This is a genomic window from Variovorax sp. FW301-JW7, assembly GCF_058788795.1.
Window position 1 is genome coordinate 1 of sequence record NZ_JBYTBC010000013.1, and the last position, 54,370, is coordinate 54,370.

Below are 54,370 nucleotides of genomic sequence, written 5' to 3' on the forward strand. Positions count from 1 at the left end.
CTTTCTTCACCACTCACAACCAACACCCCTGAGAGCACCGGTCGCTTCGAAAACCAGAGGTATTCAGCAGCGAAGCCTGCCAGTGTATGTCATTTTGGGCGCCATAGCCAACACAGGATGAAAAGAATCTGCGCTGAGCGCCGCACTCTCGTCTTGCAGGGCATCAGCCAACACTTGACCTTGCTTCCGCTTCTCCCTGGAGCCGGCCCCCTCTCTATATAGATAGAGACACGCTCCCTAGAAAGAACGCCATCGCGCACCTCGGTCGCGCGCCATCGACCACGAGGGGTGATCGTGATGGTGCACCACGTCGTGCCCCAATGAAAAATGCCCGTCAGACATGCGTCTGACGGGCATTTGAATCCACTCAACTGCGGCCGAGCGCTTCAGCGCCCGGCTCAGTCTTGCTTAGTAGTAGCGCGAGCTGTTCATGCGGCGCATCGCTTCGTACAGCGTGGGCATGCGCACTTCTTGCGAACGGCGGTTCATGCGGGCCAGGGCGTCGACCTTGGCGACGGCTTCCACCGACGCGACGTCGTCCGACTGCTGGCGCCAGACTGCGGCTTGCAGCTCTTGCATGATGCGCGGGTCGCTCTGGGCGGTCGCCAGGAAGCGGGCGTCTGCACGGGCTTGCGCACGGCGCTCTGCAGCTTCGCGCCACAGGGTGGCCAGGCTGCTCTTGCGCACCGAGCCGACGAAGAGCGCGAACAAGGCGATGGCCGCGACACAGAACACGGTCCATGCGGCGAGCAGCGCGCCTTCGTCCCAGTTGGAGACGATCTTGTCGGCGACCACGAGCACGGCGGCCGCAAGGGCCAGCACGAACAGTGCGATCAGCGGACGGGCGCCATGGGCACCGGCACGGGCGGCCTGGATCTGGCCAAAGAGAACTTCGGCGCGACGGACGCCGGGATGTTCGGTGGGTTGGTCAACGTGGACAAAGCTGGTCATGATGCATCCCTCCTGGGGATAAGTGGTAATCAGTGGTGGCGAACAAGGCCGATGACCCGATATTAGGGATTACCCCAGTGTTCCGCCACTTTATCTTTCTGATGTTTATCATTCATATCGCTGATGGACGTCAATTTCCGCACATTCGACCTCAACCTGCTGCGCGTCTTCGACGAGGTGATGGCAGAGCGCAACCTCACGCGCGCCGCCCGCAACCTTGCGATCACCCAGCCGGCCGTGAGCAATTCGCTGCGCCGCCTGCGCGAGTTGCTGGGCGACGAGCTGGTGCGGCGTTCCGGTGCGGGCGTGGAGCCCACGCCGCGTGCACAAGCCCTCTGGCCAACCGTGCGCGACGCTTTGCGCCAGCTGCAGCACACGCTGGCACCTGGTGAATTCGACGCCGGCACTGCCGACACGACCTTCCTGCTGGCCATGGCCGACGCCACGGCCGCCGAACTCATGCCGGGGCTGGTGAAGATTGCGGAAGAAGAAGCGCCCGCCATCTCGCTGCGCGTGCTGCCGCTGACCACGCGCGACCCGCGCCGCATGCTGGAGCATGAAGAGGTCGACATGGCGGTCGGCTACTTTCCGGCGGTGATCGCGAGCCTGGCGGCGCGCGGGCAGTCGGGGGTGGGGGTGCCGTTCGAGACCCAGCGGCTCTACCTGGGCCAGTACGTGTGCGTGATGCGGCGCGGCCATCCGCTGGCGGGTGCGCCGTTGACGCTCGACAGCTACTGCACGGCGCGGCACCTGCTGGTGAGTTTTTCGGGGCGGCCGTACGGCTTCATCGACCAGACGCTGGGCGCCATGGGTCGCGAGCGGCGGATCGCGGTGACGGTGAACCAGTTCTTCACCGCCGGACGCGTGGTCGCGAATTCGGACCTGCTGGCGGTGCTGCCGCGTCACTTCGTGAGCGTGACGGGCATCGAGAATCAGCTGATGGTGCGGGACCTGCCCTTCGACCAGCCACCGGTGCACGTGGACGCCATCTGGCACCGGCGCGCCCAGCATGGGCATTCGCACGAATGGTTGCGAACGGCGCTGTTGCGCTCGGCGGCCGCGGCGTTCGCGGGCTCGGTCCACGGGCAGGCGGGACCCACCCCTTGATTCAAGGTGCGCCGCCCGAGGCGGCGGCGCGCGTCAGTTACCTGACGACGCTGAGCCAGGCGGAAGCCGCCGCACGCAGCTCTTGCGCGTGGTGCGCACCGCGACCGGCACGGCTGTCGGCGCTTTCCATCAGCGCGGCAGCGTGGCTGGCGGGGGTCTGGCTCGGCGACGAACGGAAGAAACGGGCCACTTGGGCAAGAAGACTGAACATGACGGTGCGCGGCTTGTGGCTGCGACGGGGTTGATTAACGATGGATGTAGATTAAGGGTAATCCCTAGTAAAGCAAGCCCCAAGTTATGCATCTCACGCATAGTGCGATTCACCTAGACTGATCCCACGATGAAGCTGCAACTGCTCTCCGACCTGCACCTGGAATCCCATCCGCGCTTTCATGCCGACCCCATCGCGGGCGCCGACCTGCTGGTGCTGGGAGGCGATATCGGCTCTTACCAAGAAGGCTCCCGCCTGACGGACACCGACTTCGGCCTGGGCCGCTACTCGCCGCGCAAGGGCTGGCCGACGCCGGTGGTCTACGTGCCGGGCAACCATGAGTACGACAACCTCGATTTCGACGCCACGCACGCGCGCCTGCGTGCGCTGTGCGAGGAGCTCGGCATCCTCTGGCTCGAGCGCGAGACCCTGGTCATCGGGGGCATCCGCTTCATCGGCACCACGCTGTGGGCCGATTTCGACGCGCTGGTCGAGCCCCGCGACGGCCTCGCCGAGGCGCTCAAGAAACGCGGCAAGGCGATGCGCGCGGCCGACTTCTACCTCGAGAAGATGGCCGGCACCCGCGACGGCAAGCCCTTCATGGCGGCCGAGATGAGAGAGCAAGCACTCACCTGTCAGGCCTGGCTGCGCGACGCATTGGCCCAGCCCTACGACGGCACGACAGTGGCCATCACCCATTTCGCGCCCAGCCTGGCGAGCGCCGATCCTCGCTACGGGCTCACGCCCGGCACCGCGGGCTTCTGCAATTCGCTCGACGAGCTGCTGCCGCACGCGAAGCTGTGGCTGCACGGCCATCTGCATTGCCCGTTCGACTATGTGAAGGACGGCTGCCGCGTGGTCGCCAATCCGCTGGGCTATCGCAGCAACGGCGAGCAGGAGGGCTACCAGCCCCAGCTGCTGATCGAAATCAACTGAGCGATCGATTGACCGATCTTCAGCGCGCCGCCAGCCCCTCGAAGCAGGTTCCGAGCACCAGTTCGACGATCTCGGCGTCGCTCTGCAGGCCACCCGCCTTCAGGAACCCCAGCACCGGATCGCAGGCGCGAGCGAACAGCGTGTAGAGCACGGCGATCGCCGGCAGCTTTGGGTTGAGCGCGCCGCTGGCCTGCGCCGACTGGATCCAGCCGCCGAGCACTTCGCTGATCGCGACCAGCCGGTCGAGATAGCCGCGGTGCTTCATCAGCGCGGCGCGCAGCACCGAGTTCTGGTGCGGCAGCGAGGGCATTTCGCCGGCCAGCTGCATTTCCATGGCCCAGCGCACCACCGCGCGCAGCTTGTCGACGGGCGGCTGGTCGGCCGGCACGGACGCCAGGAAATCCTGCGTGCGCTGCATGATGCGCACCATCGCGGCGGCGGCCAGGTCTTCCTTGCTGGGAAAGTGCTTGTAGAGGCTGGCCTTGGCGATGCCGACCGAGGCGGCCACCTCGTCCACGGTCATCGACTCGAAGCCCTTCTCGGCCAGCAGGCGGCTCGCGGTCTGCACGATGGCGTCCTCGCGGGCCAGCAGCATCTGCTCCTTGAAAGAGGGCTTGGCGGGAACGGCGGCGGCATTCATGCGGAAATTCTAGTCATGACCGTCGCCGGCCAGACGCTGCGGATGCCGAAATACCAGCCAGTCTGTTGCAGACCGGGCAGTTTTGCCGCTCAGGCGGTGCGACCCTTGGCCACGAGGCGAATGCCCGGCATGAGTTCGGCGGCGAGTTCGGGCCGCTCCAGCGCGTAGTCCAGGTTCATGCGCGCGATCTCGACGTGCTCCTCGCCGAGCGCCTGCGCCCGCGAGCCCTGGCCGCGCTCGATCGCCTGCACCATCGCGTGGTGCGTGCGGTGCGCCTGGCGCATCCACTGCTGGCCCTCCTCCATCGACGACTGCATGGGCAGCATCGCGCTGGGCGCGGCGAAGGGCTGGCCGCCGAGCATGTCCATCACGCGCTTGAGCGCAAGGTTGCCGCAGCCTTCGAGGATCAGCCGATGGAAGCGGTCGTTCATCTCGACGTAGGCGGCGTAGTCGTCGATCTCCATGCTGGGCTTGTTGACGGCGCGGTCGCCGTCTTCCAGGCAGTCCTTCAGGTCGCGCAGCAGCTGGCGCGACACGCCGTCTTCCGCCAGCAAACGGGCGGCAAAGCCTTCGATCACGCCGCGCACGCGGATGGCGTCGGCCACTTCCTGCGAGGTGAAGCGGCGCATCTGGTAGCCGCCGCTGGGCGACTGCTCGATGAGGCCTTCGTGCTCGAGGCTGGCCAGCGCCAGGCGCACCGGCGTGCGCGAGGCCCCGAGCTTCTCGGCCAGCGGGATCTCGGCCAGCCGCTCTCCGGGCACGAATTCGCCCTTGAGGATCAGGTCGCGCAGTTGCACGAGCACGCGGGATTGTTGGGAGTCCATCGGGAGGCGCCAGGGCAACAAGGAGAGGGATGAATGGGCGGATTCTAGGAGACCCGCCCGCCACTGCACGCAGCATAGCCAAACGGGCGCGGTTGTTGCATGCACTTCAAACAGAAGTGTGTCGAAAACACACAATCACCTCAGAGTTAACCCTATATATGACCGCTTCAAGCCCCAAAACAGGGCGAATCTGTCGATGAAAGTTTGACCTTTGTCAAAAATCACCAAGACAATGCATACAACTGCATGCAATGCCTGCAGGCCTTCTGACAAAGACCTCTCGATGGAGCCCGCACGATGATCAGCGCCGAGCAAAACGATTTCATCACCCGCGTCGGACCCGGCGCGCCCGCCGGCAAGCTGCTGCGCCGCTACTGGCAGCCGGTGGCCCTGGCCGACGAACTGGCGGGCCCGCGCCCGGTCAAGCCCGTGAAGCTCATGGGCCAGGACTTCGTGCTGTTCCGCGACGAGAGCGGCCAGCTCGGCATGCTCGACCGCGACTGCCCGCACCGCGGCGCCGACCTCGCCTTCGGCCGGCTGGAAAACGGCGGCATCCGCTGCGCCTTCCACGGCTGGCTGTTCGACGCCAAGGGCAACTGCCTGGAGACCCCGGCCGAGCCCGCCACCAGCAAGCTGTGCAGCCGCATCAAGCAGTCGGCCTACCCGGTGGTCGAGAAGGCCGGCATCGTCTTCGCGTACATCGGCGAGGGCGAGCCCCCGGCCTTCCCCGACTTCGACTGCTTCGTCGCCCCCGACAGCCACACCTTCGCGTTCAAGGGCCTCTTCGAATGCAACTGGCTGCAGGCGCTCGAAGTGGGCATCGACCCCGCGCACGCCTCGTACCTGCACCGCTTCTTCGAGGACGAAGACACCTCCGAGAGCTACGGCAAGCAGTTCCGCGGCGCCTCGGCCGACTCCGACATGCCCATCACCAAGGTGCTGCGCGAGTACGACCGCCCCGACATCAGCGTGGAACCCACCGACTACGGCTTCCGCCTGAAGGCGCTGCGCAAGCTCTCCGAAGACACCACCCACGTGCGCGTGACCAACGTGGTGTTCCCGCAGGCCTTCGTGATCCCGATGAGCGCCGAGATGACCATCTCGCAGTGGCACGTGCCCGTGGACGACACGCACTGCTACTGGTATGCCGTGTTCACCAGCTTCACCGGCCCGGTCGACAAACAGCAGATGCGCGACCAGCGCCTGAAGCTGTACGAGCTGCCCGACTACACCTCGCGCAAGAACAAGCGCAACAACTACGGCTACAGCATCGAGGAGCAGCTGACCGAAACCTACACCGGCATGGGCGACGACATCAACGTGCACGACCAGTGGGCGGTGGAGTCGCAGGGCGCCATCCAGGACCGCACGCGCGAGCACCTGGGCAGCACCGACAAGGGCATCATTGCCTACCGCCGCGTGCTGGTGAAGGCCATCGAGGCCACGCTTGCCGGCGAAAGCGCGCCGATGCTCATCGACGCCGCGCAGGCCAGCGCCATGACCGGCCCGCCGTCGATCGACGGCATCGGCAAGGTGGTCGATGAAGCCGCCACCGAGGCCTACTGGCAGGACGCCGACCGCGCGCGCCGCCTGAAGTCCGACTGGGCGTCCGCACGCCTGGCCGCCACGGCCTGAGCACGCCGCCATGAGCAGCACCAACACCTTCGTCGACCGCTTCGGTCTCTGGTCGGCCGACCAGCATGCGCAGGCGCGCGAACTCGTGCGCCGCATCGACAGCGGCGAGGTGGACACCGTCCGCTTCGCCTGGCCCGACCAGCACGGCCTGCTGCGCGGCAAGACCCTGGTCGCGGGCGAGGCGCGCTCGGCCCTGTGGGAGGGCGTGAACCTCACCTCCACCCTGCTGGCCAAGGACACCTCGCACAAGACCGTGTTCCCCGTGTTCACGCAGGGTGGCGGCTTCGCCATCGAGGGCCTGCAGGGCGGCGCCGACTTCACCATCGTGGCCGACCCCGCCACCTTCAAGGTGCTGCCCTGGGCGCCGCGCACCGGCTGGATCCTGTGCGACGCCTACATGGCCGACGGCCGGCCCTGCCCCTTCGCGACGCGGCAGATCCTGCAGCGCGCGGTGACGCAGCTCGACGAACTCGGGCTGGACTTCATCGCCGGCCTCGAGGTCGAGTTCCACGTCTTCAAGCTCGAAGACGCGCGCATGGGCCTGGCCGACTCGGGCCAGCCCGGCGAGCCGCCGCGCGTGTCGCTGCTCTCGCACGGCCACCAGTACCTGACCGAGCTGCGCTACGACCGCGTCGACGGCCTCATGGAGCTGCTGCGCTCGCAGCTGATCGCGCTCGGCCTGCCGCTGCGCTCGCTGGAGATCGAGTTCGGCCCGAGCCAGTTCGAGCTCACCTTCGGCCCCACGGCCGGCGTGACGCCCGCCGACACCATGGTGCTGCTGCGCAGCGCGATCAAGCAGATCTGCCAGCGCGCCGGCCTGCACGCCACCTTCATGTGCCGCCCGAAGATCCCGAACGTGATGTCCAGCGGCTGGCACCTGCACCAGTCGCTGCGCCGCAAGAGCGACGGCGTGAACGCCTTCATGCCCGAGCCCGGCGGACGCGACCTCAGCGAGATCGGCATGCACTACCTCGGCGGCCTGAAGGCGCACGCCTGCGGCGCGGCCGCATTGGCCAGCCCGACGATCAACGGCTACCGCCGCTACCGCCCCTTCTCGCTCGCGCCCGACCGCGCGATCTGGGCACGCGACAACCGCGGCGCGATGCTGCGCGTGCTCGGCGGCCCGGGCCAGAACGCCTCGCGCATCGAGAACCGCGTGGGCGAGCCGACGGCCAACCCATACCTGTACCTCGCATCGCAGCTGTTCTCGGGGCTGGACGGCATCCGCCACCAGACCGACCCCGGCCCCTCGGCCGATGCGCCGTACGAAACACCGGCGGAGCAACTGCCGCGATCGCTCGGCGACGCCCTCGCCTGCCTGCGCCGCGACGAGATGCTCAACGCGCAGATGGGCAAGACCTTCGTCGACTACCTGTGCCACATCAAGGAAGCGGAAATCGCCCGCTTCAACCTCGAAGTCAGCGAGTGGGAACACCGCGAGTACTTCGACATGTTCTGAACCCTTCAATGCCCACGATCCACTACATCCTCAAGGACGGCACCACGCGCGAGGTCGACGCCAAGGTCGGCGCCAGCGTGATGGAGACCGCCATCCGCGGCAACGTGCGCGGCATCGACGCCGAGTGCGGCGGCTGCTGCTCGTGCGCGACCTGCCACGTCTACGTCGACGACGCGTTCCTCGAACTGCTGCCGCCGCCCGACGACATGGAAAGCGCGCTGCTCGATGCCGTCGCGTCCGAGCGTCGGCCCGGTTCGCGCCTGAGTTGCCAGCTCAGCGTGAGCGCCGCCCTCGATGGCCTCACGGTGCGTGTGCCCGATACACAGGTCTGACCAACGCGTCGGGCATCATCGCCCGCTGCCAAACATCCGGTTACAAGCCAGCGGCGCCCGTGCGGCGCATTCCACTCCCACTGAAAGGCGTTTTTTCATGACGACGACGATGACCAAGCGAACCCTCCTCTCGACCCTGCTGCTCGCCGGCCTCGGCATGGCGGGTGCGGCCCAGGCACAGACCACCGAGCCGCTGCGCATCGGCCTCATCGCGACCTACTCCGGCCCCTACGCCGACTACGGCCGCCAGTTCGACGCCGGCATCGCGCTCTATCTGAAGGAGCACGGCGGCAAGGTGGGCGGGCGCACCGTCGAGATCATCAAGAAGGACACCGCCGGCCCCGCACCCGACGCCGCCAAGCGCATCGCGCAGGAGCTCATCGTGCGCGACAAGGTGAACGTGCTCACCGGCCTGGACTTCAGCCCCAACGCCTATGCCGTGGGCGCCATCGCCACGCAGGCCAAGATCCCCACGCTGGTGATGAACGCCGCCTCCTCGGCCATCACCACCAGCTCGCCCTACGTGGCGCGCCTGTCGTTCACCGTGCAGCAGGTCACCGACCCGATGGCGCGCTACATGCTCAAGCAGGGCGTGAAGGACGCCTACACCGTGGTCGCCGACTACGCCTCGGGCGTCGACGCCGAGACCGCGTTCAAGAAGGCCTTCACCGCCGGTGGCGGCAAGGTCTCGGGCGAGGTGCGCACGCCGATGAACAACCCCGACTTCTCGGCCTACGTGCAGCGCATCAAGGACGCCAAGCCCCAGGCCGTGTTCTTCTTCTTCCCCTCGGGCGTGATGCCGCCGGCCTTCCTCAAGGTGTGGAAGGAGCGCGGCATGGAACAGGCCGGCATCAAGCTCTTCGCCACCGGCGAAGCCACCGACGACAGCTACCTGGACGCCACCGGCGACGTGGCGCTGGGCCTCGTGACCAGCCACCACTACTCGTTCGCGCACAACTCGCCCAAGAACCAGAAGTTCGTGAAGGACTTCGCCGCCGACAACGGTGCCAAGCTGCGCCCCAGCTACTTCGCCGTGACCGCCTACGACACCATGGCCGCCATCGACCTGGCGCTGGCCAAGACCAAGGGCGACACCGGCGGCGACAAGTTCATGGACGCGCTCAAGGGCCTGAGCTTCGAGAGCCCGCGCGGCCCGATCGAGATCGATGCGGCCACGCGCGACATCGTGCAGACCGTCTACATCCGCAAGACCGAGCGTGCCAACGGCCAGCTGGTGAACGTGGAGTTCGACAAGTTCGAGCGCGTCAAGGACCCGGCCAAGGAAGCCGCTCCCAAGTAAACCAACGCCAGCCAGCACGCAGCAGCAGCAAGCAGGAAATTCATGGGCATCGTGATCTTCGATGGAGTGGCCTACGGCATGCTCCTGTTTCTCATCGGCGTGGGCCTGTCCATCACGATGGGACTCATGAATTTCGTCAACCTCGCGCACGGCAGTTTCGCGATGGTGGGCGGCTACGCGGCCAGCGTGCTCATGAACCAGTGGGGCCTGGGCTTCGGGCTCTCGCTGGCGGCGGCCTTCGTGGCGGCGGCGGTGGTGGGCGCGGTGCTGGAGTTCGTGTTCTACCGGCGGCTGTACCGCGCGCACCCGCTGGACCAGGTGCTGCTGTCGATCGGCGTGGTGTTCGTCTCGATCGCCGCGTTCACCTACTTCTTCGGCCCGACGATGCAGCCCTTCACGCTGCCGAAGGCGCTCGAGGGCCAGGTGTCGTTGCTGGGCCTCGAAGTGGGCCGCTACCGCCTGTTCCTGATCGGCTGCGGCGTGGCCGTGCTGGTCGCGCTGCTGCTGGGTTTGGGCAAGACGCGCTACGGCGCGATGGTGCGCGCCGCCGTCGACAACCAGCGCGTGGCGGGCGGCACGGGCATCCACGTGCAGCGCCTGTTCTTCCTGACCTTCTCGCTGGGCTGCGGCCTGGCGGGCCTGGGCGGCGCGCTGAGCCTGGGCATGCTGGGGCTGGAGCCGTCGTTCCCGCTCAAGTACCTCGTCTACTTCCTGATGGTGGTGTGCGTGGGCGGCGCGGGCACCGTCACCGGCCCGTTCATCGCGGCGCTGCTGGTCGGCATCGTCGACGTGGCGGGCAAGTACTACCTGCCTGAAACGGGCGCCTTTCTCATCTACGTGTTCATGATCGTCATGCTGCTGGTGCGCCCGAACGGCATCGTCGCCAAGAAGGGGCTCGCATGAAGCCGCTGAGCCTCTCCCCCGCGCAATTGCGCGTGGCCGAAATTGCCTTCTGGCTCGCGCTCGCATCGAGCTTCTTCCTGCTGCCCGACAAGCTCACGCTGATGAGCCAGATCATGATCTTCGGGCTCTTCGCCGTGTCGCTGGACATGGCGCTGGGCTACGCGGGCATCCTCACCGTGGGCCACGCGGCCTTCTTCGGCGCGGGCGCCTACGCGGCCGGCCTGCTCGCCAAGTACGGCTGGAGCGAGCCCTTCACCGGCCTGGCGTTCGCGCTCGCCGTGTGCGCCCTGCTGGGCTACGTGCTGAGCTACCTCGTGGTGCGCGGCGCCGACCTCACGCGGCTGATGATCACCATCGGCGTGTGCGTGCTGCTGTTCGAGCTGGCCAACCGGCTCTCGGGCATCACGGGCGGCACCGACGGCCTGCAGGGCGTGGTGATCGCGCCCGTGCTCGGCCTGTTCGACTTCGACCTCTACGGCAAGACCGCGTTCGGCTATGCCTTCGGCGTGGTGCTTGCGATGTTCCTGCTGGTGCGGCTGGTGCTGCGCTCGCCCTTCGGCCTGGCGCTGCGCGGCATCCACGACAGCCGCAAGCGCATGACGGCCATCGGCTCGCCGGTCGAAGCGCGCCTGCGCATGGCCTACGCGATGTCGGCCGCGGTGGCCGGCGTGGCGGGCGCGCTGCTGGCGCAGACCACGCAGTTCGTGGGCATCGAATCGATCAGCTTCAACCGCTCGGCCGAAGTGCTGATCATCCTCGTGCTCGGCGGCACCGGGCGGCTGTACGGCGGCCTCATCGGCGCCATCGTCTACATGCTGGTGCACGACTGGTTCGCCGACATGAATCCGCAGTACTGGATGTTCTGGCTCGGCATCTTCCTGATCGCGGCCGTCATGCTGGGACGCGGCGGGATCATGGGCGCGCTGTCGCGCGTCGTTCGCATGGGGAGGGCGCGATGAGCACCTCCACCACCACGCACGCCCTGCGCACGCAGAACCTGGGCATCCGCTTCGGCGCCTTCCAGGCCGTGAGCGACGTCAACCTGTCGCTCGAGCCCGGTGCGCGGCAGGCGCTGATCGGCCCCAACGGCGCGGGCAAGACCACGCTCATCAACCTGCTCACGGGCGTGTTCAAGCCCACCAGCGGCCAGATCCACCTGGGCCCGCGCGACATCACGCGCCTGCCCGGCGACAAGCGCGCCCGCATGGGGCTGGCGCGCACCTTCCAGATCAACACGCTGTTCCCCAGCCTCACGCCGCTGCTGTCGGTGGTGCTGGCCATCAGCGAGCGCGAAGGGCTGGGCGCCACCTGGTGGCGGCCGCTCAAGGGCTGCACCGCCGTGTTCGACGAGGCGCATGCGCTGCTCGCCACGCTGAGGCTCGACGCCCTGGCCGACGTGCCCGTGGCAGAGCTGGCCTACGGCAAGCAGCGGCTGCTCGAGATCGCGCTGGCGCTCGCCGCCAAGCCCCGCATCCTGCTGCTCGACGAGCCTGCGGCCGGCGTGCCGGAGGACGAGAGCGGCGAACTCTTCGAAGCCATCGCGGCGCTGCCGGCCGACATCAGCGTGCTCTTCATCGAGCACGACATGAAGCTCGTGTTCCGCTTCGCGCGCCGCATCTCGGTGCTGGTGGGCGGACGCATCCTCACCGAAGGCACGCCCGCCGAGATCGGCGCCGACCCGCGCGTGCGCGAGGTCTACCTGGGAAGCTCGCACCACCATGGCTGACACCGCAACCGCCGCCCTCGCCTTCGACCGCGTCACCGCCGGCTACGGCAACGCCGTGGTCCTCGACCGCCTCGACTTCTCGCTGCGGCCCGGCGAAAGCCTGGCCATCCTCGGGCGCAACGGCGTGGGCAAGACCACGCTGCTCGAAACGCTGATGGGCAACACCCGCGTGATGCAGGGCGCGATCCGCTGGCAGGGCGCCGACATCACGCGCTGGCCCGCACACCAGCGCGTGCGCGCGGGGCTGGGCTGGGTGCCGCAGGAGCGCGAGGTGTTCCCCTCGCTCACGGTGGAAGAAAACCTCACGGTGATCGCCCGCCCCGGCAGCTGGACCTTGCAGCGCGTGTACGAATTCTTTCCGCGCCTGCGCGAGCGGCGCGGCAACTACGGCAACCAGCTCTCGGGCGGCGAGCAGCAGATGCTGGCCATCGGCCGCGCGCTCATGACCAACCCGAAGCTGCTGCTGCTCGACGAGCCCATGGAAGGCCTCGCGCCGATCATCGTGGAAGAGCTGGCGGCAGCGATCCGGCGCCTGTGCGAATCGGAAGGCCTGGCCTCGATCGTGGTGGAGCAGCACCCGGTGCTGGCCCTGGACATGACGCACCAGGCGATCGTGCTGGAGCGCGGCACCGTCGTGCACGCCGGCCCGAGCGCGGCGCTCGCGGCCGATAAGGAGCTGCTCGAAGGTTTGCTGGGCGTCGGCATCGCCGAAGTGCCGGCCGGCTGAGCCGTCAGACCAGGCCGATCCGCCGGGCCCGCACGAAGAAACGCCAGGACGCCAGTCCGCCGGCGATGAGGCTCACGCCCCACGACAGCCACACGCAGGTGTAGAGGATGAAGGCCAGGCCGACGTCCACCACGGGCGCCAGGAAGGTCGTGTCCTTGCCGAACAGCACGTGGGTGCCCAGGCCCCACCACACGAAGTACGGCAGCGCGGCCAGGCACAGGCCGTAGACGAGGCTGGCCGCCAGCGGGCCGAGGTGCTCGCGCAGCACGGCCCAGCGCACGAGGAAGAACAGGGCCAGGTCCAGCAGCACCAGGGCCAGCAGGCCGAGGCCCAGGATGAGTTCGAGGGTCATGGCCGCACTGTAAGCACGCCGACCCGCGAGAGGGCCGTGCGTGTGCCGGCGTACCGGCAGGCGCTACCGTGCGCCGCAGCGCGCGGTACGCCTCGACCGCATCAGCTCAGCATCTGCCCGCGGCTGCCGATCACGGCCACGTCCACGAACTGGCCGCCTTCGCGGTTGGAACGGCCGTAGTTGATCTTCACGCCGCCCAGGTCGAAGTTCTCGATGCTCGCCATGCCGCCGAGCACGGCGGCGCGCGTCGGCGCGGGGCCGGCGCGGCGCAGGCCCTCGGCCAGCACGGCGGCGTTCATGTAGCCCTCCAGGCTGGTGAGCGAGAAGTCCTTGGTGCCGTTGGCCACCATGTCGGCCTGGTAGCGGCGCACGATCTCGAACTTGGTCGAGTACGGCGACGGCACCACGATCACGAAGCCCAGGCCGCGCGCCAGGTCGCCCATGGCCGACAGCGCGCTGGCCGTGATCGACAGGCCGTAGGCCGAGCTGCTGTTGCCCGCGCCGCGCAGCGCCTTCAGGAACACCGGCGCCGTGCCGGCCAGGCCGACCACCACCACCTGCGGCTTGGCCTTGGCGATGGCCTCGGCGGCCGGGCCCACTTCCATGCTCGTGGTGTTGGGCGTGGTGGCGATCACCGCCGGCTCCAGCTTGGCCTTGGCCAGCGCGTTCTTGAACGCCGCCAGCACCGACTGGCCCAGCGGGTCGTTGGAATGCACGAGGCCGATGCGGGTCTGGCCCAGCACGGCGGCCGTGCTCACCAGCTTGTCGACCTCCTGGTCGTAGTTGGCGCGCACCCAGAAGGTGTTGGGCGAGGTCTTCTTGCGCAGCGCGATGGTGCCGGTGATCGGGCCGACCACGGCCATGCCGGGCACCGCGTCCATCACCTCGGCGGTCTGGCGCGTGCCCAGCGGGTGCACCAGCGCGAGCACCGAGCTGTCCTTTTCGAAAGCCAGCGCGTTGGCCTTGGCCACCTCGGGCTTGAAGGTGTCGTCGGCCATCACGAGCTCGACCTTGCTGCCGTGGATGCCGCCGGCCTTGTTCAGCGCGTTGAAGAACGCGCTGGAGCCCTGGTACAGCCCCTGGCCGTTGGCCTTTTCCACGCTGCTGTTGTCGAAGGTCGTCCCGATGCGGATCGCACGGTTCTGCGCGAACGCCGGAAATCCCAGCCCGACGCCGGCCGCGGCGGCCGTCGTGGCGGCCAGCCCGGAAAGGGCACGGCGGCGGCTGGTGGAAAGCGGCGCGGTCGACTCGCGCGGCACGGGGACGGTCATGATCAAAGCCTCCAATAGTCGGTGACAAAAGTTCACATTTCAAACAGAAATGTAACGCACCTCACTGGATCGGTCATGACAAACCCTAAAGCAGCTCCTCGCCCACGATGGGTAAAAGCAACCAGTTCTTGAAGCGCAGCCAGAGGAATTCCCCCGGTTCGTCCTCGTGCACGATGTCGCCGCCGGCATCGTCGTATTCCAGCCACTGCACGCGCCGCCCGCCCGGCGCGAGCCGCAGCCGGTAGCCCAGGTTGACGCGCTCGCCGTTCATGAGCTTGTCGTAGTCCTGCACCAGCCGGGGGCTGTCAATCACCAGCCCCATCTCGGTGTTGACGGCGGCCGAGCGGTGGTCGAGGTTCATCGAGCCGACAAAAAAGCGCTGGTCGTCCACGATGGCCAGCTTGGCGTGCAACCGGCTGATCGACTTGCCGAAGTCGCCGAAGCGCCCCGACCGCCCGGAGAGCGTGGGCGCGATCTCGTAGATGGTCACGCCGATCTTCAGCATGTCGGCGCGGTAGCGCTCGTAGCCCGCATAGGCCAGCGGCTCGTCGGTGGCGCCCAGCGAGTTGGTGATGACCGTGATGCGCCCGCCGCGCTCGATGGCCGTCTTCATCATCGCCATGCCGCGCGCGCCCGGAATGAAGTACGGCGAGCCGATCTTGACCTCGTGCTTGGCCGCCTGGATCACGCCGAGCGCGCCCTCGGTCACGCTGCCGCCGTAGGCCGCCTCGGCCTTGCGCGTGATCTTGTCGGGGTCGTCCACGAACAGCGTGGCCGGCGCCCAGTAGCGGTCGATGCGGCCCGTGGTGAGCTGCTCGCCCACCGGCGACTTGCCCAGCACGTCGCGCTGCTGCATGGGCACGTCGGGCACGGCCGCGCGCGCCAGGACGTCGAAGCGCCGCTGGGCTTCTTCGAGCGGCAGGCGCTGCGGCACGATGCGCTCGATGGGCCACGCATGGTCGCTGTTCCAGTAGCGGTCGAAGCCCTCGGACATGCGCCGCACGATCGGCCCGCTGGAGAGCACGTCCATGTCGATGAAGTTCGCCGCCGTGCTGCGCATGAAGTACTCGTTGGCGATGTTGCGCCCGCCCGAGACCGCGAAGCTGTTGTCGGCCACCAGCAGCTTGTTGTGCATGCGGTGGTTGATGCGGCCGAAGTCGCCCAGCGAGAACAGCAGCCGCGCAGGCAGCGAGCCGGCGCGCGAGGGCAGCGGGTTGAACAGCCGCACCTCGATGTTCGGGAAGGCCGAGAGGCTGCTGAACACCTCGTCCTCGCCCGCCGTGTACAGGTCGTCCACCAGCAGCCGCACGCGCACGCCGCGTGCGGCGGCCTCGCGCAGCTCCTTCAGGAACAGCAGGCCGACGTCGTCGTTGCTGATGAGGTAGTACTGCACGTCGAGCGATTTCTCGGCGTGGCGCGCCAGCGAGATGCGCGCGTCGAACGCGAACGCCGCCTCGGGCAGCAGCCGGAAGCCCGACAGCCCCGCCGCCCCGCCCTGCGGCGCGTCCTGGGCGGCCAGCCGGCCCAGGTCGGTGTCGGCCACGTCGGTGATCGCGCTCGTGAGCACCGGGTGCGGCTGGGGCGGCGGCAGGCTGGCGCAGCCCGCGAGCCAGGCGATGGCCAGCCCCGTCGACACCAGGGCAACAAAGCGACGAAGGCGGGAGAGCGCGGCGGCCATGGGTCGCACTGTAGCGCCGCAGAGCCCGGCCGGGGCGGCATGCCGCCCTATGATCAACGGCACACACGGCAGCCAACGAAAAGAAGGAAAAAACGCGTGCTCAATGGGTTGTGGCTGGGGTTCTTCGGGATGGCGGCGCTCGCAGCGCTGGGACGGTGGCTCGTCGGCGGCGACCCGACCGTGTTCGCGGCGCTGGTCGAAAGCCTGTTCGCGATGGCGCGGCTGGCCGTCGAGGTGATGGTGCTGCTGTTCGGCACGCTCACGCTGTGGCTGGGCTTCCTGCGCATCGCCGAAGCTGCCGGGCTCGTCGGCTGGCTGGCGCGCCTGCTCGGGCCGCTGTTCCGGCGGCTGATGCCGGGCGTGCCGGCGGGGCATCCGGCGCTCGGGCTCATCACGATGAACTTCGCGGCCAACGCGCTGGGGCTGGACAACGCCGCCACGCCGATCGGCCTGAAGGCCATGCGCGAGCTGCAGCGCCTGAACCCCGACCCCGTGACGGCCACCAACGCGCAGATCCTGTTCCTGGTGCTGAACGCCTCGTCACTGACCTTGCTTCCGGTCACCATCTTCATGTACCGGGCGCAACAGGGCGCGAGCGACCCGACGCTGGTGTTCCTGCCGATCCTGCTGGCCACGAGCGCCTCGACGCTGGTGGGCCTGCTGTCGGTGGCGGTGGTGCAGCGCCTGCGGCTGTGGGACCCGGTGGTGCTGGCCTACCTGGTGCCGGGCGCGCTGCTGCTGGGCGGCTTCATGGCGCTTTTGGGCACGCTGTCGGCGGCGGCCATCGCCTCGCTGTCGTCGCTGCTGGGCAACCTCACGCTGTTCGGCGTGATCATCGTGTTCCTGGCGGCCGGCGCGATCCGGCGCGTCAAGGTCTACGAGGCCTTTGTCGAAGGCGCGAAGGAAGGCTTCGACATCGCGAAGCACCTGCTGCCCTACCTCGTCGCGATGCTGTGCGCGGTGGGCGTGCTGCGCGCCTCGGGCGCGCTCGATTTCGCGCTCGACGGCCTGCGCTGGCTGGTGCAGGCGGGCGGCTGGGACGCGCGCTTCGTCGATGCCATGCCCACGGCGCTCGTCAAGCCCTTCTCGGGCAGCGCGGCCCGCGCGATGCTCATCGAGACCATGAAGACCCAGGGCGTCGACAGCTTCCCCGCGCTGGTGGCCGCCACCATCCAGGGCAGCACCGAAACCACGTTCTACGTGCTGGCGGTGTACTTCGGCGCGGTGGGCATCCAGCGTGCGCGGCACACCGTGGCCTGTGCCTTGCTGGCGGAGCTGGCGGGGGTGGTGGCTGCGATTGCGGTCTGCTACTGGTTCTTCGGCTGAGCCCGCCTACTTGCGGGGCTCGACCACCGGGAACATCAGGTCGAAGTTGTCGAGCATCCCGAACAGCTCGCCCAGCTTCGCCCGGTTGCCGTCGATCTTCACGAGCCCCGACTGCACCGCCTCCGGAAAGGTCGTCTGCTTCAGCGTGATCGCGTCGAGCGTCGCCCGGCTCAATGTGACCGTGGCGTCTGCGCCGGCCGCCTGCTGGTTCTTCACGTGCGTGAGCGCCGAGTTCTCCAGCGTCAGCACGAACTTCTGGTTCGAATCGGTGAAGTTCCAGTTGACCACCATCGTCTTGCCCTCCGCCTTGGCCGCGTCGAGCCGCACGCCGAGGAAGTCGAAGAAGAGCTCGTTGCTCACCGCCTTGAGCGTGTCGCCGTTCGCGCTGCTGCCGCCCGGGATCTTCGGCACGCCGTTGCGCAGTTCCATCGCGCCCACCAGGTAGGCGCTGCGCCAGGTGCCCGCCTCCGACTGGTAGCCCAGCTGTTCGAGCGCGTCGGCGCCGAGTTCGCGCGCCGCGCGGTTGGCCGGGTCGGCGTACACCACCTGGCTCATCGCGCTGGCCACCCAGCGGTACTCGCCCTTCTTGAAGTCTTCACGCGCGCGCGCCACCACCGCGTCGGCGCCGCCCATGTACTCGACCGTCTTCTTCGCCTGCGCCACGGGGGGCAGCGGGTTCAGGTTGGCCGGGTTCGCGTCGTACCAGCCCAGGTACTTCTGGTAGACCGCCTTCGCGTTGTGGCGCAGCGTGCCGTAGTAGCCGCGCGTGGACCACTCCTGCTCCAGGCTCGCGGGCATGCGCAGCGTCTCGGCGATCTCGGGTGCCGTGTAGCCGTGGTTCAGCAGGCGCAGCGACTGGTCGTTGATGAACTTGTACATGTCGCGCTGCTTCTTCAGCAGGTCGACGATGCGTTCGCGCCCCGTGGTGGGCCAGTGGTGCTGCGCGATGAGCACGTCGGTCTTGTCGCCGAAGGCCACGCGGGCCTCGTCGATGTATTTGGCCCACAGGTTGCCGTCGCGCACCTCGGCGCCGCGGATCGTGTACAGGTTGTGCATGTTGTGCGTCACGTCCTCGGCCATGTTGAGCACGCGGAACTGCGGCAGGTACATGAGCATCTCGGACGGCGCCTCCGAGCCCGGCACCAGCTGGAACACGATTTGCACGCCGTCGATGGTGCGCTCTTCGGTGGTCTTCTCGATGGTCGAGGTGGGCGCGATCAGCGTCACGCTGCCGCGCGCCAGCGCCTTGCCCAGCCCCGTGTCGATCTGCCCGCGCGCGCCCGGCGGCAGCAGCGTGCCGAACTGGTACTGCGAGCGGCGGTTCATCGCGTTGCCCGCCAGGATGTTCTCGGCCACCGCCGACTCCATGAAGCCCGAAGGCGCGATCACCTGCACCTTGCCCGCGGCCACGTCGGCCTCGTTGACCACGCCCTTCACGCCGCCGAAATGGTCGGCATGGCCGTGCGTGTAGATCACCGTGCCGACCGGCTTCTTCGGGCGGTGCTGGTAGTACAGCTCGAGCGCAGCGCGCGCGGTCTCGGCGGCCAGCAGCGGGTCGATCACGATCAGCGAGGTGTCGCCTTCGACGATGGTGACGTTCGCCAGGTCGAAGCCGCGCACCTGGTAGACCCGGTCGGTCACCTTGAACAGGCCGTGGATCGCATTGAGCTGCGCCTGCCGCCACAGGCTCGGGTTGACCGTGTCGGCCGCCTCGTTCGCCTTCAGGAAGTCGTAGGGCTTCATGTTCCAGACCGGGCGCGGGCCGCTGCCCGTCACCAGCGCGTCGGGCACGGTGCCGATGAAGCCGCGCATCGCGTCCTCGAAGTCCTGCTTGTTGGCGAAGGGCAGCGCCTTCGCCATGTCGGCGTTGGCCTTCAGCGTGACGGGCTCGGCCGCCTTGGGCGCGACCACCGGCTGCGCCGTGGCGGTGAAGGCACAGGCCCAGGCGACGAGGGCCAGGGAGAAACGGGCGGAAGGCGCGGAAGCAGAAGCAGAAGCAATGCGGGTCATCGATGTCTCGGGGTTGTTGTCTGTCGAACGACGGGGGCACGGGAAGGCAGCGGCCGATTTTCGGAAGCGCCCAACCCCTTGGCAAATGCAAAATGTGCGCTTGCTTTTGAACCGAAACGCAAAATGCAGCTGCGCCACCTCCAGCACCTGATCGCCCTCGCCGAGCAAGGCAGCTTCGGGCGTGCCGCGCAGGCCGTGCACCTGTCGCAGCCCGCGCTCTCGCGCAGCATCGACGCGCTGGAGCAGGCGCTGAAGGCGCGCCTGGTCGATCGCGCCTACGGCACCGTGCGCTTCACGCAGGCCGGCGAGCTGGTGCTGGCGCGGGCCCGCGAGCTGGTCGCCGACGCGCGGCAGATCCAGCGCGAGGTGCAGCAGCTCGAAGGCCTCACGCTCGGCAGCCTCAACGTCGGCCTGGGCCCGTTCGCGGCCGGGCTGCTGGGGCGCGCGGCGCTCTCGCTCATGACGCAGCGCCACCCGCAGCTGCTGATGCGCATGGAAGTGGCCGACACCCCCACCCTCAGCGAGCGCCTGCACCGGCGCCAGATCGACCTGTTCATTGCCGACACCCGCGACCTGAAGAAGCAGCCCGGCCTGAAGCTGGCGCGGCTGCCCAACGTGCCGGTGTCCTTCTTCGTGCGGCCCCGGCATCCATTGCTCAGGCAGCCGGCGCCGGTCACGCTCGAGCAGCTCATGGACTACCCGGTGGCCGGCCCCAACCTGCCGGCCGAGGTGGCCGCGCATTTCGACCGGCAGATCCGCCGCACCGACCGCGGCGTGTTCAATGTGACCTGCGACGACGCCGACACGCTGCGGCACCTCGCGCTCACGGCCCACGCGGTGATCCTGGCGCCCCACGCGCCCGGCCTCGCGCCCGAGACCGCCGCGCTCGCGCCGCTGCCGGTGGCGGGCCTGTCGCGCATGCGCACCCACTACAGCCTGGTGACGCTGGCGGGCCGCACGCCCTCGGCCGCCGCCACCGTCTATACCCGGCTGGTGACCGAGTTGCTCGGGCCGGTTCAGCAGCCCGCCAGAGCCTGAGCCAAAATGGCCCCTTCTCCGCCGCTCACCGCCTTGCCGTCCGTTCTCCCGTGACCACCTCCCGCCGGGCCCAGCCCCCCTCCTTCTCGCCCGGCGAATTCCGCAAGGCACTCGGCATGTTCGCCACCGGCGTGACCATCGTCACCGCACGCGCGGCCGACGGCAGCCTGGTCGGCCTCACGGCCAACTCGTTCAACTCGGTGTCGCTCGCGCCGCCGCTGGTGCTGTGGAGCCTGGCGCGCGCGGCCGCGTCGATGTCCGCGCTGCGCGCCGGCTCGCACTACGCGGTCAACATCCTGGCCGCCAACCAGAAGACGCTGGCGGAGCGCTTCGCCACCAAGAACATCGACCGCTGGGCCGACGTGGCTTACACCGAAGGCCTGGGCGGCGCGCCGGTGCTGCAGGGCGCGGCGGCGAGCTTCGAGTGCTTCAACCGCAGCCGCTACGACGAAGGCGACCACGTGATCTTCGTGGGCGAGGTGGAGCGCTGCACGCACGACCCCGACGCCTCGCCGCTGCTGTTCCACGGCGGGCGCTTCTACACCGAGCACCCGTTGTGAAACACCCCGCGCTGCTGGCCGTCCTGCTGCTCGCCGCGCGGATCGCCACGGCGCAGGGCACCGTCGAGCCATCGCCGCTGCGGCAGAACTGGTTCGACGACCCCTTCTTCCAGGTCGCCGCGGGCCTGCCGGCCTGCCCCATGCCGCAGGGCCCCTACTACACCGCCGAGGAACGCCGCGCGCAGACCCACTCGCGGCTGGAGCGCGGCACCAGCTGCTGGCTCGCCGGCAAGTGCACCGACAGCAACGCCTACCGCTACGACAAGCCGCTCGCGCCCAAGGTGCGCGCCGCGCTGCTCGCGGTGCCGGGCGTGCGCCGCAGCAGCGTGTGGGTCACGGTGCAGCGCCGCTGGGTCTACCTGCAGGGCTGCGTGCCCGACGCGGCGCTGGCCCGCAAGCTCGAACGCGCGGCGCGCACCGTGGCCGACGTCGAGACCGTGGTGCCCGACCTGATGGTGGGCACACGCGGCAAGCCGCCCTACCCGCTGGCCGGACACTGAGCAGCGCCGCACGGTGCGGGCGCCGTCGCGCTACGATCATCGGATGAATTCGGCGGCTGTTCGCCGTCTTTGCCGCCACCGATTGACCGCGAATGATCCAGCGCAAGACCCACCTCGACTCCCTGGCCATCGGCCTGCTCATCGTCTGCTGCGCGTTCTGGGGCCTGCAGCAGATCCTCATCAAGACCACCGTGACCGAGGTGCCGCCGCTGTGGCAGGCCACGGTGCGCATGGTCGGCGCGGTGGCGCTGCTGTGGCTGTGGTGCGCGGTGCGGCGCGTGCCGCTGTTCGAGCGCGACGGCACGCTGTGGCCCGGGCTGCTGGCCGGCTTGCTGTTCGCGGGCGAGTTCGCCGGCATCTACCTGGGGCTGCAGCACACCAGCGCCTCGCGGCTCACGGTGTTCCTCTACACGGCCCCCTTCTGGGTCTCGCTGCTGCTGCCGCGCTGGGTGCCGGCCGAGCGGCTACGCGGCTTCCAGTGGCTGGGCCTGTTCATCGCCTTCGCGGGCGTGGTGCTGGCCTTCAGCGAGGGCTTCGGCCACATGAGTTCGTCGCAACTCATCGGCGACGGCATGGCGCTGGCGGCCGGCATGCTCTGGGGCCTGACCACGCTCACGCTGCGCACCACGCGCCTGGCCACGGCCAGCGCCGAGAAAACGCTCTTCTACCAGGTCGCCGTGACCGCCGCCGTGTGCCCGGTGCTGTCGCTCGCGCTGGGCGAGACCTGGGGCTTCTCGTACTCCGCCTGGGCCTGGACTTCCATCGGCCTGCAGACGGTGGTCGGCGCTTTCGCCAGCTACCTCACTTGGATGTGGCTGCTGCGGCACTACCCGGCCACGCAGATGTCGTCCTTCACCTTTCTCACGCCGCTGTTCGCGCTGATCTTCGGCGTGGCGCTGCTGAAGGAGCCGCTCACGCTGCAGCTGGTGGTGGCGCTGATCGGCGTGGCGCTGGGCATCGTGCTGGTGAACCGGCGGCCTGCGGTACAACGCCCGGCATGAGCAAGACACTCCACCGGTTCCAGCCCGTCCTCGACGAGATCGTCGCCACCCTGCGCCTGCAGCTCGGCCAGGGCGGCACCGTGGCCAGCTACATCCCGGCGCTGGCGCGCGTCGATGCGCGGCAGTTCGGCATCGCGCTGCGCACCTGCGACGGCGAAGAAGCCGGCGCGGGCGACTTCGAGACGCCCTTCTCCATTCAAAGCGTGTCCAAGCTCTTCACGCTGACGCTCGCCATGCAGCGCATGGGCGATGCGCTGTGGGAGCGCATCGGGCGCGAGCCCTCGGGCAACCCCTTCAACTCGCTGGTGCAGCTGGAGAACGAGCAAGGCAAGCCGCGCAACCCCTTCATCAATGCCGGCGCCATCGCGGTGGCCGACCGGCTCGTGAGCCAGGCCAAGGCCAAGGGCGGCAGCGCCAAGGCCGACATCCTCGCGCTCATGACCAGCCTGTGCGGCGAGCGCATCGGCTTCGATGGCGAGGTGGCGCAGTCGGAGGCCGACACGGGCTTTCGCAACGTCGCGCTGGCCAACTTCATGAAGAGCTTCGGCAAGATCGACAACGATGTGGCCGAGGTGCTCGACACCTACTTCCACCAGTGCGCCCTGCGCATGAGCTGCCGCCAGCTCGCGCGCGCCGCCGCCTTCCTGTGCCGCGACGGTGCGCACCCGATCGCCGGCGAGCCCGAGGTCACGGGCGAGCGGCAAACGCGCCGCATCAATTCGCTGATGCTCACCTGCGGCACCTACGACGCGGCCGGCGACGTGGCCTTTTCGATCGGCCTGCCCTGCAAGAGCGGCGTGGGCGGCGGCATCGTCGCGGTGGTGCCCGACCAGCTCACGCTGTGCGTGTGGTCGCCGGCGCTCGATGCGACCGGCAACTCGCTGCTGGGCATGAAGGCGCTGGAGATGTTCGTGGCGCGCACCGGGCTGTCGGTGTTCTGACCTGCATTCAGGCCGCGACGGCCACCGGCGCCGTCGGCAGGCAGCCCATGCCGTCGAGCGCGGCCTCCACGGCCTCTTCGAGCGGCGTGTGCGGCTCGCGGCCCAGGAAGGCCACCAGCTTCGCGTTGTCCATGCCCACGGGCGTGCGCCACAGGTAGCGCATCTCGCGCAGTTCGCGAAAGGTGACGACGAACGGCGAAGCCAGCGCCAGCAGCCACCACGGGAAGGCCGACACGCGCACCTGGGCGCCGGTGCGCCGGGCCACCACCTTGCGGATCGCGTCGCTCATGCGCGTGCCGTCGGCGTCCCAGTGGCCGGTCATGTGAAAGCGCGCGAAGGGCGCGAGCCGGTCGCGCCGCGCCAGCAGCTCGACCATGGTGCGGGCCACGTCCGGCAGGTACGACCACTGGTGGCCGACACCGGGGTCGCCGGGACAGCTGACGGCCCTGACCGGTTGGCCCGCCTTCACCAGCCCCTGCGAGAACCAGTTGTTGCCGGCCTTCGGGCCGAAGAAGTCGCCGGCGCGCACGATCAGCACGCGCGCGCCCTCGCGACTGGCGTCTTCGAGGCGCCTTTCCATCTCGACGCGGATCGCGCCCTTGGCGGTGAGCGGGCGCTGCGGCGAGTCTTCGGCCAGCAGCGGGAAGGCATCGGGGCCGAAGTTGTAGACCGTGCCGGGCAGCACGACGGTCGCGCCCTCGGCCTTCGCGGCGGCCAGGGTGCTGTCGAGCATCGGCAGCACCAGCTCCGACCAGCCGCGATAACCCGGCGGATTGACGGCATGCACGATGACCGCGCAGCCCTTCGCGGCCCGCCGCACGGCCTGCGCGTCCATCGCGTCGCCGGCCAGCCAGGTGATGCCCTCGCGCTTGCCTTCGACCGCACCGCGCTTCAGGGCGCGCACCTCCCAGCCCGCATCGCACAGCTGGCGGGCCACCTCGCCGCCGATGCCGCCCGTGGCGCCGAGCACCAGAACCGTGTTGTCGTTGCGTGCCATGAAATGCTCCTGAACAGTGATCGATGGACGAATTCTGGGCAGGATGGGGTTCGAATGGAATTGCCGAACATGCACCATCGGCCATACATTTCCGTATGACATGGAACATCAGCTGGGAGCTGTACCGCTCCTTCCTCGGCGTGCTGCGCGAAGGCTCGCTCTCCGGCGCGGCGCGCGCGCTCGGCATCACGCAACCCACCGTGGGGCGCCACGTGGCAGCGCTCGAAGAAGCGCTGGGCGTGGTGCTCTTCACCCGCTCGCAGGTGGGCCTGCTGCCCACCGAGGTGGCGCTGGCGCTGCGCACGCATGCCGAGGCCATGGAAAGCACCGCCGCCTCGCTGCAGCGCGCGGCCAGCAGCCAGGGCGACGGCGTGCGCGGCGTGGTGCGGGTGTCGGTCAGCGAGGTGGTCGCGGTGGAGGTGCTGCCGCCCGTCGTGGCGCGGCTGCGCGAAGCGCACCCGGCGCTCAAGGTCGAGCTGGTGGCGACCAACCGCGTGCAAGACCTGCTGCGGCGCGAGGCCGACATCGCCGTGCGCATGGTGCGGCCCCGGCAGGCGCAGCTGGTGGCGCGCCGCATCGGGAACATCGAGCTGGGCTTCCATGCCCACACCAGCTACCTCGCGCGCCACGGCACGCCGCGCACGCCCGATGACCTGGCGGCGCACGCGCTCATCGGCTACGACCAGCCCTCGGCCTTCGTGCGCGAGGCGATCAAGTCCTTCAAGTCGGTCACGGGCTTCACGCGCGACGCCTTTGCGCTGCGCACCGACAGCGACCTCGCGCAGCTGGCCCTCATCCGCGCCGGCGCGGGCATCGGCGTATGCCAGGTGGGCCTGGCCAAGCGCGACGCCGCGCTGGTGCGCCTGCTGCCGCGCGCGCTCTCGCTCAAGCTCGACACCTGGGTCACGATGCACGAGGACCTGCGCCACAGCCCGCGCTGCCGCGTGGCCTTCGATGCGCTGGTCGAGGGCTTGCAACAGTACGTTGGCGCGGCTTCCATGCCCGCGCCCCGGGCGACAATGCCCCGCGCAAGACCCAAAGCTTCTCCCTGAATGACGACGACCGATTCCCCCGACCACCTCCCCCTGCAGGAACCCCGCCTCTGGCGCGACGACCTCTGGACCGCCCGCATCATCAAGAACGAGGAAGACGACGGCTGGGCCGTCGAGATGACCCGCCACGGCGACCCCGAGCCCGCACTCGTCGGCCCCTGGACCATGGGCCGCGACAAGAAGAACCCCAAGCCGCTGGACACCCCCGCCTTCCACACGCTGGTGAAGACCGCCGCCGAGGTGATCCGCCGCCACGAACAGCAGCTGCACGCCACGCTCAACAAGAGCGTGACGGTCACAGCGCGCAACGACCAACGCGTGCGCGTGGCGCTGTCGATCGTGCCCGACGAAGACAACCCCTCGGCCACGCTCACGGCCTACGACGATGCCGACGACTCGGAACTGGCGAGCGTGAACGTGTCGCCCGCGTTCCGGCTCACGACCTCGAGCGCCACCGCGTGGATCGAGTCGGACTACGCACGCCCGCGCAGCTGATGTGTTCAGGCGCTGCGCGCGAATAGCACACGCGCCGCCCTTTCGCCAATTAGCGAAAAAGCGTATGTTCACGCCGGGGTGAGTTGAGAAGAATCCGCCCCAACGAGCAATCGTTCCCAGTCATACGACGCCCGCTGCCAGTGCTGCCAGCGAGGTGTCGGGCAATTAAGCCCGAATCGGTTTCACCACCGGTTCGGGCTTTTTTGTTTTTTCGGTCGCAACAACGCCTTTTCAAAACGGATGCGCGTCATCCGGTGGCGCAGCTTTGCCCGAAGAAAAAGCACTGGCAGCACAGCGCTCGTTTGCAGGGGCCGCGCGGCGGGAGGAGACACCCACCACGCGGTTCCGAAGGTCGGATGTTCCTGATGACTCGCACAAAACCAAAGCAAAGGAATTTGACATGACGAACGCTTTCAACCGCCGCCAGATCGTGAAGACCGGCGGCTCGATGATCGTGCTGGGCGCCGCCTCCGGCGTGGCCGGCCTGGCCCGCGCGCAGGACGGCGCCACCGTGAAGCTCGGCCTGCTGCATTCGCTCTCGGGCACCATCGCCATCGCCGAGGCCTCGCTGGTCGACGCCGAGAAGCTGGCCATCGAGGAGATCAACGCCGCCGGCGGCGTGATGGGCAAGAAGATCGAGGCCGTGGTCGAAGACGGCGCGAGCGAGAACTCGGTGTTCGCCGAGAAGGCCCGCAAGCTGCTGGAGCGCGACAAGGTCGCGGCCATCATCGGCTGCTACACCTCGGCCTCGCGCAAGGCGCTGCTGCCGGTGCTCAACCAGGCCAAGGGCCTGCTGTTCTACCCCACCTACTACGAGGGCCAGGAGCAGGACAAGCGCGTGTTCTACCCCTCGCAGGAAGCCACGCAGTCGGTGATCGCGGCGGTGGAATGGATGGCGCGCGAGAAGGGCAAGAACTTCTTCCTCGTCGGCTCCGACTACATCTACCCGCGCACCTGCAACAAGATCGCCAAGCCCGCCATCGCCAAGGCCGGCGGCAAGGTGCTCGGCGAGGAGTACGCGCCGCTGGGCCACACCGAGTTCTCGTCGATCATCAACAAGATCAAGGCCGCCAAGCCCGACTGCATCTACAGCACCGTGGTGGGCGGCTCCAACGTGGCCTTCTACAAGCAGCTGCGCGCGGCGGGCCTGGACGGCGCCAAGCAGGTGCTGCTGTCCACCGTGGTGTCGGAAAACGAGATCGACGGCATCGGCAAGGACAACGCCGCGGGCTACTACGCCTGCATGGGCTACTTCCAGAGCATCAAGTCGCCGGCCAACGAGAAGTTCGTGAAGGCCTTCAAGGCGAAGTACGGGCAGGACCGCGTGATCGGCGACCCGATGGAGGTGGCCTACAACAGCGTGTACCTGTGGAAGCTGGCGGTGGAAAAGGCCAAGTCCTTCGACGTGGACAAGGTCACGGCCGCCGCCGCGGGCGTGGAGATCGAGGCGCCCGAGGGCACGGTGCGCATCCACGCCACCAACCACCACGTGTGGAAGAAGGTGCGCGTGGGCCGCGCGCGGCCCGACGGGCAGTTCGACATCGTGTGGGAATCGCCGCAGCTGGTCGAGCCCAACCCCTTCCCGAAGGTCTGAACGCGATGAACTTCGACATCGCGGTGATGCAGGTGTTCAACGGCGTGAGCCTGTTCACCATCCTGCTGCTCATGGCCATCGGGCTGGCCATCGTGTTCGGCCTGATGGGCGTCATCAACATGGCGCACGGCGAGCTGATGGCGCTGGGCGCCTACATGACCTACCTGGCGGCGCGCTTCTTCGCGCACTACGCGCCGGGCTTCATGGACCTGTACCTGTTCGCCGCGATTCCGTTCGCGTTCGCCGTGACCTTCGCGTTCGGCTATGTGCTGGAGCGGGGCTTCATCCGCTTCTTCTACGACCGCCCGCTGGACACCCTGCTGGCCACCTGGGGCCTGAGCCTCATGCTGCAGCAGGCCTACCGCTCGATCTTCGGCGCGCAGGAGGTGAGCGTGCCGCTGGCCTCGTGGCTGGCGGGGGCGTGGGAGCCGACGGCGGGCATCCAGCTGCCGCTGAACCGCATCTTCATCGTCGGGCTCACGGCCCTGGTGGCGGTCGGCGTGTACCTGCTGCTGTACCGCACGCCGTGGGGGCTGAAGGTGCGCGCGGTGACGCAGAACCGCGCCATCGCCGGCGCGGTGGGCATCGACACGCACCGCGTCGACGCAATGACCTTCGCGCTGGGCTCGGGCCTGGCGGGCATCGCGGGCGCGGTGTTCACCATGATCGGTTCGACCAACCCCGGCACGGGCCAGCTGTACATCGTCGACTCGTTCATCGTGGTGGTGTTCGGCGGCGTGCAGAGCCTCATCGGCACCGCGCTCTCGGGCTTTGCCATCGCGCAGTCGCAGACCTGGCTCGAGTACCTCATGAGCGGCTCGATGGCCAAGGCCACGATCCTGCTGCTGGTGATCGCGGTGCTGTACTTCCGGCCGAACGGCCTGTTCGCCACGCGGTCGAGGAGCTGAGGCATGCACGGTCTTTCTCCTCAACGCAAGCGCGACATCGGCGCCCTGCTCGCGGTGCTGGTGCTGCTGGCCGTGGTGCTGCCGCTCACGCTCGACCCGTTCCGCCTCAACCTCGTGAGCAAGTACCTGGCCTTCGCGTTCGTCGCGGTGGGCGTGGTGCTCACCTGGGGCTACGGCGGTGTGCTGAGCCTGGGCCAGGGCATGTTCTTCGGCCTGGGCGGCTACATGATGGCCATGTTCCTCAAGCTCGAGGCCTCGGCGCCCGAGCTGCCGGACTTCATGGTGTGGAGCAGCGTCGAGCAGCTGCCCGCGTGGTGGCAACCCTTCCACTCGCTGGGCTGGACCGTGGTGGGCATCCTCGTCGTGCCCGCCGTGCTGGCCTACGTGTTCTCGTACGCGATCTTCAAGCGGCGCGTGAGCGGCGTGTACTTCGCGATCGTCACGCTGTCGCTGGCGCTCACGCTCACCGTGGTGGTGGTCGGCCAGCAGGGCGACACCGGCGGTGCCAACGGCATCACCGATTTCCGCACGCTGCTGGGCTGGGACATCGCGGGCGATGAAGCCAAGCGCACGATGTACTTCGTCGAGGTGGCGGCCATCGCGCTCGTGATGGTGGTGTCGCTCGCCATCGTGCGCAGCCGCTTCGGCAAGCTGCTGATCGCCATCCGCGACAAGGAAGACCGCGTGCGCTTCAGCGGCTACAACACGGCGCACATGAAGGCCTTCGTGTTCGCGGTGGCAGCCGTGCTTTCGGCCATCGGCGGTGCGTTCTACAGCCTGCAGGTGGGGCTGATCGCGCCGGGCGTGATCGGCGTCGTGGCCTCGGTCGAGATGGTGATCTACGCGGCGGTCGGCGGACGGCTGTCGATTCCCGGTGCGGTGATCGGCGCGCTCTTGATCGGCTTTCTCAAGTCGTACCTGTCGGAGACCTTCCCCGAAGGCTGGCTGTACGTGCTGGGCGCGGTGTTCATCCTCGTGGTGTGGGCGATGCCGAACGGGCTCGCGGGCCTGGGCGAGAGGCTCATGCGCCGTCGGGGTGCCGCGGAGGTGGCGCCATGAACGCCACGATGACGATGCCCAACGGCGGGCTGCCGCAGGCCGCCTCGGCGGTGCCGCCGTCGAGCGAGCAGATCCTGCGCATCGAGGACCTCACCGTGTCCTTCGACGGCTTCAAGGCCGTGGACGGGCTCAGCCTCTCGGTGGAGCGCAACGAGCTGCGCGTGATCATCGGCCCGAACGGCGCCGGCAAGACCACGCTGCTCGACATGGTGTGCGGCAAGACCAAGCCCAGCGCGGGCCGCGTGCTGTTCAACGGCCAGGACCTCGGTCGCCTGAACGAGTACGAGATCGTGCGCGCCGGCGTGGGCCGCAAGTTCCAGACGCCCTCGGTCTACGAAGACCTCACGGTGCTGGAGAACTTCGAGATCTCGCTGCCGCGCATGCACGGCCTGCTGCAGTCGCTCACCTTCCGCCGCACGCCCGCCGTGCGCGCGCGCATCGACGCGATGGCCGAGCAGGTCTTCCTGGCCGATCGCCTGGGCCACCGCGCCGGGCAGCTCAGCCACGGGCAGAAGCAGTGGCTCGAGATCGGGATGCTGCTGATGCAGGAGCCCGAACTGCTGCTGCTCGACGAGCCCGTGGCCGGCATGAGCCCGCGCGAGCGCGAGCAGACCGGCGACCTGCTGCGGCGCATCTCGGCCGGCAAGTCGGTGGTCGTGATCGAGCACGACATGGACTTCGTCAAGCGCATCGCGCACCGCGTCACGGTGCTGCACCAGGGCAAGTTGCTGAGCGAAGGCACGGCGGCCGAAGTGCAGGCCGACCCGCGCGTGATCGACGTGTACCTCGGCCATTGAGAAGAAGGAGAAACCCAGATGCTTGAAGTATCCGAACTCAACGTGGCATATGGCGAATCGCACGTCATCCGCGATGTGTCGCTGCGCGTCGCGCCCGACGAGGCGGTCGCCATCATGGGCCGCAACGGCATGGGCAAGACCACCTTGCTGAAGTCGCTCATCGGCCTCTTGCCCGCGCGCGGCGGAAGCATTCGCCTGGGCGATGCCGACATCACGACGCTGCCCAGCTACCAGCGCGTGGCGCAAGGCCTGGCCTTCGTGCCGCAGGGGCGCATGGTGTTTCCGTTCCTCACGGTGGAGCAGAACATCCTCGCCGGTGCCGCAAGGTCGGGCCACCGCACGGTGCCCGACTACCTCTACACCTTCTTCCCCGTGCTCAAGGACATGAAGCAGCGCAAGGCCGGCAACCTCTCGGGCGGCCAGCAGCAGATGCTGGCGATTGCGCGCGCGCTCATCTCGGAGCCGAAGGTGCTGATCCTCGACGAACCCACCGAGGGCATCCAGCCTTCGATCATCAAGGAGATCGCGCAGACGCTGAACGTGCTGCGCGCCGAACGCGGCTTCGCCGTCGTGGTGTCGGAGCAGGTGCTGAGCTTCGCGCTCGACCTGGCCGACCGCTTTCTCGTCATCGACCGGGGCCGCATCGTGCATGACGAAGCGCGCGCGAGCCTCGACCAGGACAAGGTCAGGTCTTTCCTGACCGTGTAGCCCTTCCTCTTTTTTCCTTCAACCACTCTTCAGGAGCAGCGTCATGAGACATGGTGATATTTCGAGCAGCAACGATTGCGTCGGCGTCGCGGTCGTTAACTACAAGATGCCCCGCCTGCACACCAAGGCCGAGGTGCTGGACAACGCACGCAAGATCGGCGAGATGCTGGTCGGCATGAAGAAAGGCCTGCCGGGCATGGACCTGGTGATCTTTCCCGAGTACTCCACGCACGGGATCATGTACGACGCCAAGGAGATGTACGACACCGCGTCGGCCATCCCCGGCGAGGAGACCGCGATCTTCGCGGACGCGTGCCGGCGCGCCAACGTGTGGGGCGTGTTCTCGCTCACCGGCGAGCGCCACGAGGAGCACCCGAACAAGGCGCCCTACAACACGCTGATCCTCATGAACAACCAGGGCGAGATCGTCCAGAAGTACCGCAAGATCATGCCGTGGGTGCCCATCGAGGGCTGGTACCCGGGCGACTGCACCTACGTGAGCGAAGGCCCCAAGGGCATGAAGATGAGCCTGATCATCTGCGACGACGGCAACTACCCCGAGATCTGGCGCGACTGCGCGATGCGCGGGGCCGAGCTCATCATCCGCTGCCAGGGCTACATGTACCCGGCCAAGGAGCAGCAGATCATGGTCTCCAAGGCCATGGCCTTCATGAACAACACCTACGTGGCGGTGGCCAACGCGGCCGGCTTCGACGGCGTGTACTCGTACTTCGGCCACTCCGCGCTCATCGGCTTCGACGGCCGCACGCTCGGCGAATGCGGCGAGGAAGAGATGGGCATCAACTACGCCGAACTGTCGATGGGCCTGATCCGCGACGCGCGCAAGAACGGCCAGTCGCAGAACCACCTGTTCAAGCTGGTGCACCGCGGCTACACCGGCACCATCAACTCGGGCGACGGCGACAAGGGCGTGGCGGCCTGCCCCTACAACTTCTACACGCAGTGGATCAACGACCCCGAGGGCACGCGCGAGCGGGTGGAGTCGTTCACGCGCAGCACGGTCGGCACGCCCGAGTGCCCGATCGAGGGCATTCCGAACGAACCGGCCAAGCACCGCTGAAGCACCGCTCCATGGACCACGACATCTTCGACCTCGGCGATGTCGCGCTGCAGCGGGGGGCCACCCTGCGCGGCGCGAAGCTCGCCTACAAGACCTACGGCACGCTCAACGCACAGAAGAGCAACGCCATCGTCTATCCGACCTGGTACTCGGGCCAGCACACCGACAACGAGTGGCTCATCGGCCCCGGCATGGCGCTGGACCCGGCGAAGTACTTCATCATCGTGCCCAACATGCTGGGCAACGGCCTCTCGTCCTCGCCGAGCAACACGCCCGAGCCCTACAACCTGGCGCGTTTTCCGAACGTCACGCTCTACGACAACGTGACGCTGCAGCACCGGCTGGTGACCGAGCAGTTCGGCATCGAGCAGCTCGCGCTGGTGGTGGGCTGGTCGATGGGCGCGCAGCAGACCAACCAGTGGGGGTGCCTCTACCCCGAGATGGTGAAGCGCATCGCGCCCTTCTGCGGCTCGGCGAAGACGGCGCCGCACAACATCGTGTTCCTCGAAGGCGTGAAGGCCGCGCTCACGGCCGATGCCGCGTGGAACGGCGGCTGGTACACCGCGCCGCCGACGCGCGGGCTGCGCGCGGTGGGCCGCGTGTACGCGGGCTGGGGCCTGTCGCAGCCCTTCTACATGCAAGAGCTGTGGCGCGCGCTGGGCTTCAGCTCGCTCGAGGATTTCCTGGTCGGCTACTGGGAAGGTTTCTTCCTGAAGAAGGACGCCAACAACCTGCTGGCGATGCTGTGGTCGTGGCAGCACGGCGACATCAGCGACAACCCGGTGTTCAAGGGCGACTTCAAGAAGGCGCTGGGCGCCATCAAGGCCCGCGCGATCGTGATGCCGGCCGAGCGCGACCTGTACTTTCCCGTGGCCGACAACGAATGGGAGGTGTCGCACATGCCGAACGCCGAGTGCCGCCCGATCCCCGGCGTGTGGGGCCACTTCGCGGGCGGCGGCAGCAGCCTGGCCGACACCCGCTTCATCGACAACGCCCTCAAGGAACTGCTCGCCACGCCATGAACGCTCCCGTGCACGATCCGCTCGCCGCCTACCGCATCGAGACCGAGCCCTTCTACCGGCCCGCAAGCAACGAGGTGGCGCTGTACCGGCACGCCTACCGCCACCGCATGCCGCTGATCCTCAAAGGGCCGACCGGTTGCGGCAAGACGCGCTTCGTGGAGCACATGGCGTGGTCGCTCGGGCGGCCGCTGGTCACGCTCGCGTGCAACGAGGACATGACGGCGTCGGACCTCGTGGGCCGCTACCTGCTCGATGCGAACGGCACGGCCTGGCACGACGGGCCGCTGACGCTCGCGGTGCGCCACGGCGGCATCTGCTACCTCGACGAGGTGGTGGAGGCGCGGCAGGACACCACCGTGGTGATCCACCCGCTGACCGACGCGCGCCGCATCCTGCCGCTGGACAAGAAGGGCGAGCTGGTGCACGCGCACCCCGACTTCCAGCTGGTGGTGTCGTACAACCCCGGCTACCAGAGCAGCGCGAAGGACATGAAGCCCTCGACGCGCCAGCGCTTCGCGGCACTGGAGTTCGACTACCCCGATGGCGCGCTCGAAGCGGAGATCGTCGCGCACGAGGCCGGCGTCGGCATCGAGCTCGCCACGAAGCTGGTGGTCATTGCGCACTGCTCGCGCGAGCTCAAGCACCGCGGGCTCGACGAGGGTGTGTCGACGCGCATGCTGATCTACGCGGGCGTGCTGATCCGCGACGGCGTGTCGCCGCGCGACAGCTGCGACATGACGATGACGCGCGCCCTCACCGACGACCCCGACATGGCCAGCGCGCTGCAGGGCTTTGTCGAGGCGCAGTTCGGATGAACAACGGGTTCGGCGCCCTCTCGCTGCTGGCGCGCGGGCTGGCCGGCGTCGATGTCGACGTGCAGCCGCTGGCCGGTGCGCGGGCGGTACTCGTGGGCCGCCGGCTGCTGCTGCCCGAGGGCGACGAAGCCGTTCCCCTGCACCGCGCGATGGTGGCGCATGCAGTCGCGCACCTGCGCCACTCGACGCCTGCGCGACCGGCGCGCACGCTCAAGCCGATGGGCATCGCCGTGGTCTCGGCCCTCGAAGACGCGCGCGTCGAACGGCTGCTGTGCCGCGACTTTCCCGGCCTGCACGGCTGGTTCGTCGCCGCGCTGCCGCCCGCGCCCGATCCGCTCGACCTGCGCTTTGCCGCGCTGGTCGCGCGCATGGACCGCGTGCTGCTGCGCGCCGAGACGCCCGACGACAACCACTGGGTGAACAAGGCGCGCCGCCTGTTCGACGAGACCGTCTCGCGCGCGGGGCTGGAGGACTACGACGCCTTCCGCGCCGTCGCCTCGATCCTCGCCAACGACCTGGGCCAGATGCGCGTGCGCTTCGAGCCGCAGGACTACGCCGTGCCCGCGCCCTGGCGCGACGACAACAGCTACCTGTGGGACTTCGGCGAGGCCGAGACGCCGCCCGACGAAGCCATCGCGCTGCAGCAGACCGGCGTGCGGCCACCGCCATCGTCGGATGCCCAGAGCGAAGACAACGAAGCGCCACCCGAAGGCATCGCCGACATGGAACTCGGCCGCTACGCCTACCCCGAATGGGACCGCACGCAGGAGCGCCTGCGCCCCGACTGGTGCACGGTGATCGAGAAGCTGCCCGCGTGGCAGGGCCTGGGCGCGGCGGGCACTTCAACAGCGGCGGGCAACGAGCGCATCGTGCCGCTCGCCCTGCCTCGCGCGCGCCACCTCGACCGCACGCACCGCCTGCGCCGCCAGTGGGAAGGCGACGACATCGACCTGAACGCGGCCATCGAAGTGCTGGTCGATCGCCGCCTGCGCCTGCGGCCCGATGCGCGGCTGTTCATGCGCCCCGGCAAGGGCCCGCGCCCGTCGAGCGTGCTGGTGCTGCTCGACCTCTCCGAGTCGGCCAACGACGCGGGCCACGGCGACGGCGCCGTGTCGCTGCTCGACCTGGAGAAGCAGGCCGCGCTGCTGCTCGCCGCCTCGAACGCGCGCGGCATCGACCGGCTCGCCATCCACGGCTTCTCGTCGAACACGCGCGCCGAGGTGTACTACTACCGCCTGCTCGAATTCGGACAGCCGCTGGCCGCGCCCTCGCGCGCCATGATCGGCGCGGTGCGCGGGCGCTACTCGACGCGCATGGGCGCCGCGCTGCGCCATGCGGCCTCGCACCTGCAGGCCGAGCCGGCCGGGCCGCGCGCGATCCTGCTGGTGACCGACGGCGCGCCCTCGGACATCGACGTGCACGACCCGAAGTACCTGATCGAAGACGCCCGCCAGGCCGTGGCCGAGGCGCGCGACGCCGGCGTGCGCAGCGCCTGCATCGCGGTGGACGGCGCAGCCGACGCGTACGTGCGGCGCATCTTCGGCTGGCGCAACTATTGCATCGCCGACGACGCGCGCAGCCTGCCCGCGCGGCTGGCCCGCATGAGCACGCGGCTGGCCGCCGCCCATTGACCGACCGAATGAAGAAAGCCAGGGAGGAGCACACAATGAGGGCCCACACATCCAGGAGACACCCCAGTGGCTGACAGGGACCCTCTTCGCGTCGGCATTCTGTATTCCGAGACCGGCGTCACCTCGACCATCGGCCTGTCGCAGCTGCAGGGCGCGCTGCTGGCCATCGAGGAGATCAACGCGGCCGGCGGCGTCGACGGCCGCGAGCTCGTGGCCGTGCGCTACGACCCGCAATCGAACCCCGTGCGCTACGCCCAGCTGGCCGAGCGGCTGATCGTGCAGGACCGCGTGAACGTGCTCTTCGGCTGCTACATGTCGAGCAGCCGCAAGGCCGTGATCCCGGTGATCGAGAAGTGGAACAAGCTGCTGTTCTACCCCACGCTGTACGAAGGCTTCGAGTACTCGGGCAACGTGATCTACACGGGCGCGGCGCCCAACCAGAACAGCGTGCAGCTGGCCGAGTTCATGACCACGAACTTCGGTTCGCGCGTGTACCTGATCGGCTCCGACTACATCTACCCCTACGAGTCGAACCGCATCATGGGCGAGCTGGTGATGCAGCGCCCCGGCAGCGAAAAACTCGGCGAGCGCTACGTGGCACTCGACGCCACCGAGAAGGACTACCGCGCGATCATGGACGACATCCACGACAAGCGGCCCGACTTCATCTTCTCGACGGTGGTGGGCGATTCCACCGCGAGCCTGTACCGCGCCTATGCCGAGGCCGGCTTCGACCCGAAGACGATGCCCATCTCGAGCCTCACCACCTCGGAGGCCGAGATCTCGCAGATGGGCCCGGGCGTGGCCACGGGCCATTTCACGGCGGCGCCGTATTTCCAATCGATCGATTCGCCCGCCAACCAGCGCTGCCTGGCGCGGCTGCGCGCGCGCTTCGGCGACGGCTGCGTGCCCAACCTGTGCTGGGAGGCCTCGTACTTCCAGATGCACATCTTCGCCAACGCGTTCCGGCAGGCGGGCACGGACGGCATCGCGGAGATCCTTCCGCACATCCTGGGCAGCGAGTTCGATGCGCCGCAGGGCCGCGTGAAGATCGACCCGACCAACCACCACACCTGCCTGTACCCGCGCATCGGCCGCGTCGACGCGCACGGGCAGTTCACCATCGTGCGCCAGGCGACGCGCCCGGTGTACCCGGACCCGTACCTTGTCACCCACTCGCTGGGCGACTGGACGGCGCGGCTCGATGCGCTGGAGCTCTAGGATGAGGTTGCGCTCCTTCCTTTTTGTTGCGCGAGATGCTTCAGGGCGCGCTCACGCCGACGGGGCACCTTGCTCCGCGAATGTCCCCCGGCCTGCGGCCTCCTCCTTGATTTCGCTGCGCAAGGCACCCCATCAGCGTGAGCGTTGCGAGGAGCAGTCGTTGATCAGGCGCAAACCGACAGCGCGCCCTCGTGCACAGGGCACTGGGTGCTCCCCGCAGCGAAATCAAGGAGGAGCCCGAAGGGCGGGGGAAATTCGCGGAGGGGAGTACCCGGTGTCCTTTGCACGTGCCCTGAACAGCAGCGCGCACAACAAGAGCGTCCCACGAAAGCCCTGACCGTGGACAGCACAGCCCCCAAGCGACACACCCTGCGGGTGACGCCACCGCAGCTCAAGGAGCTGCGGCTGCTGAAGATCGCGGTGATCCACCCCGACGACGCAGACGGCCGGCAGCTCACCCAGCAACTGCAGCGCATCGGCTGCCAGGTGCAGGCCTTCTGGCCGCCCGTGCAGCACCTGCCCGAGGGCATCGACGTGGCCTTCATGGCCGTGCAGCCCGACTTCATCAACCTGCGCTTCGAATGGACCCAGAGCGAGGACGCCCCCGCCGTCATCGCCGTCGTGACCTACGAGAACCCGACCATCATCGAGGCCGTGCTCGAGATCCGCGCCAAGGCCGTGCTGCCGTCGCCGGTGCGCTCGTTCGGCCTGCTGTCGGCGCTGGTGGTCGCGCGCGAAGCGCACAAGGAAAGCCGCTCGCTCGCGCGGCGCCTGCGCAAGACCGAAGCCAAGCTGCTCGGCGTGCGCCAGCTGGCCGAGGCCAAGAGCATCCTCATGAAGACGCATGACGTGTCGGAAGGCCAGGCCCACGACCTGATCCGCGAACAGGCCATGAGCAAGCGCACCACCATGGAAGACATCGCCGCGGCCATCGTCAACGCCAACGAGATCCTCTCGCTGGGCACGCGCGGCCCCAAGCCCGGGCCGGGCTGACGGCACTCAGAGCTGGCGGAACGCCGTCAGCACCTTCAGCACGCTCTGCGTGGCGCCGTCGAGCGTGGCATGCGGGCGGTGCGCGATGCCCAGGCGGCGCGTGAGCTTGGGCGTGACCGGCACGATCTGCATGCGCTCGTTGAGCGCCGCGTCGGTGGTCTGCTGCAGCGGCAGCAGCGCCGCGCCATAACCCGCCGCCACCAGGCTGCGGATCGCCGCGTCGTAGTTGAGTTCGATGCGCGCGCGCGGCGCAAAGCCGGCCGCGGCAAACCACTCCATCGACAGCCGGTACATGTGCGTGGTCGCGTCGTTGAAGATCAGCGGCTGCGTCGCCAGCCAGGCCGGCGTGGCGCGCTTGGGCGCCTTCCAGCGCGGCGGCACGAAGGCCATCATGGGCTGCGTGCGCCACGGCGTGACCACCAGGTCGCGCTGCAGCGGCTGCGGCATCGCCACCAGGCCGATGTCGAGCGTGCCCGCCGCCAGCCGCGCCATCGCCTCGGCCGAGCCGAGGATGCTCACCTCGACGTCGATGCCCGCATGGCCCACGCCCAGCGCCTCGAGCACCTGCGGCAGCAGGTCGACCACCACGCCGGTGGAGGTGCCCAGCCGCACGCGGCCCGTGCGGCCCTCGGCCTGGCGCTTGACGGCCTCCACCGCCTCGTCGGTGTCGCGCAGCAGCTTGCGCCCGCGCTCGACCAGCGCCGCGCCGGCCGCGGTGGGCGTGACGCGGCGGTTGCCGCGTACCACCAGCTGCGCGCCCAGGCGCGATTCGAGCTCGCTGATGTGCAGGCTCACGGTGGGCTGCGCCAGGTGCAGCGCCTGCGCTGCCGCCGAGAAGGTGCCCAGGTCGGCGATGGCGATGAGCGTGCGCAGTTGGTCGAGGTTGAGCTGTCGCATCAGGAATGCTGATTGAATGTGTCAGAAATCTCAACTTCCACAATAGCACGCGCCGCCGGAAGATGAGCGCTCCCCTACCAGGAGCCCACCGTGACCGCGCCGAAGCCACCGTCTTTTCATCAACGCCTGCTGCACGCCCTGCACGACTGGCGCCGCCGCGCCGTGGCACGCCGCCGCGCCCGCGACGACGTGCAGCTGCTGGCGGGCATGAGCGACCACGACCTGCGCGACCTGGGCATCGGCCGCAGCGAAGTCCCCGAGCTGGTCGACCGCAACCGCTACTGACCCGTTGAACCCCGCCTGCGGTTTCTTCAGGAAGCCGCGGGCAATTTGAGGTTCAATCCGGGACGTGCCCTCCACCGCCTCCCCTGCCCTTCTTTCCATCGAACTCACCTCGCCGCAGTCCGTCGACGGACGGCGCGCGGCCTTCCAGTCGCTGTGGCTGCTGGTGCGCATGCAGCACGCCCATGCCCACGGCGGCGGCAGCGGTGTCGTGCGGCTGGCCGACCTGCGCGGCGAGGTGTCCGACGCCAGCACGCTGCGCATGGTCGTGAGCCGCGCGTTCCGCGACTTCAAGGCCTGGGGCCTGGAGGTCGGCTGGGGCGAAGACCTGCAGCGCGAGCCGCGCTTTCTCAACGCCGAGCGGCGCAGCCAGGGCCCGTTCTGGCTGCCGGCCGCGCAGGCCAAGCGCCTGCGCCTGCTCGTGGACAACCGCCCGGCGACCGCCGCCGAGGTGGCGTCGTTTCTCGGCCTGCGTTCGCGCAAGGCACAGGCCGCCGGCACGATCACGCCGCCCGACGCCGTGCACCTGCAGGACGCCGCATTCTGGAAACAGCTGGTCGCCTCGCAGCAGGCCGCGCGCCAGGGCCGGCTGATGTCGCCGGTCGCAGGCGGAACCGGCGGCAGCGCGCTCGAGGCCATCCGCCTGGCCGGCACGCTGGCCGCCAGCGACTTCCAGCGCGCGCTGGTCACGCTCAACGAAGCGATGCTGTGGCGCCGGCTCGGCGACAACGAACAGGCGCGCCGGCGGCTGCAGGCGCTCAAGAAGCAGCGGCTCGCGCACCACGTGGCGGGCAACGACTACCTGGGCGCCATGGAATGCATCGTCTCGGCCTGGTGCGCCTACACCGCGCGCGACCTGCCGCTGGCGCAGTCGCTGCTGGGCGGCATGGCGCAAGACCCGGCGCGTGCGCTGGTGCTGCGCCACCACCCCGACGTGCGCTTCGAGTGGTGCAACCTGTGGGCACTGGCCTGCCGCTCGCGCGCCCTCGCGCTGGCCGTCGACGACCGCCCGGCCGCCGCCGCGCTGGCCGAAGAGTCGCTGCAGCGCTTCGGCGAAGCGCTGGCCGCGGCCTTCGAGTCGCACTCCTTCGACGCCGCGCAGCACGTGGCGGCCAACATGGGCATGGCCGCGTGGCTGTTCGACCGTGTGGGCCTGGGCGACCTGCCGGCGCTCGCGCACGACGGCCACCGGGCCGACACCACGCGCCGCGCGGTGCAGTGGATCGCCTTCAGCGAATGGCTGTGCGGCCACACCGACGGCCAGGGCCGCTCGGCATGGAACGCGATCTACCTGATGCGCATCGCGCGCGGCCACTGCCGGCCCGACGCGCAACCCACGCTCGCGCAGTTCCGCGCGCAGAAGCCGCTCGACCCGGCCGCCATGTCGAAACTCGCGGGCCCACTCGCCGACGCCTTCGACACCGCGAACTGGCCCGCGCGCTGGGTCGACGTGGCGCAGGCGCGGCTGGCCGACCACCAGGCCGGGCGACGCCGCTACCCCGGCCTGCAGCAGGGCAGCCTGCTGTTCGAGCACGCGTGGTACGCGGCGCACGCGGGCGACCTGAAGGCGGCCGAGCACTCGCTGGGCCTGCTGCGCGAGGTGCTGCCGCAGCTGGTGCCGAGCGACCGCGCCTACTTCACCGAGTCGTGGAACGATGCGCTGCCGGCCGAGTTGGTGCTGGAGGCGAAGCCGCCGAGGCGGCCGTCGGCCCCTAGGAAGCGCTGAGCGCCTGCTGCACGCGCTCGCGCAGCACCGGCAGCACCTCGCGCTCGAACCACGGATGGTGCTGGAACCACGCGGTGTTGCGCGGCGATGGATGCGGCAGCGGAACGAAGCGCGGTGCGTAGTCCGCAAAGGCCTCGACGGTCTCCGTCACGCCGCCGCGCGCGGCCTTGCCGAGGAAGTGGCGTTGCGCGTACTGCCCGATGAGCAGCGTCAGCGCAATGTGCGGCATCTGTGCCAGCAGGCGGTCGTGCCACAGCGGCGCGCACTCCTTGCGCGGCGGCAGGTCGCCACTCTTGCCGCGGCCCGGGTAGCAGTAGCCCATGGGCACGATCGCGATGCGCGTCGCGTCGTAGAACAGCTCGCGGTCGATGCCGAGCCAGCGGCGCAGCTGGTCGCCGCTCTTGTCGTTCCACGGCACGCCGGTCTGGTGCACCGTGAGGCTGGGCGCCTGGCCGACGATCAGCAGCCGCGCGCTCGCACTGGCCTGCACGATCGGGCGCGGCCCGAGCGGCAGGTGCGCCTTGCATGCGCGGCAGGCGCGGATCTCGGCGAGCAGCGCATCCACGATGCTGAGGCTAGTCGGCGAACGGACGGAAGAAGGCGTTCAGCTCGGCGCCCGGCGTGGCATCGGCAAAGCCGTCGAAGCGGCCTTGCTCGGCAAGCGTGCGCGCAGCGCGGATGAAGCCGCCCCAGGCCGCGCGCGCCATGCCGCCGCCCACGCTCACGCGGCGCACGCCGAGCGCGGCGATGTCCGCCATCGTGAGCTCGCTGGTCGCGCCGACCAGCAGGTTGACCGGCTTGGGCGCGACGGCGGCCACCACGGCGGCGATCTGCTCGCGCGTCTTGATGCCGGGCGCGTAGAGGCAGTCGGCGCCGGCCTCGGCATACGCGCGCAGGCGCGCGATGGCGTCGTCCAGGTCGGGGCGGTTGGCAAAAAAGTTCTCGGCGCGGCCCACGAGCAGCGTGTCGCCACCCGCCGCGTCGATGGCCCGGCGCGCGGCGCGCAGGCGTTCGACCGCCACGTCGATGGGGAACAGCGGGTCGTCGGGGTTGCCCGTCGAGTCCTCGATCGACAGGCCCGCCACACCGGTCTCGACCGCGAGGCGCACGCTCTCGGCCACGCCCTGCGCGTCGGCGGCGAAGCCGTTCTCGAAGTCGGCGTTCACCGGCAGGTCGGTGGCGGCCACGAGTTCACGCAGGTGGGCGAGGATCTGGTCGCGCGACAGGGCGCCGTCGGCATGGCCTTGCGACCACGCGAAGCCCGAGCTGGTGGTGGCCAGCGCCTGGTAGCCCAGGCCTTCGAGGTAGCGCGCGCTGCCGGTGTCCCAGGGGTTGGGAATGACGAAGCAGCCTTGTTCGTGGAGGGCGCGGAAGGCGGCGCGCTTGTCGGCGACGGTGCGGGTCATGGGGCCTCGGCTTTCTGTGTTCAGGACAGGGAGCCGGCCATTCTGACGCAGCGGGCTCAGCACTCCACGACGTTCACCGCAAGCCCCCCCAGCGAGGTCTCCTTGTACGTGGACTTCATGTCCTCGCCGGTCTGCTTCATGGTGCGGATCACGGCGTCGAGCGAGACGTAGTGGCTGCCGTCGCCGCGCAGTGCCATGCGCGAGGCGTTGATGGCCTTCACGGCGCCCATCGCATTGCGCTCCACGCAGGGAATCTGCACCATGCCGCCGACCGGGTCGCAGGTCAGGCCCAGGTTGTGTTCCATGCCGATCTCGGCCGCGTTCTCGACCTGCGCGGGTGTGGCGCCGAGCACGGCGGCAAGCGCGCCGGCCGCCATCGAGCAGGCCACGCCCACTTCACCCTGGCAGCCGACCTCGGCGCCCGAGATGGAGGCGTTGGTCTTGTAGAGCATGCCGATGGCCGCCGCTGTGAGCAGGAAGTCGACGATGCCCTCGTCGCTGGCCTGCGGCACGAAGCGCTGGTAGTAGTGCATCACGGCGGGCACCACGCCGGCCGCGCCGTTGGTGGGCGCGGTGACGACACGGCCGCCGGCCGCGTTCTCCTCGTTCACCGCCATCGCGAAGGCGTTGACCCAGTCCATGGCCGCGAGCGGATCGGCGGCGCCGGCCTGTGCCAGCAGCTCGCGGTGCAGTTCGGGCGCGCGGCGGCGCATGCGCAGCGGGCCGGGCAGCGCCTGCGCGGCCAGCGGGTTGTCGATGCCGAAGCCGCGCTGCACGCACTGCTGCATCACGCCCCAGATGCGCAGCAGGCCCGCGCGCACCTCGGCCTCGGGCCGCCACACGCATTCGTTGCGCAGCACCAGCGTGGCCACGGAAATGCCGTGCGCCCGGCACTGCGCCATGAGCTCGTCGCCGGTCGTGAAGGGATGCGGCACGGCCGCTGCCGCGGCGGCCGTTTGCGCCACCGCCTGCCCGCCCTCGACGACGAAGCCGCCGCCGACCGAGAAGTAGGTGCCTTCGGCGAGCACGGCGCCGTCGGCCGCGAAGGCGGTGAAGCGCATCGCGTTCGGATGCTCGGGCAGCGACTCTTCGCCGCGAAAGGCGATGTCGCGCACGCGATCGAAGGCGATGGGCGTGGTGCCCAGCAGCGCGAGCTGGCCGGTGCGGCGCAGCGCGTCGAGGCGCGGCTGCACGGTCTCGGGCCGCACGGTGTCGGGGGCGTCGCCGAAGAGGCCCAGGATCACGCCCTGGTCGGTCGCGTGGCCGTGGCCGGTGGCGCCGAGCGAGCCGAACAGGTCGACGTGCAGCCGTGCGACCTGCGCGAGCAGGCCGCGCCGTTCGAGCGATTGCGCGAACAGCAGCGCCGCGCGCATCGGCCCGACGGTGTGCGAGCTGGACGGCCCGATGCCGATCTTGAAGATGTCGAAGGCGGAGAGCATCAGCGCATCATGCGACCGGAAGCTGCTGTTTGACCAGCGCCACCCAGTAGGCCGCACCGAGCGGCAGGATGTTGTCGTTGAAGTCGTAGTACGGGTTGTGCACGTTCGGATCGTTCGGGCCCTCGCCCGCGCCGATGCCGATGTAGGCGCCGGGGCGCTTTTGCAGCATGAAGGCGAAGTCTTCCGAGCCCATGGCGGGCGGGATGTCGGTGTGCACCTGTTCGAGCTCGACCAGGCTGGCCGCCGCCGCGATGGCCGCGTCGGTCTCGGCCGGCGTGTTGACCACGCCGGGGTAGCCGCGGCGGTATTCGAGCGCCACCTTGGCGCCGTGCGTGGCGGCCACGCCGTCGCAGATCTGCTGCATCGCCGCCTGGGTCTTGTCCTGGATGGCGGCGTCGAGCGTGCGCACGGTGCCGCGCAGCACCACGGTCTCGGGAATGACGTTCCAGGTGTCGCCGCCGTGGATCTGCGTGACGCTGACCACGGCCGCGTCGGTGGCGCCGGTGCGCCGGCTCACGATGGTCTGCAGCGCGTTGATGAGCTGGGCCGAGATCACCACCGAGTCGATGCCGGTCTCGGGCATGGCGCCGTGGGCGCCCTTGCCGGTGATGACGATCTCGAAGGTGTCGAGAAAGGCCGTCATGGTGCCCTTGCGGATCGCGAAGCGCCCGCGCGGCAGGCTCGGGAAGTTGTGCATGCCGTAGACGGCGTCGGCCGGGAACTGCTCGAACAGGCCCTCTTCCACCATCACGCGGCCGCCGCCTTCGTTTTCCTCGGCGGGCTGGAACACGAAGTGCACCGTGCCCTTGAACGGTTTGTGGCGCGACAGGTGCTCGGCCGCACCCAGCAGCATCGCCGTGTGGCCGTCGTGGCCGCAGGCGTGCATCTTGCCGACGCATTTGGAGGCATGCGCCTGCGTGCCCAGCTCCTGCATGTTGAGCGCGTCGAGGTCGGCGCGCAGCGCGATGCTGGGGCCGTCGCCGTTCTTCAGCGTGCCGACCACGCCGGTGCCGGCCAGGCCGCGGTGCACGGGCAGGCCCATGAGCATCAGCGCATTGGCCACCACGTTGGCGGTGCGGTGTTCCTCGAAGGCGGTCTCGGGGTTGGCGTGGATGTCGCGGCGCCAGCTGAGCATGCGGGCACGGGTGTCTTCGGCAATCTCGGGGTCGCGGTACATGGCGTGAATCTCTCGTGGGATGAAATCAGTGGAAGAACTCGGCGATGAAGGTCGCGCCGAGGAAGGTGCCGGCGGTGGCGGTGAGCGACACCACCACGATGCGCCAGCCGAGGCGGCGGAACACGGGCAGGTCCTTGGCGACCGAGAAGCCGGCCAGCGCCAGCACCGGCGTGGTGAAGGCCAGGAAGTTGAGCTTGGCGGTAAGGGCGATCAGCGCGTCGGAGAACGGGAACAGGCCCGGGATGCCGACCACGGTGGCCACCACCGAGAGCACCAGCACCATCGGCAGGCGCGGCACGAAGCGCTTGATGGCTTCGACGGCGCCGGCAATCGCCACCACGGCGAGCACGCCTTCGAGCGACACCAGCACCGGCACTTTGTAGGTCACGGCATTGCCGATGAGCACGCCGCCGCCCACCACCAGCCAGGCCAGCAGCGTGTCGCGCAGCGAGGTCGGCGCGGCGTGGGCCACGTCGGCGCTCGAGACGTTCGCGCCCGCGTCCACGGCCGCGCCCTGTTGTGCGCCATGCTTCGAGAAGCGGCCCAGCACCGGCTCCAGCTTGCCGTAGAGCCACGAGCACAGCGGCAGCGACAGGAACAGCGTGAAGTAGAAGCCGGCCACGGTGGTCAGCAGGTTCGATGCGGCGGCAATCGCCGTGAGCTGCGGCAGCATCTCGGCCGGGCTCTGCGCGGCGATGGCGCCCAGCGCCGCCGCCATCAGGCTGCCCGAGCCCACGCCGGCGCCCATGGCCAGCGAGCGCGGGTCGAAGATGTGCAGGCTGGCGATGAAGCCCGCCAGCACCGCGATGAACAGCGCGCCCAGCACGGTGCCGGTGATGTACTCGGCCAGCACGCCGCGGCCTTCGGGCGAGGCCATGCCGTACTTCTCGCCGATGATCACGAGATTGCCCTCGCGGCCCACCGAGAAGGTGGCGCCCACGGCCTCGCGCTTGATGCCCAGCAGCAGCGCCAGCGGCAGGCCCAGCGCCAGGGTGCCCAGCGCATGGCCGAACTCCTGGAACAGCAGCGCCCAGCCGGCCTGCTTCACCTGCGGCAGCGCGGCGCCGACCGTGAGGCCCAGCTTCACCACGAACAGCAGCAGGCCTGCGTTGAGCAGGCCGCCGGCCAGCGACTGCTGCGCCGTGGCCACACGCACCACGCCCGGCACGCGCCGGTGCGCAATGCCCCAGGCGGCGGCCATGAGCAGCGCCCACAGCATCGGCAGCAGCACCACCTTGCCGGGGCCGACGCTGAACTGCGTCGGGCCGATCAGTTCGGCCACGGCCACGAGGACCAGGGTGACGACGAGGAGCTTGAGTTTGCCGGCGGCGGTGGACGGCGCGACGGCTGCAATCGTGGAGGCGGCGGAGGTCATTGGTGGGGCGGGATGGGCGTTTTCGAGGGGTGCCGGCGAGTTTCGGGCTGCGAGCCTCTTGCATCAATGACCGCAAATAAGGATATTCGTTGCATTGAATGCAACACTCGGAGACGACCGCCATGGACGACAAGCTCGACACCCGCCGGGTGCGCTACTTCATGCAGGTGCTCGACAGCGGCTCGGTGCGCGGTGCGGCCGACGTGCTCGACATGGACCCGTCGGCCGTGAGCCGCGCCATCGGCATCCTGGAGACCGAGTGCGGCCTGCCGCTGCTGGAGCGCCACGGACGCGGCGTGGTGCCCACCGACGCGGGCCAGCTGCTGGCCGGCTACGTGCGCCGGCAGCAGGGACAAAGGCAGCACCTGCTGGCGCAGATGGACAGCATCCGCAAGATCGAGAGCGGCCACATCGACATCGTGGCCGGCGAAGGCTATGTCGACTGGCTCATGCGGCACAGCCTGCGCATCTTCATGGCCAGCCACCCGAAGATCACGGTGAACCTCGATGTGGCCAGCACCGACGAGATCGTGCGCCGCGTGATCGAGGAACGTGCCCACATCGGCATGCTGTTCCAGCCGCCGAAGGACGAGCGGCTCACCTCGCACCAGTCGCACGCGCAGCCGATCCAGGCCATGGTGCTGGGCTCGCACCCGCTCGCGCAGCTCGATCGCCCGCTGAAGCTGGCCGACCTGCTGCCCTACCCCGGCGCCACGCTGCACCGCAACTTCGGCGTGCGCCAGCACATCGAGGCGGCCGAGATCAGCGAGGGCGTGCGGCTGCCCGCGCTGCTGACCACCACCTCGTTCAGCGCGCTGGGCCACTTCGTGTCGGCGGGCCTGGGCTACACGCTGGGCACACGCATCTCGCTCACGCCCAACGCCGACCATCCGGCGTTGGTCGAGCTGCCGATGAAGAACCCGCTGCTGTCGCAGGGGCGCTCGCACATCGTGTCGCGGCACGGCCGCCTGCTGCCGCCGGCCGCGGCAACGCTGCTGCGACAGGTGGTGGCGGACATGAAGCGCTATGCCGATTCGATCGCGGGCACGGGCATCGGCAAGCCCCGCGCGAGCACGCGCGGGCGCGGCGCGACGGGTTGAAGGGCATGGGGGCTTGCGTTGCGTGCGCGCACGGTTCGGTGTTCTGATCGGAGCCCATGTCCTACCTCGCTCCCCTCTTCATTCACCTGCTGTGCGCCGCCTTCTGGGTCGGCGGCATGGCCGTCATGCACTTCGCGGTGCGCCCCGCCGCTGTCGCCACGCTGGAGCCGCCGCTGCGCCTGCGCATGATGGCCGCGACGCTGCGGCGCTTCTTCATCGGGGTGGACGCGTCGGTCACGCTGCTGTTCGTGAGCGGCTTCGCGATGATCCTCGCGACCGGCGGCTTTCGCGCCGTGCACTGGCGCGTCGAGGCCATGATGGGCATTGCGCTCGTGATGGCGGCGGTCTACGTCTACATCCGCGCCTCGGTGTTCCGCGCGCTGCGCCGCGCGGTGGACGACAGCGCCTGGCCCGTGGCGGCGGCGCGGCTGAACACCGTGCGCCAGCTGGTGACGCTGAACCTCGCGCTGGGCGTGGTGGTGTTCGCGGTGGCGGTGATGGGGCGCGGCGGCTGAGCGCCACGCGCCCGGCCGCGCTTCAGCGTTCGCCCAGCACCGCGCCGTCCACCGGCTTCTGCAGCCACTGCGCGATGTCCTCGCCCAGCTTGTAGGTGACGACACCGACCATGCTGCAGGTGCTGCGCGGCATGCCGAAGTAGATGAACATCTGGCGCTGCGCCGTGAACTTGGCAGGCGCCGCGCCGTCGCGCTCCAGCGTGCCGCGCAGCTGGACGATCTTGGGGCCGCCGTAGAGGCCGCCCGCGTTCGCGAGCAGGTCGGTGATTTCCAGCTTCAGCACGGGCGCGCCCTGCGCATTGGCGGGCAGCGGCGGTGCGAGCAGGAACTCGTAGGGCGCGAGCAGCTGGTCCTGCACGGCCTGGCGCAGCGAGGCGGGCACGTCGCACGAATCGTCCGCCTTCGACAGCGTGACGCCCTTGGCGGTGGTGCCGTAGGCCACGGGCGCCATGAGCACGCTGTTGCGCGCCGTGGCTTCGGGCGGCGGGGGTTCGGGGGCCGCAGGCTGGCGCGTGCCGCAGGCGGCCAGCAGCGAGGCGGCGCCCGCGAGTGCAAGAAGCCGCGCGGCAACGCGCGCGGCGAACGGATGTTCGGTCATGTGGAATCCCCCTGAATGATTGTTTAGCGCCGGATGGCGCGCGCCGATTCTGCGTCAGCAGCGGCGTGTCAACGCGCCGCAGAGTCTAGGCCGCGGGGCCCTTCAGCTCGACGCCGTTGCCATCGGGATCTTCGATGTAGATCGAAGGACCACTGCCCTCGGCCCCGAAGTTGTTCTGCACCTCGCCCTGCACCGGCACGCCATGCCGCGCCATGCGCGCGCGGATCGCGGCTTCATCGAAAGGCTCGATGCGCAGGCACAGGTGATCGACGTTGCGCCCCTCGCGCCCGGCCAGCGCGCCGCCCTGGCGGCCCAGCTTGCCATCGTGCGTGACGAGGTCGATGAGGCTGCTGCCGGCGCGCAGATGCACGAGGCCGAGGTCGTCGCGGCGCTTCTCGAGCGTGCAGCCGAGCACGTCGCAATAGAAGGCCATGGACCGCGCGGCGTCGCGCACGCGCAGCACGACGTGGTCGATGCGCAGCACCGCGAACGGGGCCGCATCGGCTGCGGAAGCAACAGGAGACGAAGCAGGCGGGCGCGTCATGCCCGCCAGTGTGTCAGACCACCCCGGCGGCGCGCAATGCCTCGAAGCGCGAGGCGTCGACGCCCATCTCGGCCAGCACCTCTTGCGTGTGCTGTCCGAGCGCGGGCGGTGCGCGACGCAGCACCGGCGGCGTGGCCGTGAGGCGCAACGGGCTCGCCACGCCGGTGATGCTGGCGATGCCGTCGCCCGCGTCGCGCGGCAGCGTGACGGCCAGGCCGCGCGCCTGGACCTGCGCGTCGTCGAAGGCCTGCGCGATGTCGTTGATGGGGCCGCAGGGCACGGCCTTGTCTTCGAGCAGCGCCACCCAATCGGCGGTGGTGCGGGTGCGCGTGAGTTCTTCCATCATCGGGATCAGCACGCCGCGGTGTTTCACGCGCAGCGTGTTGGTCGCAAAGCGTTCGTCGGCGGCCCATTCGGCGTGGCCGGCGGCTTCGCAGAAACGCGCGAACTGGCCGTTGTTGCCGATGGCCAGCAGCATCGCGCCGTCCTGCGTCGGAAAGTCCTGGTAAGGCGCGAGGCTCGGATGTGTGTTGCCCTGGCGGCCCGGCGCCTTGCCGGTGTTGAGGAAAGCGCTCGCCTGGTTGGCGAGGATGGCCATGCCCACGTCGAGCAGCGCCATGTCGATGTGCTGGCCTTCGCCCGTGCGGTCGCGCACCTGCAGCGCCGCGAGGATGGCGGTGCTGGCGTACACGCCTGTGAAGAGGTCGGTGAGCGCCACGCCCACGCGCAGCGGACCACCGCCGGGCTCGCCGTCGGGGCGGCCGGTGATGCTCATCATGCCGGTCATGGCCTGGATCATCAGGTCGTAGCCCGCGCGCTCGGCGTACGGGCCGTCGTGGCCGAAGCCGGTCACGCTGCAGTAGATGAGGCGCGGGTTGGCCGCGCGCAGGCTTTCCTGGTCGAGGCCGTACTGCTTGAGGCCGCCGGTCTTGAAGTTCTCGACCACGATGTCGGCCTGCGCCGCCATCTGCTGCAGCAGCGCCTGCCCCTCGGGCGTGGCCATGTCGATGGTGACCGAGCGCTTGTTGCGGTTGCAGGACGTGAAGTAGCTGGCCTGGTCGGTGTCATGGCCGTTCGCGTCCTTCACGAACGGCGGCCCCCAGGTGCGCGTGTCGTCGCCGACGCCGGGGCGTTCGATCTTGACGACGTCGGCGCCCAGGTCCGCGAGGATCTGCGTGCACCACGGGCCCGCGAGCACGCGGGACAGATCGAGGACCTTGATGCCGTCGAGTGCTGCGGGCTTGGTGCTCATGCGTCTGATCAGTTCGCGAACGCTGCGATGCCGGTGATGGCGCGACCCAGGATCAGGGCGTGGATGTCGTGGGTGCCTTCATAGGTGTTCACGACTTCCAGGTTCACCAGGTGGCGGGCCACGCCGAACTCGTCGCTGATGCCGTTGCCACCCATCATGTCGCGCGCCATGCGGGCGATGTCCAGCGACTTGCCGCAGTTGTTGCGCTTCATGATCGAGGTGATTTCCACCGCGGCGATGCCTTCGTCCTTCATGCGGCCCAGGCGCAGGCTGCCTTGCAAGCCCAGCGTGATCTCGGTCTGCATGTCGGCCAGCTTCTTTTGAATGAGCTGGTTGGCGGCGAGCGGGCGGCCGAACTGCTTGCGGTCCAGCGTGTACTGGCGGGCGCGGTGCCAGCAGTCTTCGGCGGCACCGATGGCGCCCCACGAGATGCCGTAGCGGGCGCTGTTCAGGCAGGTGAAGGGGCCCTTGAGGCCTTGCACTTCGGGGAAGGCGTTTTCTTCAGGGCAGAACACGCCGTCCATGACGATTTCGCCCGTGATGCTGGCGCGCAGGCCGACCTTGCCGTGGATGGCGGGGGCGCTCAGGCCCTTCATGCCCTTCTCGAGCACGAAGCCGCGGATCGGGCCGACGGTGCCGCTTTCGCTGACTTCCTTGGCCCACACGACGAACACGTCGGCGATGGGCGAGTTGCTGATCCACATCTTCGAGCCGCTGAGCGAGTAGCCGCCCGGCACCTTCTTGGCGCGCGTGGCCATGCTGCCGGGGTCGGAGCCGTGGTCGGGCTCGGTCAGGCCGAAGCAGCCGATCCATTCGCCGGTGGCGAGCTTGGGCAGGTACTTCTGCTTCTGGCCTTCGGTGCCGAATTCGAAGATCGGCACCATCACCAGCGAGCTCTGCACGCTGGCCATCGAGCGGTAGCCCGAATCGACGCGCTCGACTTCGCGGGCGATCAGGCCGTAGGCCACGTAGTTCAGGCCGGGGCCGCCGTACTGCTCGGGGATCGTCGGGCCGAGCAGGCCGAGCGCGCCCATTTCGCGAAAGATCGCGGGGTCGGTTTCGCCGGTGCGGAAGCCCTCGATGACGCGGGGCGCCAGGCGCTCCTGGCAGTAGGCGTTGGCCGCATCGCGGATCATGCGTTCTTCGTCGGTCAGCTGCTGGTCGAGAAGAAGGGGGTCGTCCCAGTGGAATTGCGCTTTGGCGGCCATATGGATGTCTCCGGAAAAGGAAGAAGAAACAAAAGAAGGGGGAATGCGGTCGATCGTAGCCACGCAGGAGGCCCGGCGCAAACGATGAATCCTCACCCAGATATGCGTCTGACACATATCTCGAGAGATACATCCTGTTGATTTACTGGTGGAACCAGGACGCCAGTCATACACTCCCGGCATACATGCGCCGCAAGATCCCGCCCCTGCAAACCCTCGTGTGCTTCGACGCCGCCGCGCGCCACGAGAGCTACACCCGCGCCGCGCAGGAACTGGCGCTCACGCAGAGCGCGGTGTCGCGCCAGGTCGGGGCGCTCGAGGCCTTCCTGGGCGTGGCGCTGTTCCGCCGCACGCGGCACGGCGTGGCGCTCACGGCCAGCGGCGCCGCCTACGCACGCCAGATCGCCCGCCGCCTGGAGGCCATGGAGCGCGACACGCTCGACGCCATGGCGCACCAGGGCGAAGGCGGGTCGCTGTCGCTGGCCGCGGTGCCCACCTTCGCCACGCGCTGGCTGGTGCCGCGCCTGCGCGGTTTTGCGGCGCTGCAGCCCGACGTGGTGGTGCACATCGAGACGCGCACCCGCCCCTTCCTCTTTGCCGACGCGGAGTTCGACGCCGCGCTCTACGCCGGCACGCCCGCGCAGGTCGAGAACTGGGCCGGCACGCGCGCGCTGCTGCTCATGCATGAAGACGTGGTGCCCGTGTGCAGCCCTTCGCTGCTGCCCCACGGCAAGGCCGTGTCGCCCGCCGCCATCGCGCGGATGCCGCTGCTGCAGCAGAGCACGCGCCCCGACGGCTGGCGCCAGTGGTTCGACGCGCAGCAGGTCGACGCGCCCACCGCCCGCGGCGGCCCGCGCTACGAGCTGTTCTCGATCCTCGCCGCCGCCGCCTCGCACGGCCTGGGCGTGGCGCTGATGCCGACCATGCTGGTGGCCGACGAGCTGGCGCGCGGCGAGCTGGTGGTGGCCTGCCCGCGGCCCTTGTCGGGCGAGCGCAACTACTACCTGGTGACGCCGGAGCGGGCGGACCAGCGGCCGTTGTTGAAGTTGTTCAGTGACTGGTTGCTGGGGCAGGCGCGGGAAGGTTGAAGCAGCCAAAAATGTATCTCGTACTAGACATTTCATTAGTTTTGCCTAATATGAGATACACATATGCCATCCACCGCCCCGCCGACCTTAGACAGAGCCAACCGACGCCTTGAAGCGTTCGGCCGGCATATCCATGCCCGTCGGAAGTCGCTCAGGATCAGCGCCACCACGGCCGCCGAGGCAGCGGGCATGTCGCGCATGACGCTGCATCGCATCGAACGCGGCGAGCCCTCCGTCACGATGGGGGCCTACATGAACGCCCTGGCGGCACTGGGTCTGGATGTCGAAGTGACGGCACCGGTCGCAGGCACCGCCAAAGAGATGGCGACGCCGGCGCCTTCGCGCACGCCGATAAAGACCATCCGGGTGGGCGACTTCGCGCAGTTGCGCCGCCTGGCCTGGCAGTTGCCAGTGGATGCAGAGCTCACGCCCGAAGAGGCCTGGGGCACCTACGAGCGCAACTGGCGCCACGCCGATCCGGCCGCGCTCGAAGATAACGAGCGTCAGTTGCTGGCTGAGTTGGCCCGCCTGCTGGGCCGGAAGCCGCTCGATGTTTGAGCGCGCCCACCATCGCCAGGTGGCCGAGGTGCTGGCGGCGCTAGACGCGGCCCGCAACCCCGGCTCCTGAGCCGAGATGGGAATCGAGGCAGGCCCGCTCAGGCCTTCGCAGCCGGCCGTGCGCCCTCTTGCGCGTACGCCTGAATCATCGCGGGGAAGGCCTCCATCGCAGGCAAGGTGCCGAAGCTGTGCTTCGCAGGCGTCGTGGCCCACGGCAGCTTCTCGTCGGTCCAAGTTTCCGCAAAAGGCACGACCCATTCGTGCCGGTCGAGCATGGTGGCGCGCAGGTTGACGAAATAGTCCATGCCCTCGGTGCGCGTGAACATCCAGCTCTTGCAGTGCGGGCAGAAGAAGTGGTGCGACTCGTCGCCGTGCAGCCCGCCGATGACGGGTTCGCCCGACACCACTTCGAAGCCCGGCGTCGGAATGGCCAACGACAGTGAGAACGCACTGGCGCTCATGCGCTGGCAGCCGGTGCAGTGGCAAGCCATGGCCAGCAGCGGCGGTGCGGTGATCCGCAGGCGCACCTGGCCGCAGCGGCAGCCGCCGGTCCAGGGGAGTTGCCAGTCGCTGGCGGTGTCTTGGGGGGTGGGGTCCTGGGTGCTCATGGAATGCTTTCGGGCTGGGTCTTCAGGATGATCGCTCAAGCCGGCACTGCCCCACCGAAACCCGCGTCCGAAAACGGCCAGCCCCCATCCCGCCGCCACGCGACACTGCCCGCATGAGTTCTTCCGTCGCCGCCCGCATCCACGCCCTCGACTGGCCCCGCATCGATGCCGACCTCGCTGCCCGCGGCTGTGCCGTCACCGGGGCCTTGTTCACGCCCGCGGAATGCGCCGCACTCACGACCATGTACGACGAGGGCGCGCGCTTTCGCAGCCGCGTGGTCATGCAGCGCCACGGCTTCGGCCAGGGCGAGTACCAGTACTTCGCGAACCCGCTGCCTTCCAAGCTCGTGGCGTTTCGCAGCGCGCTGTACGAGCGCCTCGCGCCGCTGGCCAATGCCTGGGCCGCAGCCATGGGCCAGCCGGCCGACTACCCGGCGGACCATGCGGCCTACCTCGCGCGCTGCCATGCGGCGGGCCAGCTGCGCCCCACCCCGCTGCTGCTGCGCTACGGCGAAGGCGACTACAACTGCCTGCACCAGGACCTGTATGGCGACCTGCAGTTTCCGCTGCAGCTCACGGTGCTGTTGAGCCGGCCCGGCGAAGACTTCACCGGCGGCGAGTTCGTGCTGACCGAGCAGCGCCCGCGCATGCAGTCGCGCGCCGAGGTGGTGTCGCTCGCGCAGGGCGAGGCCGTGATCTTCGCGGTGAACCAGCGGCCCGTGGCGGGCACGCGCGGCAGCTACCGCGTGACGATGCGCCACGGCGTGAGCCGCGTGCGCAGCGGACAGCGCCACAC

At 69.1% G+C, this 54,370-nt stretch carries 56 protein-coding genes (1 of these 56 cut by a window edge); 36 read left to right on the top strand and 20 right to left on the bottom strand.

Features of this window, described 5'->3' with window-relative positions; translation table 11 throughout:
• Positions 1 to 408 precede the first annotated feature (408 nt).
• Positions 409 to 951, bottom strand: a complete 543-nt coding sequence (locus tag AC3WQM_RS27220; RefSeq protein WP_492683123.1) for a hypothetical protein — start codon at positions 949 to 951, stop codon at positions 409 to 411.
• A 123-nt stretch (positions 952 to 1,074) separates the two neighbouring features.
• On the opposite strand from AC3WQM_RS27220, the gene AC3WQM_RS27225 reads away from it, so the two are divergent.
• Positions 1,075 to 2,058 (top strand): LysR family transcriptional regulator, encoded by a 984-nt coding sequence (locus AC3WQM_RS27225; RefSeq protein ID WP_492683125.1) that lies wholly within the window; start codon positions 1,075 to 1,077, stop codon positions 2,056 to 2,058.
• Between the two features lie 37 nt (positions 2,059 to 2,095).
• Here AC3WQM_RS27225 and AC3WQM_RS27230 read toward each other — a convergent pair whose 3' ends face one another.
• A complete protein-coding gene (locus tag AC3WQM_RS27230) occupies positions 2,096 to 2,269 on the bottom strand; it encodes a hypothetical protein (protein WP_167394953.1) in 174 nt (57 codons plus the stop codon).
• A gap of 129 nt (positions 2,270 to 2,398) precedes the next feature.
• On the opposite strand from AC3WQM_RS27230, the gene AC3WQM_RS27235 reads away from it, so the two are divergent.
• A complete protein-coding gene (locus AC3WQM_RS27235; RefSeq protein WP_492683127.1) occupies positions 2,399 to 3,205 on the top strand; it encodes a metallophosphoesterase in 807 nt (268 codons plus the stop codon).
• Between the two features lie 19 nt (positions 3,206 to 3,224).
• On the opposite strand, the gene AC3WQM_RS27240 is transcribed toward AC3WQM_RS27235, so the two are convergent.
• Both AC3WQM_RS27240 and AC3WQM_RS27245 read right to left on the bottom strand, forming a co-directional pair.
• Positions 3,225 to 3,845 carry a TetR/AcrR family transcriptional regulator gene (locus AC3WQM_RS27240; RefSeq protein WP_492683129.1) on the bottom strand — a complete coding sequence of 207 codons (621 nt, stop codon included), beginning with the start codon at positions 3,843 to 3,845 and terminating at the stop codon, positions 3,225 to 3,227.
• 89 nt (positions 3,846 to 3,934) lie between these two features.
• Positions 3,935 to 4,669, bottom strand: a complete 735-nt coding sequence (locus AC3WQM_RS27245) for a GntR family transcriptional regulator (protein ID WP_062470492.1) — start codon at positions 4,667 to 4,669, stop codon at positions 3,935 to 3,937.
• Between the two features lie 297 nt (positions 4,670 to 4,966).
• Between AC3WQM_RS27245 and AC3WQM_RS27250 the strand changes: the two genes are divergently transcribed.
• The 8 genes from AC3WQM_RS27250 to AC3WQM_RS27285 all read left to right on the top strand — a co-directional run bounded on the left by AC3WQM_RS27250 (position 4,967) and on the right by AC3WQM_RS27285 (position 12,751).
• On the top strand, positions 4,967 to 6,304 hold the full coding sequence (locus AC3WQM_RS27250; protein WP_492683131.1) for an aromatic ring-hydroxylating dioxygenase subunit alpha: 1,338 nt from the start codon (positions 4,967 to 4,969) through the stop codon (positions 6,302 to 6,304).
• 10 nt (positions 6,305 to 6,314) lie between these two features.
• Positions 6,315 to 7,763 (top strand): glutamine synthetase family protein, encoded by a 1,449-nt coding sequence (locus AC3WQM_RS27255; protein ID WP_492683133.1) that lies wholly within the window; start codon positions 6,315 to 6,317, stop codon positions 7,761 to 7,763.
• A gap of 8 nt (positions 7,764 to 7,771) precedes the next feature.
• Complete coding sequence (locus AC3WQM_RS27260) at positions 7,772 to 8,095, top strand: 2Fe-2S iron-sulfur cluster-binding protein (protein ID WP_062470484.1); 324 nt, start codon at positions 7,772 to 7,774, stop codon at positions 8,093 to 8,095.
• A 97-nt stretch (positions 8,096 to 8,192) separates the two neighbouring features.
• Positions 8,193 to 9,395 carry an ABC transporter substrate-binding protein gene (locus AC3WQM_RS27265; RefSeq protein WP_240531261.1) on the top strand — a complete coding sequence of 401 codons (1,203 nt, stop codon included), beginning with the start codon at positions 8,193 to 8,195 and terminating at the stop codon, positions 9,393 to 9,395.
• Between the two features lie 42 nt (positions 9,396 to 9,437).
• Positions 9,438 to 10,298, top strand: a complete 861-nt coding sequence (locus AC3WQM_RS27270; protein ID WP_062470478.1) for a branched-chain amino acid ABC transporter permease — start codon at positions 9,438 to 9,440, stop codon at positions 10,296 to 10,298.
• Positions 10,295 to 11,257 carry a branched-chain amino acid ABC transporter permease gene (locus AC3WQM_RS27275; RefSeq protein WP_492683135.1) on the top strand — a complete coding sequence of 321 codons (963 nt, stop codon included), beginning with the start codon at positions 10,295 to 10,297 and terminating at the stop codon, positions 11,255 to 11,257. The genes AC3WQM_RS27270 and AC3WQM_RS27275 overlap by 4 nt, the downstream gene beginning before the upstream one ends.
• Positions 11,254 to 12,024 carry an ABC transporter ATP-binding protein gene (locus AC3WQM_RS27280; RefSeq protein WP_492683137.1) on the top strand — a complete coding sequence of 257 codons (771 nt, stop codon included), beginning with the start codon at positions 11,254 to 11,256 and terminating at the stop codon, positions 12,022 to 12,024. The genes AC3WQM_RS27275 and AC3WQM_RS27280 overlap by 4 nt, the downstream gene beginning before the upstream one ends.
• Positions 12,017 to 12,751, top strand: coding sequence for an ABC transporter ATP-binding protein (locus AC3WQM_RS27285; protein ID WP_492683139.1), 735 nt, complete (start codon positions 12,017 to 12,019; stop codon positions 12,749 to 12,751). Before AC3WQM_RS27280 ends, AC3WQM_RS27285 begins: the two co-directional genes overlap by 8 nt.
• Before the next feature lie 4 nt (positions 12,752 to 12,755).
• Here AC3WQM_RS27285 and AC3WQM_RS27290 read toward each other — a convergent pair whose 3' ends face one another.
• The 3 genes from AC3WQM_RS27290 to AC3WQM_RS27300 form a co-directional block, all read right to left on the bottom strand.
• Entirely contained in the window at positions 12,756 to 13,103 is a 348-nt protein-coding gene (locus AC3WQM_RS27290) for a hypothetical protein (protein WP_492683141.1), read from the bottom strand.
• A 101-nt stretch (positions 13,104 to 13,204) separates the two neighbouring features.
• Positions 13,205 to 14,374, bottom strand: coding sequence for an ABC transporter substrate-binding protein (locus tag AC3WQM_RS27295; protein ID WP_070061347.1), 1,170 nt, complete (start codon positions 14,372 to 14,374; stop codon positions 13,205 to 13,207).
• 85 nt (positions 14,375 to 14,459) lie between these two features.
• Positions 14,460 to 16,052 carry a phospholipase D family protein gene (locus tag AC3WQM_RS27300; protein ID WP_492683143.1) on the bottom strand — a complete coding sequence of 531 codons (1,593 nt, stop codon included), beginning with the start codon at positions 16,050 to 16,052 and terminating at the stop codon, positions 14,460 to 14,462.
• A gap of 96 nt (positions 16,053 to 16,148) precedes the next feature.
• On the opposite strand from AC3WQM_RS27300, the gene AC3WQM_RS27305 reads away from it, so the two are divergent.
• Positions 16,149 to 17,378 carry a nucleoside recognition domain-containing protein gene (locus AC3WQM_RS27305; RefSeq protein WP_492683145.1) on the top strand — a complete coding sequence of 410 codons (1,230 nt, stop codon included), beginning with the start codon at positions 16,149 to 16,151 and terminating at the stop codon, positions 17,376 to 17,378.
• Positions 17,379 to 17,384: 6 nt separating this feature from the next.
• Here the strand turns inward: AC3WQM_RS27305 and AC3WQM_RS27310 are convergent, their stop codons facing one another.
• Entirely contained in the window at positions 17,385 to 19,388 is a 2,004-nt protein-coding gene (locus AC3WQM_RS27310; protein WP_492683147.1) for an alkyl/aryl-sulfatase, read from the bottom strand.
• Between the two features lie 123 nt (positions 19,389 to 19,511).
• Between AC3WQM_RS27310 and AC3WQM_RS27315 the strand changes: the two genes are divergently transcribed.
• The 5 genes from AC3WQM_RS27315 (at position 19,512) to AC3WQM_RS27335 (ending at position 23,428) form a co-directional block, all read left to right on the top strand.
• Entirely contained in the window at positions 19,512 to 20,426 is a 915-nt protein-coding gene (locus AC3WQM_RS27315; protein WP_139703541.1) for a LysR family transcriptional regulator, read from the top strand.
• Positions 20,427 to 20,476: 50 nt separating this feature from the next.
• Positions 20,477 to 20,986 (top strand): flavin reductase family protein, encoded by a 510-nt coding sequence (locus AC3WQM_RS27320; RefSeq protein WP_095948513.1) that lies wholly within the window; start codon positions 20,477 to 20,479, stop codon positions 20,984 to 20,986.
• Positions 20,983 to 21,486 carry a BON domain-containing protein gene (locus AC3WQM_RS27325; protein ID WP_492683149.1) on the top strand — a complete coding sequence of 168 codons (504 nt, stop codon included), beginning with the start codon at positions 20,983 to 20,985 and terminating at the stop codon, positions 21,484 to 21,486. The genes AC3WQM_RS27320 and AC3WQM_RS27325 overlap by 4 nt, the downstream gene beginning before the upstream one ends.
• Positions 21,487 to 21,578: 92 nt before the next feature.
• Positions 21,579 to 22,487, top strand: a complete 909-nt coding sequence (locus AC3WQM_RS27330) for a DMT family transporter (protein ID WP_139703533.1) — start codon at positions 21,579 to 21,581, stop codon at positions 22,485 to 22,487.
• Positions 22,484 to 23,428 carry a glutaminase gene (locus AC3WQM_RS27335; RefSeq protein WP_492683151.1) on the top strand — a complete coding sequence of 315 codons (945 nt, stop codon included), beginning with the start codon at positions 22,484 to 22,486 and terminating at the stop codon, positions 23,426 to 23,428. The genes AC3WQM_RS27330 and AC3WQM_RS27335 overlap by 4 nt, the downstream gene beginning before the upstream one ends.
• A 7-nt stretch (positions 23,429 to 23,435) precedes the next feature.
• On the opposite strand, the gene AC3WQM_RS27340 is transcribed toward AC3WQM_RS27335, so the two are convergent.
• Positions 23,436 to 24,425, bottom strand: a complete 990-nt coding sequence (locus AC3WQM_RS27340; protein ID WP_492683153.1) for an NAD-dependent epimerase/dehydratase family protein — start codon at positions 24,423 to 24,425, stop codon at positions 23,436 to 23,438.
• A gap of 95 nt (positions 24,426 to 24,520) precedes the next feature.
• Here AC3WQM_RS27340 and AC3WQM_RS27345 point away from each other — a divergent pair, with 95 nt between their 5' ends.
• The 13 genes from AC3WQM_RS27345 (at position 24,521) to AC3WQM_RS27405 (ending at position 37,801) form a co-directional block, all read left to right on the top strand.
• The gene (locus AC3WQM_RS27345; protein ID WP_492683155.1) at positions 24,521 to 25,477 is read left to right on the top strand and encodes a LysR family transcriptional regulator; all 957 of its coding nucleotides are present in this window, start codon (positions 24,521 to 24,523) and stop codon (positions 25,475 to 25,477) included.
• Positions 25,478 to 25,972 carry a hypothetical protein gene (locus tag AC3WQM_RS27350; RefSeq protein WP_070061358.1) on the top strand — a complete coding sequence of 165 codons (495 nt, stop codon included), beginning with the start codon at positions 25,478 to 25,480 and terminating at the stop codon, positions 25,970 to 25,972.
• Positions 25,973 to 26,372: 400 nt separating this feature from the next.
• Entirely contained in the window at positions 26,373 to 27,566 is a 1,194-nt protein-coding gene (gene urtA, locus AC3WQM_RS27355) for an urea ABC transporter substrate-binding protein (protein ID WP_070061359.1), read from the top strand.
• A gap of 5 nt (positions 27,567 to 27,571) precedes the next feature.
• On the top strand, positions 27,572 to 28,474 hold the full coding sequence (gene urtB, locus AC3WQM_RS27360) for an urea ABC transporter permease subunit UrtB (protein ID WP_062470432.1): 903 nt from the start codon (positions 27,572 to 27,574) through the stop codon (positions 28,472 to 28,474).
• A gap of 3 nt (positions 28,475 to 28,477) precedes the next feature.
• Complete coding sequence (gene urtC / locus AC3WQM_RS27365) at positions 28,478 to 29,533, top strand: urea ABC transporter permease subunit UrtC (protein ID WP_492683157.1); 1,056 nt, start codon at positions 28,478 to 28,480, stop codon at positions 29,531 to 29,533.
• Between the two features lie 14 nt (positions 29,534 to 29,547).
• Entirely contained in the window at positions 29,548 to 30,330 is a 783-nt protein-coding gene (gene urtD / locus AC3WQM_RS27370) for an urea ABC transporter ATP-binding protein UrtD (RefSeq protein WP_070061447.1), read from the top strand.
• Between the two features lie 18 nt (positions 30,331 to 30,348).
• Complete coding sequence (gene urtE, locus AC3WQM_RS27375; RefSeq protein WP_492683159.1) at positions 30,349 to 31,038, top strand: urea ABC transporter ATP-binding subunit UrtE; 690 nt, start codon at positions 30,349 to 30,351, stop codon at positions 31,036 to 31,038.
• A 43-nt stretch (positions 31,039 to 31,081) separates the two neighbouring features.
• Entirely contained in the window at positions 31,082 to 32,119 is a 1,038-nt protein-coding gene (locus AC3WQM_RS27380; protein WP_307582648.1) for an aliphatic amidase, read from the top strand.
• 11 nt (positions 32,120 to 32,130) lie between these two features.
• Positions 32,131 to 33,141 carry an alpha/beta fold hydrolase gene (locus AC3WQM_RS27385; protein WP_492683161.1) on the top strand — a complete coding sequence of 337 codons (1,011 nt, stop codon included), beginning with the start codon at positions 32,131 to 32,133 and terminating at the stop codon, positions 33,139 to 33,141.
• Positions 33,138 to 33,956: a CbbQ/NirQ/NorQ/GpvN family protein gene (locus AC3WQM_RS27390; protein ID WP_492683163.1), complete on the top strand. Its 819-nt coding sequence runs from the start codon at positions 33,138 to 33,140 to the stop codon at positions 33,954 to 33,956. The genes AC3WQM_RS27385 and AC3WQM_RS27390 overlap by 4 nt, the downstream gene beginning before the upstream one ends.
• Positions 33,953 to 35,587, top strand: coding sequence for a nitric oxide reductase activation protein NorD (locus tag AC3WQM_RS27395; RefSeq protein ID WP_492683165.1), 1,635 nt, complete (start codon positions 33,953 to 33,955; stop codon positions 35,585 to 35,587). Before AC3WQM_RS27390 ends, AC3WQM_RS27395 begins: the two co-directional genes overlap by 4 nt.
• Before the next feature lie 66 nt (positions 35,588 to 35,653).
• A complete protein-coding gene (locus AC3WQM_RS27400) occupies positions 35,654 to 36,808 on the top strand; it encodes a transporter substrate-binding domain-containing protein (RefSeq protein WP_492683167.1) in 1,155 nt (384 codons plus the stop codon).
• 339 nt (positions 36,809 to 37,147) lie between these two features.
• Complete coding sequence (locus tag AC3WQM_RS27405) at positions 37,148 to 37,801, top strand: ANTAR domain-containing response regulator (RefSeq protein ID WP_492683169.1); 654 nt, start codon at positions 37,148 to 37,150, stop codon at positions 37,799 to 37,801.
• 6 nt (positions 37,802 to 37,807) lie between these two features.
• Here the strand turns inward: AC3WQM_RS27405 and AC3WQM_RS27410 are convergent, their stop codons facing one another.
• Entirely contained in the window at positions 37,808 to 38,698 is an 891-nt protein-coding gene (locus tag AC3WQM_RS27410) for a LysR family transcriptional regulator (protein ID WP_492683171.1), read from the bottom strand.
• A 90-nt stretch (positions 38,699 to 38,788) separates the two neighbouring features.
• Between AC3WQM_RS27410 and AC3WQM_RS27415 the strand changes: the two genes are divergently transcribed.
• Positions 38,789 to 38,983 carry a YjiS-like domain-containing protein gene (locus AC3WQM_RS27415; protein ID WP_492683173.1) on the top strand — a complete coding sequence of 65 codons (195 nt, stop codon included), beginning with the start codon at positions 38,789 to 38,791 and terminating at the stop codon, positions 38,981 to 38,983.
• A 64-nt stretch (positions 38,984 to 39,047) separates the two neighbouring features.
• Positions 39,048 to 40,706: a hypothetical protein gene (locus tag AC3WQM_RS27420; protein WP_492683175.1), complete on the top strand. Its 1,659-nt coding sequence runs from the start codon at positions 39,048 to 39,050 to the stop codon at positions 40,704 to 40,706.
• Here the strand turns inward: AC3WQM_RS27420 and AC3WQM_RS27425 are convergent.
• From AC3WQM_RS27425 to AC3WQM_RS27445, 5 genes are read right to left on the bottom strand one after another with little or no spacing between them, the layout of a single operon-like run.
• Complete coding sequence (locus tag AC3WQM_RS27425) at positions 40,693 to 41,271, bottom strand: uracil-DNA glycosylase family protein (protein WP_492683177.1); 579 nt, start codon at positions 41,269 to 41,271, stop codon at positions 40,693 to 40,695. The two genes, AC3WQM_RS27420 and AC3WQM_RS27425, sit on opposite strands and share 14 nt — an antisense overlap.
• Positions 41,272 to 41,281: 10 nt before the next feature.
• Entirely contained in the window at positions 41,282 to 42,112 is an 831-nt protein-coding gene (locus AC3WQM_RS27430; RefSeq protein WP_492683179.1) for an isocitrate lyase/PEP mutase family protein, read from the bottom strand.
• Positions 42,113 to 42,168: 56 nt separating this feature from the next.
• Positions 42,169 to 43,554 (bottom strand): L-serine ammonia-lyase, encoded by a 1,386-nt coding sequence (locus tag AC3WQM_RS27435; protein ID WP_447748556.1) that lies wholly within the window; start codon positions 43,552 to 43,554, stop codon positions 42,169 to 42,171.
• Positions 43,555 to 43,558: 4 nt separating this feature from the next.
• The gene (locus AC3WQM_RS27440) at positions 43,559 to 44,728 is read right to left on the bottom strand and encodes a M20 aminoacylase family protein (protein WP_492683181.1); all 1,170 of its coding nucleotides are present in this window, start codon (positions 44,726 to 44,728) and stop codon (positions 43,559 to 43,561) included.
• Between the two features lie 25 nt (positions 44,729 to 44,753).
• Complete coding sequence (locus AC3WQM_RS27445; RefSeq protein WP_492683183.1) at positions 44,754 to 46,103, bottom strand: DUF3100 domain-containing protein; 1,350 nt, start codon at positions 46,101 to 46,103, stop codon at positions 44,754 to 44,756.
• A 122-nt stretch (positions 46,104 to 46,225) separates the two neighbouring features.
• Here AC3WQM_RS27445 and AC3WQM_RS27450 point away from each other — a divergent pair, with 122 nt between their 5' ends.
• Both AC3WQM_RS27450 and AC3WQM_RS27455 read left to right on the top strand, forming a co-directional pair.
• Positions 46,226 to 47,203, top strand: coding sequence for a LysR family transcriptional regulator (locus AC3WQM_RS27450; protein ID WP_492683185.1), 978 nt, complete (start codon positions 46,226 to 46,228; stop codon positions 47,201 to 47,203).
• A gap of 56 nt (positions 47,204 to 47,259) precedes the next feature.
• Entirely contained in the window at positions 47,260 to 47,718 is a 459-nt protein-coding gene (locus AC3WQM_RS27455) for a CopD family protein (protein WP_487850420.1), read from the top strand.
• 22 nt (positions 47,719 to 47,740) lie between these two features.
• On the opposite strand, the gene AC3WQM_RS27460 is transcribed toward AC3WQM_RS27455, so the two are convergent.
• From AC3WQM_RS27460 to AC3WQM_RS27475, 4 genes are all read right to left on the bottom strand, one after another.
• Positions 47,741 to 48,316, bottom strand: coding sequence for a hypothetical protein (locus tag AC3WQM_RS27460; protein ID WP_489062220.1), 576 nt, complete (start codon positions 48,314 to 48,316; stop codon positions 47,741 to 47,743).
• An 85-nt stretch (positions 48,317 to 48,401) separates the two neighbouring features.
• The gene (locus AC3WQM_RS27465; protein WP_492683187.1) at positions 48,402 to 48,860 is read right to left on the bottom strand and encodes a VOC family protein; all 459 of its coding nucleotides are present in this window, start codon (positions 48,858 to 48,860) and stop codon (positions 48,402 to 48,404) included.
• A 13-nt stretch (positions 48,861 to 48,873) separates the two neighbouring features.
• On the bottom strand, positions 48,874 to 50,112 hold the full coding sequence (locus tag AC3WQM_RS27470; protein WP_492683189.1) for a CaiB/BaiF CoA transferase family protein: 1,239 nt from the start codon (positions 50,110 to 50,112) through the stop codon (positions 48,874 to 48,876).
• An 8-nt stretch (positions 50,113 to 50,120) separates the two neighbouring features.
• Positions 50,121 to 51,320 carry an acyl-CoA dehydrogenase gene (locus AC3WQM_RS27475; RefSeq protein ID WP_056574584.1) on the bottom strand — a complete coding sequence of 400 codons (1,200 nt, stop codon included), beginning with the start codon at positions 51,318 to 51,320 and terminating at the stop codon, positions 50,121 to 50,123.
• A gap of 185 nt (positions 51,321 to 51,505) precedes the next feature.
• On the opposite strand from AC3WQM_RS27475, the gene AC3WQM_RS27480 reads away from it, so the two are divergent.
• Both AC3WQM_RS27480 and AC3WQM_RS27485 read left to right on the top strand, forming a co-directional pair.
• Complete coding sequence (locus tag AC3WQM_RS27480) at positions 51,506 to 52,408, top strand: LysR substrate-binding domain-containing protein (RefSeq protein WP_062470368.1); 903 nt, start codon at positions 51,506 to 51,508, stop codon at positions 52,406 to 52,408.
• Between the two features lie 63 nt (positions 52,409 to 52,471).
• Positions 52,472 to 52,966, top strand: a complete 495-nt coding sequence (locus AC3WQM_RS27485) for a helix-turn-helix domain-containing protein (protein WP_492683191.1) — start codon at positions 52,472 to 52,474, stop codon at positions 52,964 to 52,966.
• A 98-nt stretch (positions 52,967 to 53,064) separates the two neighbouring features.
• Here AC3WQM_RS27485 and AC3WQM_RS27490 read toward each other — a convergent pair whose 3' ends face one another.
• On the bottom strand, positions 53,065 to 53,574 hold the full coding sequence (locus AC3WQM_RS27490) for a GFA family protein (protein WP_492683193.1): 510 nt from the start codon (positions 53,572 to 53,574) through the stop codon (positions 53,065 to 53,067).
• Between the two features lie 113 nt (positions 53,575 to 53,687).
• On the opposite strand from AC3WQM_RS27490, the gene AC3WQM_RS27495 reads away from it, so the two are divergent.
• Positions 53,688 to 54,370, top strand: the 5' portion of a protein-coding gene (locus AC3WQM_RS27495) for a 2OG-Fe(II) oxygenase (RefSeq protein ID WP_492683195.1). Its footprint extends 31 nt past the window's final position; 683 of the gene's 714 nt are visible here — the first part of the coding sequence; it begins with the start codon at positions 53,688 to 53,690; its stop codon lies off the right edge, out of view.

What these genes read in the sequence shown, in the direction of transcription:
- AC3WQM_RS27220 (WP_492683123.1), bottom strand. Translation starts at nt 951, where the DNA reads ATGACCAGCTTTGTCCACGTTGACCAACCCACCGAACATCCCGGCGTC.
- AC3WQM_RS27225 (WP_492683125.1), top strand. Translation starts at nt 1,075, where the DNA reads ATGGACGTCAATTTCCGCACATTCGACCTCAACCTGCTGCGCGTCTTC.
- AC3WQM_RS27230 (WP_167394953.1), bottom strand. Translation starts at nt 2,269, where the DNA reads ATGTTCAGTCTTCTTGCCCAAGTGGCCCGTTTCTTCCGTTCGTCGCCG.
- AC3WQM_RS27235 (WP_492683127.1), top strand. Translation starts at nt 2,399, where the DNA reads ATGAAGCTGCAACTGCTCTCCGACCTGCACCTGGAATCCCATCCGCGC.
- AC3WQM_RS27240 (WP_492683129.1), bottom strand. Translation starts at nt 3,845, where the DNA reads ATGAATGCCGCCGCCGTTCCCGCCAAGCCCTCTTTCAAGGAGCAGATG.
- AC3WQM_RS27245 (WP_062470492.1), bottom strand. Translation starts at nt 4,669, where the DNA reads ATGGACTCCCAACAATCCCGCGTGCTCGTGCAACTGCGCGACCTGATC.
- AC3WQM_RS27250 (WP_492683131.1), top strand. Translation starts at nt 4,967, where the DNA reads ATGATCAGCGCCGAGCAAAACGATTTCATCACCCGCGTCGGACCCGGC.
- AC3WQM_RS27255 (WP_492683133.1), top strand. Translation starts at nt 6,315, where the DNA reads ATGAGCAGCACCAACACCTTCGTCGACCGCTTCGGTCTCTGGTCGGCC.
- AC3WQM_RS27260 (WP_062470484.1), top strand. Translation starts at nt 7,772, where the DNA reads ATGCCCACGATCCACTACATCCTCAAGGACGGCACCACGCGCGAGGTC.
- AC3WQM_RS27265 (WP_240531261.1), top strand. Translation starts at nt 8,193, where the DNA reads ATGACGACGACGATGACCAAGCGAACCCTCCTCTCGACCCTGCTGCTC.
- AC3WQM_RS27270 (WP_062470478.1), top strand. Translation starts at nt 9,438, where the DNA reads ATGGGCATCGTGATCTTCGATGGAGTGGCCTACGGCATGCTCCTGTTT.
- AC3WQM_RS27275 (WP_492683135.1), top strand. Translation starts at nt 10,295, where the DNA reads ATGAAGCCGCTGAGCCTCTCCCCCGCGCAATTGCGCGTGGCCGAAATT.
- AC3WQM_RS27280 (WP_492683137.1), top strand. Translation starts at nt 11,254, where the DNA reads ATGAGCACCTCCACCACCACGCACGCCCTGCGCACGCAGAACCTGGGC.
- AC3WQM_RS27285 (WP_492683139.1), top strand. Translation starts at nt 12,017, where the DNA reads ATGGCTGACACCGCAACCGCCGCCCTCGCCTTCGACCGCGTCACCGCC.
- AC3WQM_RS27290 (WP_492683141.1), bottom strand. Translation starts at nt 13,103, where the DNA reads ATGACCCTCGAACTCATCCTGGGCCTCGGCCTGCTGGCCCTGGTGCTG.
- AC3WQM_RS27295 (WP_070061347.1), bottom strand. Translation starts at nt 14,374, where the DNA reads ATGACCGTCCCCGTGCCGCGCGAGTCGACCGCGCCGCTTTCCACCAGC.
- AC3WQM_RS27300 (WP_492683143.1), bottom strand. Translation starts at nt 16,052, where the DNA reads ATGGCCGCCGCGCTCTCCCGCCTTCGTCGCTTTGTTGCCCTGGTGTCG.
- AC3WQM_RS27310 (WP_492683147.1), bottom strand. Translation starts at nt 19,388, where the DNA reads ATGACCCGCATTGCTTCTGCTTCTGCTTCCGCGCCTTCCGCCCGTTTC.
- AC3WQM_RS27315 (WP_139703541.1), top strand. Translation starts at nt 19,512, where the DNA reads ATGCAGCTGCGCCACCTCCAGCACCTGATCGCCCTCGCCGAGCAAGGC.
- AC3WQM_RS27330 (WP_139703533.1), top strand. Translation starts at nt 21,579, where the DNA reads ATGATCCAGCGCAAGACCCACCTCGACTCCCTGGCCATCGGCCTGCTC.
- AC3WQM_RS27335 (WP_492683151.1), top strand. Translation starts at nt 22,484, where the DNA reads ATGAGCAAGACACTCCACCGGTTCCAGCCCGTCCTCGACGAGATCGTC.
- AC3WQM_RS27340 (WP_492683153.1), bottom strand. Translation starts at nt 24,425, where the DNA reads ATGGCACGCAACGACAACACGGTTCTGGTGCTCGGCGCCACGGGCGGC.
- AC3WQM_RS27345 (WP_492683155.1), top strand. Translation starts at nt 24,521, where the DNA reads ATGACATGGAACATCAGCTGGGAGCTGTACCGCTCCTTCCTCGGCGTG.
- AC3WQM_RS27350 (WP_070061358.1), top strand. Translation starts at nt 25,478, where the DNA reads ATGACGACGACCGATTCCCCCGACCACCTCCCCCTGCAGGAACCCCGC.
- urtA (WP_070061359.1), top strand. Translation starts at nt 26,373, where the DNA reads ATGACGAACGCTTTCAACCGCCGCCAGATCGTGAAGACCGGCGGCTCG.
- urtB (WP_062470432.1), top strand. Translation starts at nt 27,572, where the DNA reads ATGAACTTCGACATCGCGGTGATGCAGGTGTTCAACGGCGTGAGCCTG.
- urtC (WP_492683157.1), top strand. Translation starts at nt 28,478, where the DNA reads ATGCACGGTCTTTCTCCTCAACGCAAGCGCGACATCGGCGCCCTGCTC.
- urtD (WP_070061447.1), top strand. Translation starts at nt 29,548, where the DNA reads ATGCCCAACGGCGGGCTGCCGCAGGCCGCCTCGGCGGTGCCGCCGTCG.
- urtE (WP_492683159.1), top strand. Translation starts at nt 30,349, where the DNA reads ATGCTTGAAGTATCCGAACTCAACGTGGCATATGGCGAATCGCACGTC.
- AC3WQM_RS27380 (WP_307582648.1), top strand. Translation starts at nt 31,082, where the DNA reads ATGAGACATGGTGATATTTCGAGCAGCAACGATTGCGTCGGCGTCGCG.
- AC3WQM_RS27385 (WP_492683161.1), top strand. Translation starts at nt 32,131, where the DNA reads ATGGACCACGACATCTTCGACCTCGGCGATGTCGCGCTGCAGCGGGGG.
- AC3WQM_RS27390 (WP_492683163.1), top strand. Translation starts at nt 33,138, where the DNA reads ATGAACGCTCCCGTGCACGATCCGCTCGCCGCCTACCGCATCGAGACC.
- AC3WQM_RS27395 (WP_492683165.1), top strand. Translation starts at nt 33,953, where the DNA reads ATGAACAACGGGTTCGGCGCCCTCTCGCTGCTGGCGCGCGGGCTGGCC.
- AC3WQM_RS27410 (WP_492683171.1), bottom strand. Translation starts at nt 38,698, where the DNA reads ATGCGACAGCTCAACCTCGACCAACTGCGCACGCTCATCGCCATCGCC.
- AC3WQM_RS27430 (WP_492683179.1), bottom strand. Translation starts at nt 42,112, where the DNA reads ATGACCCGCACCGTCGCCGACAAGCGCGCCGCCTTCCGCGCCCTCCAC.
- AC3WQM_RS27440 (WP_492683181.1), bottom strand. Translation starts at nt 44,728, where the DNA reads ATGTACCGCGACCCCGAGATTGCCGAAGACACCCGTGCCCGCATGCTC.
- AC3WQM_RS27445 (WP_492683183.1), bottom strand. Translation starts at nt 46,103, where the DNA reads ATGACCTCCGCCGCCTCCACGATTGCAGCCGTCGCGCCGTCCACCGCC.
- AC3WQM_RS27450 (WP_492683185.1), top strand. Translation starts at nt 46,226, where the DNA reads ATGGACGACAAGCTCGACACCCGCCGGGTGCGCTACTTCATGCAGGTG.
- AC3WQM_RS27455 (WP_487850420.1), top strand. Translation starts at nt 47,260, where the DNA reads ATGTCCTACCTCGCTCCCCTCTTCATTCACCTGCTGTGCGCCGCCTTC.
- AC3WQM_RS27460 (WP_489062220.1), bottom strand. Translation starts at nt 48,316, where the DNA reads ATGACCGAACATCCGTTCGCCGCGCGCGTTGCCGCGCGGCTTCTTGCA.
- AC3WQM_RS27465 (WP_492683187.1), bottom strand. Translation starts at nt 48,860, where the DNA reads ATGACGCGCCCGCCTGCTTCGTCTCCTGTTGCTTCCGCAGCCGATGCG.
- AC3WQM_RS27470 (WP_492683189.1), bottom strand. Translation starts at nt 50,112, where the DNA reads ATGAGCACCAAGCCCGCAGCACTCGACGGCATCAAGGTCCTCGATCTG.
- AC3WQM_RS27475 (WP_056574584.1), bottom strand. Translation starts at nt 51,320, where the DNA reads ATGGCCGCCAAAGCGCAATTCCACTGGGACGACCCCCTTCTTCTCGAC.
- AC3WQM_RS27480 (WP_062470368.1), top strand. Translation starts at nt 51,506, where the DNA reads ATGCGCCGCAAGATCCCGCCCCTGCAAACCCTCGTGTGCTTCGACGCC.
- AC3WQM_RS27485 (WP_492683191.1), top strand. Translation starts at nt 52,472, where the DNA reads ATGCCATCCACCGCCCCGCCGACCTTAGACAGAGCCAACCGACGCCTT.
- AC3WQM_RS27490 (WP_492683193.1), bottom strand. Translation starts at nt 53,574, where the DNA reads ATGAGCACCCAGGACCCCACCCCCCAAGACACCGCCAGCGACTGGCAA.